General features: G+C 57.3%; 55 protein-coding genes and 1 other RNA gene (2 of these 56 only partly in view). 28 read left to right on the top strand and 28 right to left on the bottom strand.

The window, feature by feature from the left end:
* Positions 1–375 carry the 5' portion of an L-idonate 5-dehydrogenase gene (gene idnD, locus LU196_RS08180; RefSeq protein WP_232758374.1) on the bottom strand. It extends 657 nt beyond the left edge of the window, so only the first 375 of its 1,032 coding nucleotides appear in the window; it begins with the start codon at positions 373–375; its stop codon lies beyond the left edge, outside the window.
* A 170-nt stretch (positions 376–545) separates the two neighbouring features.
* A complete protein-coding gene (locus tag LU196_RS08185; protein ID WP_232758373.1) occupies positions 546–1,247 on the bottom strand; it encodes a response regulator transcription factor in 702 nt (233 codons plus the stop codon).
* 617 nt (positions 1,248–1,864) lie between these two features.
* Here LU196_RS08185 and LU196_RS08190 point away from each other — a divergent pair.
* The 3 genes from LU196_RS08190 (at position 1,865) to LU196_RS08200 (ending at position 8,407) form a co-directional block, all read left to right on the top strand.
* Positions 1,865–5,371 carry an ATP-binding protein gene (locus LU196_RS08190; protein ID WP_232758372.1) on the top strand — a complete coding sequence of 1,169 codons (3,507 nt, stop codon included), beginning with the start codon at positions 1,865–1,867 and terminating at the stop codon, positions 5,369–5,371.
* 96 nt (positions 5,372–5,467) lie between these two features.
* Complete coding sequence (locus LU196_RS08195; protein ID WP_232758371.1) at positions 5,468–6,106, top strand: response regulator transcription factor; 639 nt, start codon at positions 5,468–5,470, stop codon at positions 6,104–6,106.
* Positions 6,107–6,400: 294 nt separating this feature from the next.
* A complete protein-coding gene (locus LU196_RS08200) occupies positions 6,401–8,407 on the top strand; it encodes an NADPH-dependent 2,4-dienoyl-CoA reductase (RefSeq protein WP_232758370.1) in 2,007 nt (668 codons plus the stop codon).
* 1 nt (position 8,408) lies between these two features.
* Here LU196_RS08200 and rlmG read toward each other — a convergent pair whose 3' ends face one another.
* Positions 8,409–9,527: a 23S rRNA (guanine(1835)-N(2))-methyltransferase RlmG gene (gene rlmG / locus LU196_RS08205; protein ID WP_232758369.1), complete on the bottom strand. Its 1,119-nt coding sequence runs from the start codon at positions 9,525–9,527 to the stop codon at positions 8,409–8,411.
* A gap of 82 nt (positions 9,528–9,609) precedes the next feature.
* Between rlmG and LU196_RS08210 the strand changes: the two genes are divergently transcribed.
* A complete protein-coding gene (locus LU196_RS08210) occupies positions 9,610–10,110 on the top strand; it encodes a M48 family metallopeptidase (RefSeq protein WP_232758368.1) in 501 nt (166 codons plus the stop codon).
* On the opposite strand, the gene LU196_RS08215 is transcribed toward LU196_RS08210, so the two are convergent.
* Positions 10,107–11,786, bottom strand: coding sequence for a chloride channel protein (locus tag LU196_RS08215; RefSeq protein ID WP_232758367.1), 1,680 nt, complete (start codon positions 11,784–11,786; stop codon positions 10,107–10,109). The genes LU196_RS08210 and LU196_RS08215 overlap by 4 nt on opposite strands.
* Before the next feature lie 137 nt (positions 11,787–11,923).
* Here LU196_RS08215 and LU196_RS08220 point away from each other — a divergent pair, with 137 nt between their 5' ends.
* The 3 genes from LU196_RS08220 (at position 11,924) to sstT (ending at position 15,608) form a co-directional block, all read left to right on the top strand.
* The gene (locus tag LU196_RS08220) at positions 11,924–12,910 is read left to right on the top strand and encodes a Gfo/Idh/MocA family protein (RefSeq protein WP_232758366.1); all 987 of its coding nucleotides are present in this window, start codon (positions 11,924–11,926) and stop codon (positions 12,908–12,910) included.
* A 262-nt stretch (positions 12,911–13,172) separates the two neighbouring features.
* Complete coding sequence (locus LU196_RS08225; protein WP_232758365.1) at positions 13,173–14,144, top strand: TerC family protein; 972 nt, start codon at positions 13,173–13,175, stop codon at positions 14,142–14,144.
* Between the two features lie 228 nt (positions 14,145–14,372).
* On the top strand, positions 14,373–15,608 hold the full coding sequence (gene sstT / locus LU196_RS08230) for a serine/threonine transporter SstT (RefSeq protein WP_232758364.1): 1,236 nt from the start codon (positions 14,373–14,375) through the stop codon (positions 15,606–15,608).
* Between the two features lie 52 nt (positions 15,609–15,660).
* Here sstT and LU196_RS08235 read toward each other — a convergent pair whose 3' ends face one another.
* From LU196_RS08235 to uxaC, 3 genes are read right to left on the bottom strand one after another with little or no spacing between them, the layout of a single operon-like run.
* Positions 15,661–17,151, bottom strand: a complete 1,491-nt coding sequence (locus tag LU196_RS08235; protein ID WP_232758363.1) for a UxaA family hydrolase — start codon at positions 17,149–17,151, stop codon at positions 15,661–15,663.
* 4 nt (positions 17,152–17,155) lie between these two features.
* Positions 17,156–18,604, bottom strand: a complete 1,449-nt coding sequence (locus LU196_RS08240) for a tagaturonate reductase (protein ID WP_232758362.1) — start codon at positions 18,602–18,604, stop codon at positions 17,156–17,158.
* Positions 18,604–20,022 (bottom strand): glucuronate isomerase, encoded by a 1,419-nt coding sequence (uxaC, locus tag LU196_RS08245; RefSeq protein ID WP_232758361.1) that lies wholly within the window; start codon positions 20,020–20,022, stop codon positions 18,604–18,606. The genes LU196_RS08240 and uxaC overlap by 1 nt, the downstream gene beginning before the upstream one ends.
* 390 nt (positions 20,023–20,412) lie before the next feature.
* Between uxaC and LU196_RS08250 the strand changes: the two genes are divergently transcribed.
* The 10 genes from LU196_RS08250 (at position 20,413) to LU196_RS08295 (ending at position 27,169) form a co-directional block, all read left to right on the top strand.
* On the top strand, positions 20,413–21,714 hold the full coding sequence (locus tag LU196_RS08250) for an MFS transporter (protein ID WP_232758360.1): 1,302 nt from the start codon (positions 20,413–20,415) through the stop codon (positions 21,712–21,714).
* Between the two features lie 87 nt (positions 21,715–21,801).
* Positions 21,802–22,575: a transcriptional regulator ExuR gene (exuR, locus tag LU196_RS08255; protein WP_232758359.1), complete on the top strand. Its 774-nt coding sequence runs from the start codon at positions 21,802–21,804 to the stop codon at positions 22,573–22,575.
* A gap of 321 nt (positions 22,576–22,896) precedes the next feature.
* A complete protein-coding gene (locus tag LU196_RS08260) occupies positions 22,897–23,571 on the top strand; it encodes a DedA family protein (RefSeq protein ID WP_232758358.1) in 675 nt (224 codons plus the stop codon).
* On the top strand, positions 23,571–23,939 hold the full coding sequence (gene mzrA / locus LU196_RS08265) for an EnvZ/OmpR regulon moderator MzrA (RefSeq protein WP_232758357.1): 369 nt from the start codon (positions 23,571–23,573) through the stop codon (positions 23,937–23,939). The genes LU196_RS08260 and mzrA overlap by 1 nt, the downstream gene beginning before the upstream one ends.
* 170 nt (positions 23,940–24,109) lie before the next feature.
* Positions 24,110–24,484 (top strand): DUF1090 domain-containing protein, encoded by a 375-nt coding sequence (locus LU196_RS08270; protein WP_232758356.1) that lies wholly within the window; start codon positions 24,110–24,112, stop codon positions 24,482–24,484.
* Positions 24,485–24,518: 34 nt separating this feature from the next.
* A complete protein-coding gene (locus tag LU196_RS08275) occupies positions 24,519–24,824 on the top strand; it encodes a YqjD family protein (RefSeq protein WP_232758355.1) in 306 nt (101 codons plus the stop codon).
* Positions 24,825–24,826: 2 nt separating this feature from the next.
* Complete coding sequence (locus LU196_RS08280) at positions 24,827–25,222, top strand: phage holin family protein (protein WP_232758354.1); 396 nt, start codon at positions 24,827–24,829, stop codon at positions 25,220–25,222.
* On the top strand, positions 25,219–25,503 hold the full coding sequence (locus tag LU196_RS08285) for a YqjK-like family protein (protein WP_232758353.1): 285 nt from the start codon (positions 25,219–25,221) through the stop codon (positions 25,501–25,503). The genes LU196_RS08280 and LU196_RS08285 overlap by 4 nt, the downstream gene beginning before the upstream one ends.
* A gap of 203 nt (positions 25,504–25,706) precedes the next feature.
* Complete coding sequence (locus LU196_RS08290) at positions 25,707–26,117, top strand: DoxX family protein (RefSeq protein WP_232758352.1); 411 nt, start codon at positions 25,707–25,709, stop codon at positions 26,115–26,117.
* 77 nt (positions 26,118–26,194) lie between these two features.
* Positions 26,195–27,169 carry a glutathione S-transferase family protein gene (locus tag LU196_RS08295; RefSeq protein ID WP_232758351.1) on the top strand — a complete coding sequence of 325 codons (975 nt, stop codon included), beginning with the start codon at positions 26,195–26,197 and terminating at the stop codon, positions 27,167–27,169.
* Between the two features lie 30 nt (positions 27,170–27,199).
* Here the strand turns inward: LU196_RS08295 and mdtI are convergent, their stop codons facing one another.
* Together mdtI and mdtJ are read right to left on the bottom strand one after the other, a co-directional pair.
* Positions 27,200–27,529, bottom strand: coding sequence for a multidrug/spermidine efflux SMR transporter subunit MdtI (mdtI, locus tag LU196_RS08300; protein ID WP_232758350.1), 330 nt, complete (start codon positions 27,527–27,529; stop codon positions 27,200–27,202).
* Positions 27,516–27,866, bottom strand: coding sequence for a multidrug/spermidine efflux SMR transporter subunit MdtJ (gene mdtJ / locus LU196_RS08305; protein ID WP_232758349.1), 351 nt, complete (start codon positions 27,864–27,866; stop codon positions 27,516–27,518). The genes mdtI and mdtJ overlap by 14 nt, the downstream gene beginning before the upstream one ends.
* Positions 27,867–28,038: 172 nt before the next feature.
* Here mdtJ and LU196_RS08310 point away from each other — a divergent pair, with 172 nt between their 5' ends.
* A complete protein-coding gene (locus tag LU196_RS08310; protein WP_232758348.1) occupies positions 28,039–28,542 on the top strand; it encodes a hypothetical protein in 504 nt (167 codons plus the stop codon).
* 284 nt (positions 28,543–28,826) lie between these two features.
* Here the strand turns inward: LU196_RS08310 and rnpB are convergent.
* An RNA gene (gene rnpB / locus LU196_RS08315) (RNase P RNA component class A) lies at positions 28,827–29,203 on the bottom strand.
* Positions 29,204–29,236: 33 nt separating this feature from the next.
* Entirely contained in the window at positions 29,237–30,100 is an 864-nt protein-coding gene (rsmI, locus tag LU196_RS08320; RefSeq protein WP_232758347.1) for a 16S rRNA (cytidine(1402)-2'-O)-methyltransferase, read from the bottom strand.
* Between the two features lie 62 nt (positions 30,101–30,162).
* Between rsmI and LU196_RS08325 the strand changes: the two genes are divergently transcribed.
* From LU196_RS08325 to dolP, 4 genes are read left to right on the top strand one after another with little or no spacing between them, the layout of a single operon-like run.
* Positions 30,163–32,187: a penicillin-binding protein activator gene (locus tag LU196_RS08325; protein WP_232758346.1), complete on the top strand. Its 2,025-nt coding sequence runs from the start codon at positions 30,163–30,165 to the stop codon at positions 32,185–32,187.
* Positions 32,145–32,540 carry a YraN family protein gene (locus LU196_RS08330; RefSeq protein ID WP_232758345.1) on the top strand — a complete coding sequence of 132 codons (396 nt, stop codon included), beginning with the start codon at positions 32,145–32,147 and terminating at the stop codon, positions 32,538–32,540. The genes LU196_RS08325 and LU196_RS08330 overlap by 43 nt, the downstream gene beginning before the upstream one ends.
* Positions 32,541–32,554: 14 nt before the next feature.
* Positions 32,555–33,142, top strand: a complete 588-nt coding sequence (gene diaA / locus LU196_RS08335; RefSeq protein WP_034829211.1) for a DnaA initiator-associating protein DiaA — start codon at positions 32,555–32,557, stop codon at positions 33,140–33,142.
* Positions 33,143–33,156: 14 nt separating this feature from the next.
* Positions 33,157–33,729, top strand: a complete 573-nt coding sequence (dolP, locus tag LU196_RS08340) for a division/outer membrane stress-associated lipid-binding lipoprotein (protein ID WP_232758344.1) — start codon at positions 33,157–33,159, stop codon at positions 33,727–33,729.
* 43 nt (positions 33,730–33,772) lie between these two features.
* On the opposite strand, the gene LU196_RS08345 is transcribed toward dolP, so the two are convergent.
* On the bottom strand, positions 33,773–34,471 hold the full coding sequence (locus LU196_RS08345; RefSeq protein ID WP_232758343.1) for a pirin family protein: 699 nt from the start codon (positions 34,469–34,471) through the stop codon (positions 33,773–33,775).
* 129 nt (positions 34,472–34,600) lie between these two features.
* Between LU196_RS08345 and LU196_RS08350 the strand changes: the two genes are divergently transcribed.
* Entirely contained in the window at positions 34,601–35,500 is a 900-nt protein-coding gene (locus LU196_RS08350) for a LysR family transcriptional regulator (protein ID WP_232758342.1), read from the top strand.
* A 10-nt stretch (positions 35,501–35,510) separates the two neighbouring features.
* Here the strand turns inward: LU196_RS08350 and LU196_RS08355 are convergent, their stop codons facing one another.
* The 11 genes from LU196_RS08355 to pmbA all read right to left on the bottom strand — a co-directional run bounded on the left by LU196_RS08355 (position 35,511) and on the right by pmbA (position 45,194).
* Complete coding sequence (locus LU196_RS08355; protein WP_232758341.1) at positions 35,511–37,421, bottom strand: PRD domain-containing protein; 1,911 nt, start codon at positions 37,419–37,421, stop codon at positions 35,511–35,513.
* A gap of 24 nt (positions 37,422–37,445) precedes the next feature.
* Entirely contained in the window at positions 37,446–38,183 is a 738-nt protein-coding gene (dagF, locus tag LU196_RS08360; RefSeq protein WP_232758340.1) for a 2-dehydro-3-deoxy-phosphogluconate aldolase, read from the bottom strand.
* A complete protein-coding gene (locus LU196_RS08365; protein ID WP_232758339.1) occupies positions 38,180–39,301 on the bottom strand; it encodes a DgaE family pyridoxal phosphate-dependent ammonia lyase in 1,122 nt (373 codons plus the stop codon). The genes dagF and LU196_RS08365 overlap by 4 nt, the downstream gene beginning before the upstream one ends.
* Positions 39,285–40,418, bottom strand: a complete 1,134-nt coding sequence (locus tag LU196_RS08370; protein WP_232758338.1) for an amidohydrolase/deacetylase family metallohydrolase — start codon at positions 40,416–40,418, stop codon at positions 39,285–39,287. Before LU196_RS08370 ends, LU196_RS08365 begins: the two co-directional genes overlap by 17 nt.
* A 25-nt stretch (positions 40,419–40,443) precedes the next feature.
* A complete protein-coding gene (locus LU196_RS08375; RefSeq protein ID WP_232758337.1) occupies positions 40,444–41,094 on the bottom strand; it encodes a DUF4310 family protein in 651 nt (216 codons plus the stop codon).
* A gap of 10 nt (positions 41,095–41,104) precedes the next feature.
* Positions 41,105–41,881: a DUF4311 domain-containing protein gene (locus LU196_RS08380; RefSeq protein WP_232758336.1), complete on the bottom strand. Its 777-nt coding sequence runs from the start codon at positions 41,879–41,881 to the stop codon at positions 41,105–41,107.
* Between the two features lie 117 nt (positions 41,882–41,998).
* Positions 41,999–42,298, bottom strand: a complete 300-nt coding sequence (locus tag LU196_RS08385; protein WP_232758335.1) for a DUF4312 family protein — start codon at positions 42,296–42,298, stop codon at positions 41,999–42,001.
* 2 nt (positions 42,299–42,300) lie between these two features.
* Positions 42,301–42,657, bottom strand: coding sequence for a glycine-rich SFCGS family protein (locus tag LU196_RS08390; RefSeq protein ID WP_232758334.1), 357 nt, complete (start codon positions 42,655–42,657; stop codon positions 42,301–42,303).
* 13 nt (positions 42,658–42,670) lie between these two features.
* Positions 42,671–43,009, bottom strand: coding sequence for a glycine dehydrogenase (locus LU196_RS08395; protein ID WP_232758333.1), 339 nt, complete (start codon positions 43,007–43,009; stop codon positions 42,671–42,673).
* Between the two features lie 262 nt (positions 43,010–43,271).
* Positions 43,272–43,658, bottom strand: coding sequence for a cytochrome b562 (cybC, locus tag LU196_RS08400; protein WP_232758332.1), 387 nt, complete (start codon positions 43,656–43,658; stop codon positions 43,272–43,274).
* Positions 43,659–43,853: 195 nt separating this feature from the next.
* On the bottom strand, positions 43,854–45,194 hold the full coding sequence (pmbA, locus tag LU196_RS08405; RefSeq protein ID WP_232758331.1) for a metalloprotease PmbA: 1,341 nt from the start codon (positions 45,192–45,194) through the stop codon (positions 43,854–43,856).
* 115 nt (positions 45,195–45,309) lie between these two features.
* On the opposite strand from pmbA, the gene yjgA reads away from it, so the two are divergent.
* Entirely contained in the window at positions 45,310–45,852 is a 543-nt protein-coding gene (gene yjgA / locus LU196_RS08410; RefSeq protein ID WP_232758330.1) for a ribosome biogenesis factor YjgA, read from the top strand.
* Between the two features lie 34 nt (positions 45,853–45,886).
* Here the strand turns inward: yjgA and mpl are convergent, their stop codons facing one another.
* Complete coding sequence (mpl, locus tag LU196_RS08415) at positions 45,887–47,242, bottom strand: UDP-N-acetylmuramate:L-alanyl-gamma-D-glutamyl-meso-diaminopimelate ligase (protein ID WP_232758329.1); 1,356 nt, start codon at positions 47,240–47,242, stop codon at positions 45,887–45,889.
* Positions 47,243–47,408: 166 nt separating this feature from the next.
* Between mpl and fbp the strand changes: the two genes are divergently transcribed.
* Complete coding sequence (fbp, locus tag LU196_RS08420) at positions 47,409–48,413, top strand: class 1 fructose-bisphosphatase (RefSeq protein WP_232758328.1); 1,005 nt, start codon at positions 47,409–47,411, stop codon at positions 48,411–48,413.
* 42 nt (positions 48,414–48,455) lie between these two features.
* Here the strand turns inward: fbp and LU196_RS08425 are convergent, their stop codons facing one another.
* Positions 48,456–50,015 (bottom strand): methyl-accepting chemotaxis protein, encoded by a 1,560-nt coding sequence (locus LU196_RS08425; protein ID WP_232758891.1) that lies wholly within the window; start codon positions 50,013–50,015, stop codon positions 48,456–48,458.
* 175 nt (positions 50,016–50,190) lie between these two features.
* Between LU196_RS08425 and LU196_RS08430 the strand changes: the two genes are divergently transcribed.
* The 3 genes from LU196_RS08430 (at position 50,191) to ppa (ending at position 51,755) form a co-directional block, all read left to right on the top strand.
* Complete coding sequence (locus tag LU196_RS08430; protein WP_232758327.1) at positions 50,191–50,607, top strand: lysozyme inhibitor LprI family protein; 417 nt, start codon at positions 50,191–50,193, stop codon at positions 50,605–50,607.
* Between the two features lie 67 nt (positions 50,608–50,674).
* On the top strand, positions 50,675–51,124 hold the full coding sequence (locus tag LU196_RS08435) for a DUF441 domain-containing protein (protein WP_232758326.1): 450 nt from the start codon (positions 50,675–50,677) through the stop codon (positions 51,122–51,124).
* 100 nt (positions 51,125–51,224) lie between these two features.
* Entirely contained in the window at positions 51,225–51,755 is a 531-nt protein-coding gene (gene ppa / locus LU196_RS08440) for an inorganic diphosphatase (protein ID WP_232758325.1), read from the top strand.
* Positions 51,756–51,808: 53 nt separating this feature from the next.
* On the opposite strand, the gene LU196_RS08445 is transcribed toward ppa, so the two are convergent.
* The 3 genes in view from LU196_RS08445 to LU196_RS08455 are tightly spaced (at most 2 nt apart) and all read right to left on the bottom strand, a layout consistent with a single transcriptional unit that may run on beyond the window.
* Positions 51,809–52,162 (bottom strand): gamma-glutamylcyclotransferase, encoded by a 354-nt coding sequence (locus LU196_RS08445; RefSeq protein ID WP_232758324.1) that lies wholly within the window; start codon positions 52,160–52,162, stop codon positions 51,809–51,811.
* A 2-nt stretch (positions 52,163–52,164) separates the two neighbouring features.
* Complete coding sequence (locus tag LU196_RS08450; RefSeq protein WP_232758323.1) at positions 52,165–55,935, bottom strand: translocation/assembly module TamB domain-containing protein; 3,771 nt, start codon at positions 55,933–55,935, stop codon at positions 52,165–52,167.
* Positions 55,932–57,383, bottom strand: partial view of an autotransporter assembly complex family protein gene (locus LU196_RS08455; RefSeq protein WP_232758322.1) — the 3' portion only. The gene runs 288 nt beyond the window's last position; 1,452 of the gene's 1,740 nt are visible here — the last part of the coding sequence; the start codon falls outside the window, past its right edge; its stop codon occupies positions 55,932–55,934. Before LU196_RS08455 ends, LU196_RS08450 begins: the two co-directional genes overlap by 4 nt.

The raw sequence follows: 57,383 nt of genomic DNA on the forward strand, positions 1-57,383 counted from the left end.
ACCGCCGTCGACGTGCGGCGTATACATGGCACTGCCAAAAAAGCGCATGGAAGTGCACTGATTTTCCTGTTCGCGCAGGCAATATTTGCAGGCACCACAGGGTTTGGAGGGATTTATCGCGACTTTTTGATGTGGCTTGAGGTCCGGATTGTCACTTTCGACCACGTACCCAATGACTTCATGGCCGAGAATCATCGGCATGGTTACCGCATAGCTACCGACTTTTCCTTCTTGATAATAGTGCAGGTCGGAGCCGCAAATGCCGCCGCGCGTGATGCGCACCAGCGTGCCCTTGCCCTCCCAGGTAACTTGCTGCTGCGTTACGCTGACCTGTTTTTTCCCGCTGATCACGCAGGCATGCGAATCAATCTTCATGGCTTCCCCGTTTGGCGCTGAAACAAAGGGGCATCAAAGCGAGTTCCGAGGCTGAAAACTGTGAGGCAGATCACTCAGAGGGATGTTACGGCAGGCTTGTTACCGAGAACGTGAGCTAAACAAGCTAGACGACACGATCGCAGGCCCTCCCTGGCCACGATAATGTCATGCTAATGGCCTGACATGAGGTCGTTACTGTATTTAAAGAGTTCTGAATCGGAACGCAGCCCCAGCTTTTTCAAGGCCGACTGCTTCTGCCCGCTCACCGTTTTGCGGCTGCGTTTAAATTTCACGGCGATTTGTGACACGCTTAAACCATCCAGGAAACAGCGCACCACTTCAACCTCGCGCGGACTCAGGGTTTTCACCTTCTCATACATATTGCCCTTGCTGCTGAAATCGATGGAGTCATCCAGCGCGTCTTCGTTCATCACGTACAGATTTTCGATCTCGTAGGCCACCTGCTGTGACAAAAACAGCCTGCCCTGCGCAACCTGGCGGATGGCATGCAAGATTTCTTGCATGTTATGGCTTTTACCAATGAAACCTTTGACCCCGGCACTGAGTACCATTTTGACGATGGCGGGACTCTCCATTGATGAGGAGATCAAGATTTTTTGCTGCGGATAGTGGTTGCGCAGTTGCTTAACCAGCGCCAGGCCATCCAACTCGCGTTCACCCAGCAGAAAATCCAGTACCAATACGTCCACCGAGGTATTTCTTAGCTGGTTAAACAGTTCACTGCTTGAAGCCCATGCCCCGACCAATTCGATATCGGGTTCATGTTTTAAAGAGAGCTCAAACACAGTACGAACCATGGGGTGATCATCGAGAATAGCGACACGCACCTGTTTATTGTGTGCATAAACCATTTTCTTTTCCTTTATCCAACGCTTGCTTTATCCATTTCAGATGACCACGCAATTTTACAAATCGGCGTCATACAATAATAAAAGTGCTCGAAACTCGTTTTCTAGCGGCAGATTAAAATGTCTATGAAGGGGGTTAAGTCATTTTTTTTACTTACTCAACGAGCCATAAAAATAGTGTCATAATCCGTTGCTGCGCAGCGTTATTTGTTGCCTGCTTCTGTAAAACTGCGAAAATTCTGACGCAACTCATCAACAACACCACATAAGAAATGTCTTGAAAGAAAAACATCCTACTAAGCGCATGAAATCAATTAAAAATAGAAAAATTCGCGTCGCCTTCAAAGGTTATCTGCGCCAGATTAGTGCAGATGAATTTTGAGAACGGTCGCAAAATAGCTTATTTCATGACGTTGGAAATATATTAAACCTGAGTCGATTTATACTGAACTGCAATTATTCGTCTTAACCTACTGGCTCTTTTTGAGGATCGCATGGCGTTACGCTGCCTATTATCGTTTGCTTGTTTTTTATTTATGCTTTGCTTATCCATTTCATCAGCATGGGCAGAAATTAAAACGCTACAGTTGCTTGCCCGTACGGATCTTCCACAGCCTGTCATGCAATTAGCGGGGCCCATTCGATCGGGCTTTGAAAATAAAGTGATCAACGTGGCCGTTGCCGGACAATCGCAGCCGCCGTTGTATATGGATATTGATAGCCAGCGCTTTGAAGGCGTCAGTGCGGATTACCTGTCGCTGATGCAAACTCTGCTGGATACCACCGTTAAAATTCATCATTATCCCACGCACAGCGCCGCCCTCGCGTCGGTGATGCGCGGTGAGATGCATATGCTGGCCATCTATGTGTCTTCATCCAGCGCCAATACGTCGACCTTGATTGCCAGCGAGCCCTGGCTGTTGGATTACGGCGTCACGGGGCATAAGGCCGATCTCCCCTTGGATATGAGCCGCAACTTACCCGAGCGCATTGCCTGGTCTGGGGATGCCATGCAGCGTCAGCCTCTTGAAGGGCTCTTCCCTAAAGCACAGCTGATACGCTTTCCCAGCGATTATGAAGCCGTCGCCGCCACGGTATTCGGGCAGACCCAGCGCGTCTGGGGGAACGCCGCCACATTAATGCACCTGAACCGCAATTTATTTGCCAATGCGCTCACGCTTATCACCGATGAGCGGCGCGAGCCCATGAACATAAGCTTTGGCATCAGTCCACACTTCCCCGCGCTGGCTAATGCCATCAACCACGCCCTGTCGCTGGTGCCCCTTTCACTGCGCATGCAGATTGCCAATCGCTGGCAGTTGGAAGCACGTCACGTCTTGCAAAATAATCCCCTGGCGCTAAGCGAAGATGAAGAAGCCTGGCTGAAAGCGCATCCCGTCATTACCACGCAGCTTTCCGACAGTCTCGCGCCGCTGAGCAGCGAAATCGCCCGTGGAACGTACCGCGGCATGGCCATCGATGTGCTGAATCTGATCGCAGGCCAAACCGGGTTAACTTACAAACCACAGGACAACAGCCCGTCGCAGGCAGTGCTACCGCGCCTCTCTCCACTGGCGATGTCAGAGACGGAAGATGGCGCCGACACACCTTGGGTAACGCGTCCGTGGCTGGTCTCTCACTGGGTTATCGTTCGTCAGGCTAATCCGCGCCCTCTGCTGGGCCGCAACCCGTTTCCGTTTGGCTCGGCCCATATTCTGCGCAACGCTAAGATGAAAGCCTGGATGACCGCGCATTATCCACATTTGCAGCTGACAGAGAGCGATGAGCCGCTTCACGCCCTGCGCGATCTGGAAGCACGCAGGGTGGATGCGGTGATCCTGCCGAAAATTTTCGCCGATTATTTTATGCGGAATCATTTTGGCGACAGTTTGAAAGTCGAGAGCACACTCGGTGCCGAACCCGCACGCTTTGTGATGCGCGTTGAGCCGGGTAATGCGCCCTTGTTGCGTATTCTCGATAAAGCTTTACTCGCGATTCCGCCCGATACGCTGTTTAAGTTGCAGGCGCAGTGGCGCCAGGCGGAGTCGCCTTCGCTGCGGGCGACATGGCAAAATTACAAACGCGCTATTCTGCTGATCATCGTGGTCGCAACCGGTTTGATCGCCCTGATTCTGTTGTGGAATCGCCACTTGCGCAGAGTCATACAGCAGCGCATTCAGGCTGAAAATGCGCTCAAGAATCAATTCAACTTTACCCAAACGCTGTTTAATGACTCGCCAGTGGCCATGTATATCCGCGATAAGCAAACGCGCCTGGTTGACTGCAATAATACGTATTTGCGCTTTCTTAACGTGCAGCGGGAAGAGGTGATTGGCAAGCGCCTGACGGATGTTATCCCTGACGATGCCAACATTCACAGCATGGAAGAGAGCTATCTGCTTACGCTTAAAAGCGGCGAGGCGGTGATCCGCGATCTCACCATTGAGCTGCATCAGGAGTCCTTTCAGGTTTATCACTGGACGCTGCCGTTCCGCGATCGCCTGGGTGAAGTGGCTGGCGTCATTGGCGGTTGGGTGGATGTCACTGAGCGCAACGCGTTGCTGCAAGAGTTGCAAATGGCCAAAGACGCGGCAGACAAAGCCAACCGCTCCAAGAGTGATTTTCTCGCCAGCATGAGCCATGAAATCCGCACGCCGCTGCACGCCATCATTGGCCTGCTTGAACTGGAAACGTGCTCACAGCCAGCGGAGTCGCTCTCGGAAAATATTCGCGTGGCCTACAGCTCTGCTCAGGCGCTGCTGTCGCTGATAGGCGATGTGCTCGATATGTCGAAGATTGAATCCGGTCTTTATCAGCCGACGTTTGAGACGGTGTATTTGCCTGATGTCATCGAACAGGCGGTGGCGCTGTTTCGCAATCAGGCGGAAAGCAAAGGCATCGCGCTGCGGGTGGAAATGGATATCGCCGCTTACTGGGTTAAAACCGATCCCCTGATGATCAATCAGATCCTGTCTAACCTGTTGAGTAACGCCATTAAGTTTACCGAACACGGTGCGGTCACGGTGGTCTTGATGCAGGGTATTGCCCAGGTTGAAGAGAGCTGCGAATTTGTCATTGAGGTCAGCGACAGCGGCTGCGGTCTGACGGAAGAGCAGCAGCAAGCGATATTCGAACCGTTCGTTCAGGTGGGCGAGCGCGAGCAGCAGCAAACCGGCACCGGACTGGGACTGAGCATTTGTTGCAATCTGGCGCACCTGTTGGACGGCGAACTGATTGTGGAAAGCGAACTTAACGAAGGTTCTGTGTTCTCGTTTTATTTCCGTGCCCGGCAAGGCGAGCCACAGGATCAAACGCGCCCTCACCTGTCTAAGCCACTCAATAGCGATAAGCTCACGGTGCTGGTTATTGACGATCACGCGCCTAATCGGCTACTGCTGGGCAAGCAGTTAGAACTGGCAGGGCACCAGGTTGTGGTCAGTGAAAGTGCCGCAGAAGCGCTTGCACTGTGGCAGCAAGCGCCGTTGCGGTTTGATTTGATTATCACCGACTGCAATATGCCGGGGATGAATGGTTTCCAGTTTGCGGCCGCGCTGCGCCACTATGAACTGCAGCACAATCTCCGCCCTATTACCCTGTTTGGCCTTACCGCCTCTGCAGAGCCCCACATGATGCGGCGTTGCCTGAAGGCAGGCATGGATGATTGCATGTTTAAACCGCTGAACATGGGCAGGCTGGTCGAAAAAATTGCGCAAGCCGTGCCGGATCGGCATCCTCAACCGGCGTCCGATAGCACAGCGTCTGAACCGCTCGCAGAGGATCACTCTGCCGTGTTTTCCCCCGTGCTGCGGCAGTTGGCTGAAAAGGATCCGTCAGGCTGCGTCACCCTCATTAATAGCATTCAAGAGAGTCATGAAGCGCTGCTCCTCGCATTACAGCAGACAGAAGACGCGAAAACGCTGGCAGAACTCGGACACAAATTGAAAGGCGGAGCCGCTATCATCAATGCCCCTGAATTAATGTTGCTCGGCCGTCAGCTGGAGCGCCATCGCGAAAACGCTCACGATGTTTCCGCGCTGCTTGAGGCGATTAAACAGGAAGTCGAGCGCGTAAATACACAGCTGATGGCCTTTATAGAAGAACACGTAAAAATTAATCGCACCTCATAAAAACAAAATTCTAACGAGACATTTCTCGGTTAACCTTTGCCACATTGCGGTGATAATCTCCGCAATGGTTAGCATTTTGTTGGTATAAGGGAAGCCATGTTTAACGCAAGAATTCTTATCGTTGATGAACATCGCCTGGTTGCCGCAGGCGTACAGGCTTTACTGTTAATGAACGGATTCAATAGTGTCAATATCGTTAACAATATTAATGACGCCATTGATGAAGTTATTCACAACCCAGTGGACATCATTATTATCGATCCCGATTTTGAAGAAAAAAACTGCATAGCCTTTTTACGTGACATTGTAAAAACCAAGGCGTGGATGAAAATGATTGTGCTCAGTCGCATCGAATCTAAAAGTGCTGCAATACAACAATTTAGCCATTGCGCTAACGGTTTTGTCTCGAAGAAAGACCCGATTCAGGCCCTGATTTCAGCTATCGGCTGCGTGTATAATAACGTAAACTATCTGCCCGAGGAGATCATTGACAGCCGCCAGAAATTTGCAAATGAGCAAAATATGCTGTCACGTCTAACGCCGCGAGAGAGTCTTATTCTTCGCCAACTTGCGCAAGGAAAATCCAATAAGATGATCGCCAGCGAGCTTGGCTTAAATAATAAAACCGTAAGTACGCATAAAGCGAAAATATTTAACAAGCTTGGCCTGGATAATCTGGTGGAGGTGATAGAGTTGGCGCGGCGTAACGGTGCTTGTACCTCACGTTATCCATAATAGCGTAAGGCTCTCGCCGACGATTATTTCCACCCGCCTGGTGTTACAGGTAATAAACGGTTTATTTAATTTATAATTATAATAATGATAGAGCTAATTCATTAGCCCGCACAGAGAAACGATTGCAGGGTGCGTAAGCCTCTTCCCGTGCCTGCCGAAAGTGATGTCTCACTTTCGTCTACTGCTTACCGCCCTGCTTTTTTTTGACGTTTCTCACAGGCTGACCGCCTTAAATTCCCTTCCTGATAAAATCCCGCTAACCTGAACTCATCCGACCACTCAGAGATTGCGACCATGACTGCGCGCTTTCCGCATCTTTTTACCCCGCTGGACCTGGGCTTTACTCAGCTCAAAAACCGCTTTTTGATGGGCTCAATGCATACCGGACTTGAAGAGCACGCTGATGGCGCGGCGCGGCTGGCTGCGTTCTACGCTGAGCGTGCTCGCGAAGGCGTTGCGCTGATCGTCACCGGCGGGATTGCGCCGAATCCCCAGGGCGTCGTGGGACAGGGTGGCGCGGTGCTAAACCATGAAAGTCAGTGTGGCTGGCATCGAACCGTAACCGATGCGGTGCACGCGGCGGGCGGAAAAATAGCCTTGCAAATATTGCATGCGGGGCGCTACAGCTATCAGCGCGACCTGGTGGCACCGTCAGCACGGCAGGCGCCCATTAATCCCTATATGCCGCGCGAACTCAGCGACAGTGAGATTCACCAGACTATTCAGGACTTCGCGCATTGTGCCCAACTGGCACAAAAAGCGGGTTATGACGGCGTGGAGATCATGGGATCGGAAGGGTATCTGATCAACCAGTTTTTAGTGACGCACACCAACCAGCGCAATGACGACTGGGGCGGGGATGTCGCGCGCCGACAGCGCTTTGCACTGGCGATCACGCAGGCGATCAAAGCGGCCACCGGCGACGCCTTTATCATTATATTTCGCCTGTCGATGCTGGATCTCATCAGTAACGGCAGCACGCTCGAAGAGACATTAACGCTGGCGCGGGCGCTGGAACAGCGTGGCGTCACGATCTTTAACAGCGGCATTGGCTGGCATGAAGCGCGCATTCCCACCATCGCCACCAGCGTCCCACGCGCCGGATTTGCGTGGGTGACACAGCATCTGCGTGACTCTGTTTCGGTGCCGGTGATTGCCACCAACCGCATCAACCACCCTCAGGTTGCCGAAGATCTGCTGCGCGACGGCGTGGCCGACATGGTGTCGATGGCGCGACCGTTTTTGGCTGATGCCGCCTTTGTTCGTAAAGCGCAGACAGGCGAACCGGATGCCATCAATACCTGCATCGCCTGCAACCAAGCGTGCCTCGACCAAATTTTCGTTGGCAACGTCACCTCTTGCCTGGTCAACCCGCGCGCCTGTCATGAAACGCTAATGCCCGTGATCGCCACCGATCAACCCAAGCAGATTGCGGTGGTCGGTGCGGGGCCAGCCGGCATGGCCTTTGCGCTTCAGGCCGCGCAGCGCGGTCATCACGTGACGCTGTACGACGCAGAGGCGGAGATTGGTGGCCAGTTCAACATTGCCCGGCAGATCCCCGGCAAAGAGGAGTTCAGCGAAACGCTGCGTTATTTCCGGCACCAGTTGAACGCGGCGGGCGTCCGCATTTGCACCCGGCAGCGCGTCACGGCCGATCAGCTTGAGTCGGTGGAGGAAGTGGTGATTGCCACCGGTATTTCACCGCGCCAGCTAACGCTGCCCGGCATCGATCACCCGAGCGTGCTGAGTTACCTTGCGGTGATCCGCGATAAAAAACCGGTGGGTCAGCGCGTCGCCATCATTGGCGCAGGCGGTATCGGCTTTGACACCGCAGAATTTCTGCTGCACAACGCGCCGCACCGCGAAGATTTTTATCGCAGCTGGGGAATCGATCGTCATCTGCAGGCGCGCGGCGGTTTGGTGCCGCCCCAGCCGCTGCCCGCCGATCGCCAGATTTGGCTGCTGCAGCGTAAATCCGGCAAGCCTGGCGCGGGCCTGGCAAAAACCACGGGCTGGATCCGCCGCGCGACGCTGCAGGCGCATGGCGTTACGCTGTGGGGCGATGTGGAATACTTGAAGATTGACGATGAGGGGCTGCATCTGCGTCATCAAGGGGAAGCCGTGACGCTGCCGGTGGACAATGTGGTGATCTGCGCCGGTCAGGAGCCGCTGCGGGTGCTGGCCGATGAGCTGGCTGCGCGCGGCAAAACGGTACGCCTGATTGGCGGCGCGGACGTGGCGCAGGAGTTGGATGCTCGCCGCGCCATTGCCCAGGCGACTGAACTGGCGTTAACAATTTAACTCAGCGCAGCTTCACGGCGCGCAGCACCACGAAGCGGGCGTTGGACGCCACCAGCTCACAGTTGCCAAAGAGTTTTTTCATTTTAACGTGATAGCCGAGGTGGCGGTTGCCGACGATGCGCAGCTCGCCACCGTACTGGAGGCAGCGTTTGGCATCGCGCAGCATCTGCCAGGCAAGATGGTCGGTCACGGCATGCTGCTGGTGGAACGGTGGGTTACACAGTACCGCGTGCAGACGGTCAGAGGGGAAGCCGCTTAGCACGTTATTCACCCTGAACTGGCAGCGCGCCAGATCCTGCGGTCGGTTGACGTCAACATTGCGCTGGCTTGAAGCCACCGCCATGTAGGATTCATCATAAAACAGCACGTCAGCCTGCGGGTTTTGCGCCAGCGCCATCAAACCGATTACGCCATTGCCACAGCCGAGATCGAGGATTTCGCCCTCAATGTCAGACGGCAAATGCTGCATAAAAAAGCGCGCGCCGATATCCAGCGAGCCGCGGGAGAAGACGTTGGCGTGGTTGTGAATCTGATACGCCCCCTCATCCAGCGGCCAAACCGTGGTGTCCGGTACATCAGCCAGCGCGGGCGCGCTGTAGCGGCTATAGATCAATCTGGCTTTTTTCCACGCCAGCGAGGTTTTACTCTCGCCCAGAATGCGTTCAAACAGCTGCTGCGTGGAGGTGTGAATGTCCTTGGCTTTTGCCGCGGCGACAATCAGCGTCTCCGGCATCACCACGTGGCGCAGCGCACGCAGCTGGTGCTCCAACAGCGCGAGGGTTTTGGGGATCTTGATCAACACGGCGGCAGGCGCGGCGGGCAACGGCGCCAGACTATCCAGAAAATGCACCTGCGCGTCATCCAAGCCGTTGAGACGCAGATTCTGTTTAGCCGCCATTTGGCTGAGCAAAGAGTCGCTCACGTGCCAGACTTCACGCGGATTGAGCGCGCAGGTCAGCGCGCCAAAGCTGTCATTGAACACCAGCACCGGTCCCGCTGGCAGCGCCTGCTGCAACAGATATTCATCGGCGGCGTCCCACGCCTGAAGCGGGCTCTCTTCGCGCATGGGAGGAAAACGCTCTAGCGTCAGGGTGCGGTCGGGCAGTTCAAGTTGGCTCATGGAATCTCCGGCGTGGTACACTTTGCGTGATTTTCGCCCTAAAAAGGGGGGCGCAGTATACTTTTTTTCACCGGGAATCCCAATGTCATTCATCTATCTGCAGGGTTATCCTGAAAACCTTCTCGCCCAAGTGCAAACGCTCATCGATCAGCAACGTCTGGGGGCTTTTTTGCAACAGCGCTATCCGGGCAAACATGACATTGTCAGCGACCGCGCACTGTATGATTACACGCAGGCGCTAAAAACCCGCTTCATTCGCAGCGCGCCACCGCTGAACAAAGTGGTGTGGGATAACAAAATCAAAGTGATGAAGCATGCGCTGGGCCTGCATACCGCAATTTCCCGCGTGCAGGGCGGTAATTTAAAAGCCAAAGCAGAGATTCGCATCTCCACCTTTTTCCGCGCCGCACCCGAGCCGTTTTTGCGCATGATCGTGGTGCACGAACTGGCACATCTCAAAGAAAAGCAGCATGACAAAGCGTTTTACCAGCTCTGCTGCCATATGGAACCGGACTACCACCAGCTGGAGTTTGACGCTCGCCTGTGGATGACCGACCAGGCGATGCGCGGCAACGCGGCTTAAAGGAACTCCTGCGCCTTTTGAATCAGGCTGGTTTTGGTCAGCGCCCCCATAAAGCGCCGCTCCTGCGGGTTGTTTAACACCGGCAGACGCTCCAGCGTCACGCGCGCAAAGGCTTCCCACCCTTCCCGCATACTTTGATATTGATAGATGCACGGAAAATCATGGTCCATAACGCTACTGACGGGGGAATCCAGCGTGATGGCCTGCGCCAGCACCTGACGCGCAATGTCGTGGATGGAGACCACGCCGAGAAACTGTCCTTGGCGGTTGATCACATAGACATAGCGCTCGCGTTTGAGCGAGCTGACCGCCAGCGCCTGGCCCACTGACGCCTGCGGCTCAAGCGCTGCACCGGGAATAATCAGCTGATCAACGCGCATGTTATCGAAATCAAATTTGGCTTCAGATCGGTTGAAATGCGTGCTTACTACCGGATACGTGCTCGCCGCCTGTAGGCGATAGACCACCATTGAAGCCAGCACAGCGGCGATCATCACCGGAAACAGCAGGCTGCTGTTTAGCGTCATTTCCAGCACCATTAGCATCGCCATCAGCGGCGCCTGGCTGACCGCTGCCAGCACGGCGGCCATGCCTATGGCGGCATACAGCAGCGCATCGCCCAGCGGTAGATGCAGCAGCAAACCGATTTTCGCCAGCACGACACCCAATAGCGCGCCAATCAGCAGTGATGGCGTGAACAGGCCGCCGACGGCGTTGGATCCCACCGACAACGTGGTGGCGAGGGTTTTCAAGACCAGCAAGACCAGCAGGCCGCCCAGCAGATAGTGCCCGTCAATGATTTTTACGATCACTTCATAGCCGTTGCCCAAAATGTCGGTGGAGATCAGCGCAAGGCAGCCCACGGCGAATCCCCCCAACCCAAGCCGCACGGGCAGCGAGGTCACGTGTGCGAACAGCGCTTTGCTGCGCGCAATCAAGGCAATGAGCAGCCAACCTGCCAGCCCGGACGCTAAGCCAATCACGATGGTCATCACCAGGCTGCTGCTGTCCAGCGCAAACTGCGCATTGGAAAGCGGGTAAAGCGCGTTACGGAAGCCCAACGCCCACATGGTCATGACCGCCACGGCGGACGCGACAATCAGCGGGATTAGCCGCTGCAGCGCGGAAATGCCGAAGGCAATTTCCGCCACAAAGATCGCCGAGGCGAGCGGCGCGTGATAGACCGACGAGAGGCCCGCCGCGGCGGCCATCGCCACAATGTCGCTGTTGCGCATTTGCGGGAACCAGCGCCCCAGCAAACTGCCGCTCAGGGCCGAGAGCTGCACCATTGGTCCCTCTTTACCGATGGAGGCGCCGCTGCCGATACTGGCGATGGAGGAGAACGCGCGAAACAGCGACGTTTTAGTTGGCACCGCATCAAGACGTGCGTTGATCACTTCGAGATAGTCGGTTTTCAGGGTTTCCTGTTGCTCAATCGCTACGGCATAGCGCAAGAACCAGCCCGCCAGCACCCCACCCGCGCCGACCAGGATCGGCCAGAATATCCACGGCCAGGCGTGCATCGCGACGGTGATTTCGCTCTCACTGGCAAACAACAGGTGGTTAATCAGTTCGATGAGGCCGCGAAAAGCCAGCGTCACCAGCGAGGCGATAAGCCCCACGGGGATCGCAATCAGCAGCGTGCTCCAGTTTAATGCCTGTTTACTTCCTTTCACTTGCGCGTCCCCGCTGTGCTGATGAGCCCCAATGCCTTCATCATATTTGAATGCGGATCGCAGGATCAAATTTCCCCCCGCAGAGCAACCGCCGCGACATGCTACCCTGCCTCCTTTCTCATGCAGGAGTGAATCGGATGATACGTTTTGCGATCGTCGGGACGAACTGGATTACCCGTCAGTTTATTGATGCCGCGCTTGAATCGGGCAAGATGACGCTCAGCGCGGTCTACTCGCGCCAGCAAGCGCAGGCGGAGGCATTCGCCGCCGATTACGCCTGCTCACTGACCTTTAGCTCACTGGAGGCGATGGCGGCCTCTCCGGCAATCGATGCGGTCTATCTCGCCAGCCCTAACGCCCTGCACTGTGAGCAGGCGCTGCTGTTTCTCTCGCACGGTAAACATGTCATCTGTGAGAAGCCGCTGGCGTCGACGCGGCACGAGGCAGAGGCGATGATCGCCTGCGCACTGCGGCATCGCGTCGTGCTGTTTGAAGCCTTCAAAACCGCCAGTCTGCCCAATTTTTTGCAGTTACAAACCGCGCTGCCCAGGGTGGGGAAATTACGTAAAGTGCTGCTGAACTATTGCCAGTACTCCTCGCGCTATCCGCGTTATCTGGCCGGTGAACGCCCCAATACGTTTGAGCCGCGCTGGTCAAACGGCGCCATCATGGATATTGGCTTTTACTGTCTCGCCACCGCCGTGGCGCTGTGGGGTGCCCCCCGTCGGGTACAGGCGCAGGCCACGCTGCTGGAGAGCGGCGTGGACGCGCACGGCGTGGCGGTCCTGGATTACGGGGATTTTGACGTCACGCTCCTGTATTCCAAAGTGAGCAACTCGCAGATCCCCAGTGAAATTCAAGGCGAAGAGGGCTCGCTGATCGTCGACAAACTTGCCGAGATGCAACCGCTGCGCTTTGTGCCACGCCACGGCGAAAGCCAGGATCTCACCCAGCCGCAGCACGCCAATACCCTGCGCTACGAAGCGGAGACCTTTGCTGCATGGGTGACGGAGGGCCACGTTGATCATTCCGCGCTGGCACGCATGCGCCTGACTGCCGATCTGCTCACGCAGATCCGCCAGCAAACGGGCGTGGTGTTTCCTGCCGACCGCCCACAAGTGTAAATATTTCAAAATATGTCCAAGCGGCGATTGAAAGTGTTCGTCGTTGCTCGTATGTTAAGTGCTGCAAAGGGGAGTAACTTGTAAGCTGATTGATCGTCATTACGGTGCGCAGGCATCCGGTCATCAGGCAACCCGGAATCTATTCTGTGTTGTAAGTGAGACCTTGCCGGAAGGCGAGGTTTGCTTGCAGCTTAAAAAAGCGGCTAACGTCTTCTGACTATGCCGCTTTTTTTATTTCTTTTATTTCGCACAGGATACGACTATGCAAACTGTTGGCACACCACTTCTTTGGGGCAGCTTCGCTGTCGTTGTGCTTATCATGCTGGCGATTGATCTCCTGCTTCAGGGTCGTCGCGGTGCACAAACCATGTCATTCAAACAGGCGGCCGTGTGGTCACTGGTTTGGGTCTCTGTTTCTCTGCTGTTTGCCGCGGCGTTTTGGTGGTATCTCGACGGCACCGCCGGACGAGAAGTGGCCACTGCGCAAACGCTCGCGTTCCTCACCGGCTACGTGCTGGAAAAAGCGCTGGCGGTAGACAACGTTTTTGTCTGGCTCATGCTCTTTAGCTACTTTGCTATTCCTGCCCAACTGCAGCGCCGCGTGCTGATTTACGGCGTATTAGGCGCGATTATCCTGCGTACCGTGATGATTTTTGCGGGTAGCTATCTGGTGACGCAGTTTAGCTGGATCCTCTACATCTTCGGCGCATTCCTGCTGATTACCGGCGTGAAAATGGCCCTGGCCAAAGAGGATGACGAAAACGCCGTAGGGGATAAGCCGGTGGTGCGCTGGCTGCGCAAGCATCTGCGCATGACCGATAATCTGGAAGGCGAAAAATTCTTTATCCGCAAAAATGGCGTGCTGTTTGCTACCCCGCTGCTGCTGGTGCTGATTATGGTGGAGCTGAGCGATGTGATTTTCGCCGTTGATAGCATCCCGGCGATTTTTGCCGTGACCACCGACCCCTTTATCGTGTTGACCTCTAACCTGTTTGCGATTCTCGGCCTACGCGCCATGTACTTCCTGCTCTCCAACGTGGCGGAACGCTTCTCCATGTTGAAATATGGCCTTGCCATCGTGCTGGTGTTCATTGGTATTAAGATGCTGATTGTGGAGTTTTACCACATTCCTGTGGCGGTCTCGCTCTCGGTGGTGGGCGTGATTCTGGGCGGTACGTTGTTGATTAACGCCTGGGTTAACCACAGAAATGACCGAAAAGGGATATCGCAATAATCTTCTGCAGGGGCGTTAATCGCCCCGCTATTGTTTTGCCTGTGCCAATTTCCGCCTTTCATCGCTCTGTCACAAAACCCATCACCAGCAGATCAAAAACCCGATCTACCGCTCAACCACAGAATTATCTCTTTTCTCACTAACGCATTTCCTTATACTCCGCCGGGCAAACCGTTTAGCGCGGAGTAACCGCGCACGTCACCCATACCGCAATAAAAAGACCGTAATATGCAAAACACACTCTTAGGACGTCTGGGCGCGTTATTCGCAGGAAGCCTGGTGAAACAAATCATGATTGGCCTGATCGCAGGCGTGGCGCTGGCGTGGTTCTCGCACGATGCCGCGCTGGCCGTTGGGCTGCTCGGTGAACTCTTCGTGCGCGCGCTAAAAGCGGTGGCGCCGCTGCTGGTGCTGGTGCTGGTGATCGCTTCTATCGCCAACCACCAGCAGGGCCAGAAAACCAACATCCGCCCCATTATCCTGCTTTATCTCATCAGCACCTTTTTCGCTGCCGTTGTCGCCGTGATTTTCAGTCATCTGTTTCCCCAGACGCTGTCCATGAACGTGGGTGCCACGCAAATTACCCCGCCGTCAGGTATCGCCGCCGTGCTGCATGGCCTGCTCATGAGTATGGTCGCAAACCCTATAGACGCGCTGATGAACGCCAACTACATCGGCATTTTGGTATGGGCGTTAGGCTTAGGGTTAGCGTTTCGCCACGCCAGCCCCAGCAGCAAAGCCTTTCTGAATGATGCCTCTCATGCGGCGACGTGGGTGGTACGCTGCGTGATTCGCTGCGCGCCGCTGGGCATCTTTGGCTTGGTCGCCTCCATCCTGGCCTCGACCGGCTTCGACGCGCTGTGGGAGTACGCCAACCTGCTGGCGCTGCTGCTGGGCTGTATGCTGGTGATGGCGCTGGTGGTCAATCCCATGCTGGTGTGGCAGAAGCTGCGCCGCAATCCGTATCCACTGGTGTTCACCTGCCTGCGCGAAAGCGGCGTGACCGCCTTCTTTACGCGCAGTTCAGCCGCCAACATTCCGGTAAATATGGCGCTGGCTAAGCGTTTGAACCTGGACGAGGATACCTACTCGGTGTCGATTCCGCTGGGTGCGACCATCAGCATGGCGGGTGCCTCCATCACGATTACCGTGCTGACGCTGGCCGCCGTGCATACGCTCGGCATTGACGTGGACGTGCCCACCGCCATTCTGCTCAGCCTGGTGGCGTCGCTGTGCGCCTGTGGCGCCTCCGGTGTGGCGGGTGGATCGCTGCTGCTGATCCCCGTGGCCTGCAATATGTTTGGCATCCCCAACGATCTCGCCATGCAGGTGGTCGCGGTGGGCTTTATTATCGGCGTGCTGCAGGACTCCGCCGAGACGGCGCTGAACTCCTCCACCGATATTCTGTTTACCGCGGCGGTGTGTCAGGCCGATGCGGAACGCGGCGTGCGCGCCGCATCGTAATCTCATCAAACAGGGCGCCCATTCGGCGCCCTTTTCGCAGCAGCGCCGCGGTTTACAGCGTTACCCCACTTTTAAAAATCGCCAGTTCGCGAAAATCATTCACTTCATTGCGCGCCGGTTTGCCGTTGGCGATCGCCACGATCAGATCGACAAACTCGTTGAGCAGCGCAGACATGCTTACGCCTTCCAGCAGTTGCCCGGCGTTGAAGTCCATCCAGTGCGGTTTCTTCTGTGCCAACTCCGAATTGGTGGCGATTTTCACTGTCGGCACAAAGCCCCCGTAAGGCGTGCCGCGTCCGGTGGTGAACAGTACCATGTGGCAGCCAGCGCCCGCTAAGGCGCTGGTGGCAACCGCATCGTTGCCGGGCGCACTCAGCAGATTGAGGCCCGGCGTGGTGAGGCGCTCGCCGTACTTCAGCACATCCACCACCTGGCTCTGCCCCGCTTTTTGCGTACATCCCAATGACTTCTCTTCCAGCGTGGTGATGCCGCCCGCTTTGTTGCCGGGTGACGGATTTTCATAAATCGGCTGCTGGTGATCGATAAAGTAACGTTTGAAGTCGTTGATCATGGCTACCGTCTTCTCGAACGTGGCCCGATCGCGGCAGCGGCTCATTAAGATGCGCTCGGCACCAAACATTTCGGGCACTTCCGTCAGCACCGTGGTGCCGCCGTTGGCAATCATTTGATCGGAAAAACCGCCGAGCAGAGGGTTGGCGGTAATCCCCGAGAAGCCGTCTGAGCCGCCGCACTCCAGACCAAACTTGAGCTCACTGAGTTTACCGGATTCACGCCTGTCGTGGCGCATCACCGCGTAGAGGGCATGCAAACGGGCCACGCCGGCCTCGACTTCGTCATCCTGTTTCTGGCACTCCATAAACTGCACGCGCTCAGCGTCGTAGCCGCCCAAGGTCTGGCGGAAAATATCGACCTGGTTGTTTTCACAGCCCAGGCCAATCACCAGCACCGCGCCCGCATTGGGATGACGCACCATGTTTTGCAGCATAGTGCGCGTGTTCTCATGATCCTGGCCCAGCTGCGAACAGCCAAACGGATGGCTGAACAGGTGAACGCCATCGATATCCGGCGCATCCTGGGTCTCTTTAAGGAAGCGGGTGACAATTTGCCGCGCAATGCCATTGACGCAGCCGACGGTGGGCAAAATCCACAGCTCATTGCGAATGCCCACCTCACCCGTGGCACGCCGGTAGATCTGTACCTCACGATCGGCCGCCTGCGCGGGCAGCGTGAGAAAATCCGGCTGGTAGTCGTACGTGTCGACATCGCTAAGGTTGGTGCGGGCGTTACTGGAGTGAATCAGCTCACCGACCGCAATTTGCTGGGTAGCATGCGCAATCGGTAGGCCATATTTGATCACCAAATCAGCGACGTTCAACGGCTGGAGCGCAAACTTATGGCCGCGGTCAATCGCCTGCGGCAGCGTAATCACCTCGCTGCCAATCGTGACCTGATGCTGAGCGGGCAACGCACGCAGCGCAACAGCGACGTTATCACGGGTATGAATTCGAATCGCATCTTGCATAGGGTTATCTCAGTTGTGCCAGCGCCGCCCGCATGCCATGGGTGACGATATGTTGCAGATGTTGATGCACGGTGGCTTGCAGTCCGGGCCGCTGCGTGAGGTCTTCGCCCCAGTGTGCAGCGTCGCTGAGCGCAGCGTGCACCAGCTGATCCAGAGGCAACGTGCCCTGATGCACCGCTGACCACCCTGCAGCAAAGCGCTGTAGCCAGCGCGCATCGTCTTGTAATGTCCAGCGTCGATCGCCCAGCTCGCCTTGATAAAAAACCAGCAGTGCCGCAAAAGCAAAGGTCAGTCGAGGCGGCCAGACGCCGCTGTTCTGCTGCGCTTGCAGCAGTTGCGGCAGCAGGCGCGTGCGGAATTTCGTCATGCTGTTGAGCGCGATAGCGAGTAACGCATGGTGGATAAAGGGATTACGGAAGCGGCGCTGTACGGCATCGGCGAAGGCATGCAGTTCAGGCGCGGGCAGATCCAGCGTAGGAATAATCTCTTCGCGCAGCAGCGCATCCACAAATGCCGTGACTGCCGGGTCGTCCATCGCCTCGCCCACGCTGTCAATGCCTGCCAAATAGGCAACGGGCACCATCGCGGTATGTGCGCCGTTGAGGATCGCCACTTTCTGCGCCTTATAAGGCGTGATGTCCGCCACCCGTTTCACCTCAGGCGCGAGCGCCGCCAGCTTGAGCTCCTGTTCCAGGGCTTCTGGCCCTTGAATCACAAATTGGTAATACACTTCGCCCGCCACCAAAAAGCGATCTTCATAGCCGAGCTGCGTCGCGATCGCCGCGCTGTCTGCCGGGAAGCCCGTGACGATGCGATCGACAAGCGTGTTGTAAAACGCACAGTGCGTCTGCACCCAGTCGATAAACGCCGAGGGAAGCTGCCAATGCTGACTGTATTGCAACACCCGTTCGCGCAGCGTATCGCCGTTATGGTCAATCAATTCGCACGGCACAATCAGCCACCCTTTGTCGGCAGCCCCGGAAAAATGGCTAAAGCGCGCCCACAGTAGCTGCGTCAGCATGCCCGGAAAAGTCGCCGCGGGCGCACCGTCCAGCCGATCTGCGGCGTCAAAAATAATGCCGGCCTCGGTGGTATTGGAAAACACAAAGCGCATCTGCGGTGCGCGTGCCAGCGCCAGGAAGTCCTCACATTGCTGCCACGGTTGGATCTCGCGGTTCAGGCTGCGAATCAGTCGGGTATCGCTGACCGCTTCACCCGCCGCGTTGAGGCCGCGAATCAGCGTGGTGTACAAACCATCCTGCTGGTTCAGCGTCTCTGCCACCTGACGATTACGCGGCCTCACCACCACCACCCCGGTATCAATGCCGTGATGCTCATTGAGCCAGTCGAGTTGCCAGTCGATAAAGGCGCGCAAGAAATTCCCTTCGCCAAACTGAATGGCCCGTTCGGTATAGCGCGCGCCGGGAAAGTTCTGCCGATTCAGACGCTGCATTACCCTTCTCCCAGCGCAATGCCGAAATAGTCACGCGCATTGTTAAAGCAAATATTTCGCACCATCTGCCCGAGCAGCGCCTCGTCGGCGGGCGCTTCACCGCGTACGACCCAGTTGCCCATCATTTGGCACAGCAGGCGGCGGAAATATTCATGGCGCGTATAGGAGAGGAAACTGCGGCTGTCGGTTAGCATGCCAACAAAGCGGCTAAGCAGGCCCATCTGTGCCAGCTGCGTCATCTGTCGCTGCATGCCGTCGAGCTGATCGTTGAACCACCACGCGGAGCCAAATTGCATTTTGCCGGGCGTGCCTTCGCCCTGAAAATTGCCCGCCATGGTCGCCAGCACTTCGTTATCACGCGGGTTGAGGCAGTAGAGAATGGTTTTCGGCAGCGCATCCTGGCGATTCTGCGCATCCAGCAGCCGCGCCAGCGGGATCGCCAATGGCGCATCGTTAATGGAATCGAACCCGACGTCAGGACCGAGCAGGCCGTACTGCCGCTGATTGGCATTGCGCAACGCGCCAATGTGATACTGCTGCGCCCAGCCGCGTTGGGCATATTCGCTGCCCAGCCATACCAGCACGGCGGTTTTAAACTGGGCGGTTTCGTGCGGCGACGGCGCTGCGCCCTGCAGGCGACGCGCGAGGATGCCGTCCAGCGTCGCGTCATCAGCCTCGGCAAACAGCACCACGTCCAGCGCGTGATCGGAAATTTTGCAGCCGTGCGCGGCGAAATGGTCAAGACGTTTTGCGAGTGCGCGACGCAAATCGTCAAAGCGCTGCACGCTGACGTCCGCGACCTGTTCTAAACGCGCGATCCACGGCAGGAACGTGTCCAGCTCGATATTAAACGCTTTATCTGGCCGCCAGCTCGGCAGCACCTTGATAGCAAAGCTGGCGTCCTCCGCCAGCGCGCGGTGGTGCGTTAAGTCATCCAGCGGATCGTCCGTGGTCCCCACCATCTTCACGTTCATCTGTTGCATGATGCCGCGCGCACTGAAGGCCTCCTGCGCCAGCCTCTCATTGCACGCATGCCAAACGCGATCGGCGCTCTCGGCATTCAGTAACACATCGGTGAGGCCAAACGGCCGGCGCAGTTCTAAATGCGTCCAGTGGTAGAGCGGATTGCCCAAGGTGTGCGGCACGGTGCGTGCCCAGGCGTCAAACTTTTCACGATCGCTGGCGCTGCCGGTGCAGAGCGCTTCTGGCTCACCGTTGGCCCGCATGGCACGCCACTTGTAGTGATCGCCCTTGAGCCAAATGTCATAAAGGTTAGTGAAGCGGTAATTCTCCGCAATCTGCTGCGGCGGCAGGTGGCAGTGGTAGTCAAAAATCGGCTGGTCTTTCGCATAATCGTGGTACAGACGGCGAGCAAACTCGCTATCGAGGAGAAAATCCTCACCCATAAATAACGACATACCTGTTCCTCTCAAGGTCGCGATCGGCTAATCCCTAAAAGTTATCATACCAATTTTAGCGATCGACAAAATTGTTTGCGATGCACTTCACAATAATGTCACTGCGCACAGGGATATATGGACAAAATCAGCCGCAAATATTGATTTTACTGCCGTTATTCAGGGGGTTAAGTTGAACGCACAGCGCATGCAGGGTTTTTGTGATGGCTTTCACCTTTTAAAGTTGTATAACAAGTTAACCTCTCGCTTCATTGTTGCCAGTGTGCTGGCACAGGCAAGGAATCAGGCGGCTTTACCGCGCCTGCGGGCGTGAAGCAGCCGCTTCATGTGCAGTCCCGCTCCAGATAACAACAGCGGCTACGCCGCAACGACAAACTGGAAGAGGTTAAAATGCGTAAGATCAAAGGGCTACGCTGGTACATGATTGGGCTGGTGACGCTGGGTACCGTGCTCGGCTACCTGACGCGTAATACCATCGCCGTGGCGGCGCCCACGCTGGAGACGCAGCTGGGCATTACCACGCAGCAATACTCCTATATCGTCGCCGCCTATTCGGCGTGCTATACCGTGATGCAGCCGGTCGCTGGCTATGTGCTCGATCTGCTGGGTACAAAAATTGGCTATGCGATGTTTGCCGTGCTGTGGGCTATTTTCTGCGCTGCTACCGCCATGGCGGGCAGCTGGGGCGGCTTTGCTCTGGCGCGTGGCGCCGTGGGGGCAGCGGAAGCCGCCATGATCCCGGCGGGATTAAAGGCCAGCAGCGAGTGGTTCCCCGCCAAAGAGCGTTCCGTGGCGGTGGGTTACTTCAACGTGGGCTCCTCAATCGGAGCCATGCTGGCGCCGCCGCTGGTGGTGTGGGCTATCGTGGCACACAGCTGGCAAATGGCGTTTATTATTACCGGCGTGCTGAGTTTTGTCTGGGCGATGTGCTGGCTGGTGTTTTATAAGCACCCGAAACAGCAAACGAAACTTAGCGAGGAAGAGCGCCATTACATCATCGCGGGCCAGGAGCTGCAGCACCAAACCGGCAACAGCAAAAAAATGTCGGCGCGCCAGATTCTGCGCAACCGGCAGTTTTGGGGCATCGCGCTGCCGCGCTTTTTGGCGGAACCGGCGTGGGGAACGTTTAATGCGTGGATCCCGCTTTTTATGTTCAAGGTGTATGGTTTTAACCTGAAAGAGATCGCGCTGTTTGCGTGGATGCCGATGCTGTTCGCCGATCTCGGCTGTATCGTAGGGGGGTATCTCCCCCCGCTGTTTCAGCGCTGGTTTGGCGTCAACCTGATTGTGTCGCGCAAAATGGTGGTCACGCTGGGTGCCGTGCTGATGATCGGTCCTGGCACCATCGGCCTGTTTACCAGCCCTTATGTGGCCATTGGTCTGCTCTGCATCGGCGGATTTGCCCACCAGGCCCTTTCCGGCGCATTGATTACGCTCTCGTCAGACGTTTTTGGCCGTAATGAAGTGGCGACCGCCAACGGCTTGACGGGCATGGCAGCATGGACAGCCAGCACGATGTTTGCGCTGGTGGTCGGCGCTCTGGCGGATACGTTAGGCTTTAGTCCGCTGTTCGCCGCCCTGGCGGTGTTTGATCTGCTCGGCGCCTGCGTTATTTGGACCGTACTGAAAAATAAGCCTATCTCTGAACTGGAAACCGAGGTGGCCGCGCCTGCCGCCGCTGCGCGTACCTAGCGCTGACGGGCTGGCTTCCGCCAGCCCGTTTCTTCCGCACAGCTAAAGTGGTATAACAACTCAACGTTTTTTAATGCAGACCGCACCATGGATTTGACCGAACCCCGACGTCTTTATCAACAGCTTGCCAGTGAACTAAAGCGCCGCATTGAAGCCGGTGAGTTTCAGGTGGGCGATAAACTGCCCGCCGAACGCGCGATCGCCGAAGAGAGCGAGGTGAGCCGCACCGTGGTGCGTGAGGCCATCATCATGCTGGAAGTGGAAGGCTACGTGGAAGTGCGCAAAGGCTCGGGCATCCATGTTATCAACACGCAGCAGCAGAACCGCATGATGACGCCGAGCCAGCTGGAGTTTGCCAGCTTTGGCCCTTTCGAGCTGCTTCAGGCGCGCCAGTTAATTGAGAGCAATGTCGCGGAGTTTGCCGCCACGCAGGTGACGCGCCAGGATATCCTGGCGCTCATGGCGATTCAGGAACATGCCCGACGCGAAGATCACTTTCGCGACTCCGCGTGGGATATGCAATTTCACGTCCGTATTGCACAGTCAACGCAGAACAGCGCGCTGGCGGCCATTGTAGAAAAAATGTGGCTGCATCGATTGCACAATCCCTATTGGCTGAAATTGCATGAGCACATTGATGCCCGCAACATCACCAGCTGGTGCGACGATCACGATCAGATTCTGAAAGCGCTGATGCGCAAAGATCCCGCCGCCAGCAAACTGGCGATGTGGCAACATCTGGAAAACACCAAGCAGATGTTGTTTGATGCCACCGCAGATGATTTCGAATTCAACGTTGATCGCTATATGTTTGCGGACAATCCCGTCATTCTTCCTGAAGGCACCGAAAACCCGCAGTGACTCCTCGCCATTTTCAGAATAATCGGTCAGTTAATCTGCAATAATGTCAGCTCGTGTAAAACTCCTTTTGGCACGCTGTGTCAAAAGGTAAAACTCCTGTGCGACAGCGACTTTACGCTGTCTGGATACCTTTATTTTTGTTACAGTTATCGCCCTTTTCTTACCCTTTGCGACAGGGTTTAAAAAAGTCGCTGATTTAACAATCAATTCTGGAAGGAACCGGAACTCCCGCACAGGCGACCTATTAAAATTTATAACTCGTCTCAGCCTGCGCCCACGCCCCTAACCGGCACGTTTAACAATGATGTTCAGGAATGATTGATGGATATTTTGCAGGCATTGCTGCATGCCTTGTGGCAGCAGGATTACGAAATGCTCTCCGATCCCACCCTGGTGTGGGCGATTTATGCCGTGTTGTTCATGATTTTGTTTCTTGAAAATGGCCTGCTGCCTGCGGCATTTCTGCCGGGTGACAGCCTGTTGATTTTGGTGGGCGTGTTGATCGCCAAAGGCACTATGGGCTTCCCCCTTACGCTGTTGGTGCTCACGACAGGCGCCAGCCTTGGCTGCTGGGTCAGTTATATTCAGGGCCGATGGCTGGGTAACACGCCAACGGTACAGAAATGGCTTTCGCACTTGCCCGCGCAATATCATCAGCGCGCCCACAGTCTGTTTCACCGCCATGGACTCTCCGCGCTGTTGGTCGGCCGCTTCATTGCCTTCGTCCGTACCCTTCTGCCAACGATTGCGGGGTTATCAGGCCTGAGCAACACGCGCTTCCAGTTTTTTAACTGGGTGAGTGGCTTCCTGTGGGTGCTGATTTTAACCGTGCTGGGCTTCGCGCTGGGAAAAACCCCGCTTTTTCGCCGTTATGAAGATCAGCTGATGTTTTTATTGATGATGCTGCCGCTGGTGCTGCTGGTGGTTGGCCTCATCGGCTCGCTGGTTGTGCTGTGGCGTAAACGTCAGGCGACGCGCAATGGGAATTCACAGTGATGAAAAGGATACGTCGTATGCCCAAGCGCTGGCTTGCTTGGGCCGTAGCGGGCGCATTGGCCCTGCTGGCGGTGGTCATTGTGCCCAATCTGCTTCAGCATGAAACGGTGATCAAAATCCGCGTGGCCCACAGCGGGTCCAATTTACCGGACGGTTTTTATCTTTATCAGCAGCTCAGCGCGCAGGGCGTGCGCATTAAAAGTATTACCCCTTCAGGCGATGCGTTGGTCATTCATTTCGAAAATGAAGAGCAGAGCCTCGCCGCGCAGAAAGTGCTGCAGCGCCTACTGCCACAAGGCTTCGTTGTGGCAACCGGTACGCAAGCCTTGCAGCAGGCCGTCGCGGCTAATCGCACCACATACAGTTAACGATGTCGTCTGGCGCTGCGCCAGACGGCGATTTATCCCCGCTATCTCCTCGTGCTTTTTGAATTTTTTCATCCGCTGTCTATCCTTACTGTAGCGCGAGTCCGGAATATGCTGGGATGCCTCTCCTGCCCGGTCTATGGCAGGTCATCAACAATGGAAGGTCAAACCTGATGAAACACCCCTTACTACTGGGCGCCATTCTCTTCTCTCTTTCCGGCTCACTGATGGCAGCAGAAACGCTCTGCCAGCAGAAAGAGCACGATATTCAGCGCGAAATTGAGATGGCGAAACAGCACAACAACCAGCGCCGGGTGAACGGACTGGAACGCGCTTTAACGGAAGTACAGGCAGATTGCAGCGATAAAAAGTTGAAATCGGCCCACGCCGAACGCGTTGCGGCTCAGAAGCACAAAGTTGCGGAGCGCGAGCGCGAGCTGCAGGATGCGCGCAAGGACGGCGACGATAAGCCAAAGATTGAAAAGCGTGAACGTAAGTTAATGGATGCCCGTCAGGCGCTGAAAAAGCTCGAAGCTGAGCCCTATTAACCGGATTTAATTAGACGACGTAATGGAGAACTTCATGTCCAAAGACACCACCTCTGAACATCTGCGCTCAGAACTCAAAAACCTCGCGGATACGCTGGAAGAAGTATTAAGCAGCGGCGCGGATAAGTCGAAATCTGAGCTGGATCGCCTGCGCCATAAAGCGCGTAACGCGCTTGAAAGCTCGCGTGAACGCTTGGGTGATTCTGGCGAGCGCATTGCGCAAACCACCCGTGAAGCCGCGGAAAAAGCAGAAGATTACGTGCGTGAAAATCCGTGGCACGGCGTAGGCATCGGCGCAGCGGTCGGTGTGCTGATCGGCATCCTGATCTCACGGCGCTAACAATGAATGAGAGCCAAAGCCACGGCCCAGGCAAGGGGGTCTTTCACGTAGGTCAGCGCCTGGTGACAACGCTGGTTGGCATGGTCGAGACGCGTGTGCGTCTCGCCGTTGTCGAACTGGAAGAGGAGAAGGCCAATCTGATCCAGATGTTGATCATGATTGGTTTGACCATGCTGTTTACCGCTTTCGGTTTGATGAGCCTGATGGTGCTGATCATCTGGGCAGTCGATGCGCAATATCGTCTGATTGCGATTGGCGCAACCACTGGCGTACTCTTCTTGCTGGCATTGATCTTCGGCCTGTGGACGTTGCGTAAATCGCGCCAGTCGACGCTGCTGCGCCATACGCGCAAAGAGCTGTCATCGGACCGAAAATTACTGGAGGAGGATCGCGCATGAGCCGTAAGGAACGCGAGGCGCGCATGCACGATCTGCTCAATGAGATCCAGCAGCAGCGCTTGGATCTCAGTGCGGCAGGACGCGACTGGCTGACCAGCACGGCGCACTACGATCGCGGCTGGCTCACGCTGCTGAGCATGCGACGCTATCTGGCCATCGGTAGCAGCGCCTTAGCAATATGGTCGATTCGCAGTCCAAACCGTATTCTGCGCTGGGCAAAGCGCGGATTTGGCGTGTGGAGCACCTGGCGCATGATCAAATCGTCCCTGCCTTCGCGCTGACCTCTGTTTAAAACCGGATCGCATTGATTCGGTTTCTCTTCATCAAAATCCCTGAATAACACTGACAGTTTAACTCGCTTACAACTGTTGCACCCTGCGATTATTATCTCACTCCATCAGCCCAGCGAACTGAATATTACGGTTCAGCGGGAAAAAAACCTGCAGGTCAATTACCTGCAACAAATCACTTGTTGGAGTAGATGATGAAAAAATTCGAAGATTCTGGCCTGCTGCTGGCGCGCGTATTAATGACCATTCTGTTTATTACTGCCGGCTGGGGCAAAATTACGGGCTATGCGGGCACGGCACAGTACATGCAAGCCATGGGCGTTCCGGGCTTTATGCTGCCGCTGGTGATCCTGCTTGAATTGGGCGGCGGGCTGGCCATTCTGTTTGGTTTCCTGACGCGCTTTACTGCGTTGTTCACCGCCGGTTTCACCTTGCTGACCGCGTTCATTTTCCACAGCAACTTCGCTGAAGGTGTTAACCAGCTGATGTTTATGAAAAATCTCTCAATCGCGGGTGGCTTCCTGGTGTTGGGTCTGGTGGGACCTGGCGCGTACAGCATCGATCGTCTGATTCGCAACCGCGTCGCACCTGCTACCGCGCGTTAAGCATTTACGCGGATTGCCACATATACTGAAGTACTGAGGCGAGGATTTTCCTCGCCTTTTTCATTTACGGAGGGCTTATGGGACAGCTGATTGACGGTGTCTGGCATGATACTTGGTACGATACGAAGTCAACCGGTGGCCGCTTCAAACGTTCAGAAGCAGTGTGGCGCAATTGGGTCACCGCCGACGGCAGCGCTGGCCCCACGGGTAAAGCGGGTTTTGCCGCCGAACGCGATCGCTACCATCTTTATGTGTCTCTTGCATGTCCGTGGGCGCATCGCACGCTGCTTATGCGCCAGCTTAAAGGCTTGGAGGAGATGATTTCGGTTTCTGTCGTCCATCCGCTGATGCTGGAAAACGGCTGGACGTTTGATGACGATTTCCCAGCCGCGACCGGCGACGCGTTGTATCAACATGAATTTCTGTATCAGCTGTATCTGCATGCCGAGCCGTACTACAGCGGACGCGTCACTGTCCCTGTGCTGTGGGACAAACAGCAGCACACCATTGTGAGCAATGAGTCCGCCGACATCATTCGCATGCTGAATAGCGCGTTTGACGCCCAAGGCGCGCTGGCAGGCGACTATTATCCCCTTGCGCTGCGTGACCATATTGATGAGCTGAACGGTTGGATTTACGACACGGTCAATAACGGCGTGTACAAAAGCGGGTTTGCCACTTCTCAGACGGCTTACGACGAAGCCGTCACGGCGCTGTTTCACTCCCTGGCGCGGCTGGAGCAGATCTTAGGTCAGCACCGCTACCTCACGGGTGATAGCCTGACCGAGGCCGATTTGCGCCTGTGGACGACGCTGGTGCGTTTTGATCCGGTGTACGTGACCCACTTTAAATGCGACCGTCACCGTATTAGCGACTACTTCAACCTCAGCGGCTTCCTGCGTGATATTTATCAGATGCCAGGAATAGCGGAGACGGTCAATCTTGCTCATATCCGCCATCACTATTACTGCAGCCACAAAACCCTCAATCCCAGCGGCATCATTTCCCTTGGCCCTGCGTTCGACTGGGAAGCCCCCCACGGTCGCGGATAACCGCTGTGCGGGCCATTGGCCCGCACTTTGTCAGGCAAATTTAATCAGCATCATGCCCAGCAGCAGCAGTACGATGCCGCTCCAGCCGGTGTTATTCAAACGCTGGCCAAACAGGATCCAGCCCGCCGCCACCGTTGCCACCAAGCCAAAGCCTCCCCACAAAGCGTAGGCCACCGATAAATCGATCCCCTTGACCGCCTGCGCCAGCGCTGCAAACGCAGCCAGCACCGCCATCAACGAACCAAGGCCGTAGACCGGGCGACGAAAGCCGCTGGAATATTTCAACAAGATGTTCGCGGCAATCTCCAGCACAATAGCCAGCGCCAGCCATGCCACGTGGAGGTTATTAAGCAGCGTCATTTTCACCCTCCCGATGTCCCAAGGTCCCTGATTTAACCAGCACGATGCCTGCCACTAATGTTGTCAGTCCAGCGATTTTCATCAATGAGATCGCTTCATCGAACAGCGTCACGCTAAACAGGGTGATAAGCAAAATGCCTATCCCTTCCCACATGGCGTAAGCCACCCCGAGCGCAATTTTTTTTACTGCAAACGATAAGAAAATATAGGAAAGGGCAATCATCGCGAGCATAAAAATATACCCCGCGCGACCACCGTGCAGGCTGGCCCACTTCATACTCAGCGTGCCGGTAATTTCAGCGACAATGGCTAACGCTAATAAAATCCAGTAGCGCATATTATTCTCCTGAATACAAAAACAGTGCCGCGTTGTTAAACGCGTCAAATGAAGGATGTATTGTCTAACAGGAGAGCGGAGCTACAGCGCGAAGCGCCAATGCCTATCGCAACGGGAGAGGGTCAAAACAGAGGGAGCATACCTGAGAAAAACAGCCAAAAGGCCACTATTTTTGTCCATAATATTACAACTTATCCACGTTCTTGCTTTTCATGTGTGGATGAAACATTGTCCTCAGCAATTAAACACACGCCTATTTTGGCATAACACTCTTTTTATTTTCGGCGGATTTTCATTTCTTTACCATGTGAAATTTGCGTTACGACGACGTGACTGCGTTTTTATTTTCAACATCCTCTACAACCCGAAAGAATATACTTCTTCAGCATTTTCATTTTTATTAACGCGTTTATCTGCAGGCACGTCAGCGCACAAAGTAAAACGCCCGCCGGGAGATCCCTGCGGGCGTTTGGGGGATGCGTCGACACTGACCGGTAAGCCGCGTGCTTTTGTGAAGAGCGGAGTGGACAGGCATTTATGGCACGTCAGCGCACAAAGTAAAACGCCCGCAGGGTTTCCCGGCGGGCGTTCGGGGGATGCGTCGACACTGACCGGTAAGCCGCGTGCTTTTGTGAAGAGCGGAGTGGACAGGCATTTATGGCACGTCAGCGAATAAAGTAAAACGCCCGCAGGATTTCCCTGCGGGCGTTTAGGTGATGCGTCGACACTGACCGGTAAGCCGCGTGCTTCTGTGAAGAGCGGAGTGGACAGGCATTTATGGCACGTCAGCGCACAAAGTAACACGCCCTTAGGGATTTCCCTGCAGGCGTTCGGGTGATGCGTCGACACTGACCGGTAAGCCGCGTGCTTTGTGAAAAGCAGAGTGGACAGGCACTTATGGCACGTCAGCGCATAAAGTAAAACGCCCGCCGGGAGATCCCTGCGGGCGTTTAGGTGATGAGTCGAAACTGACCGGTAAGCCGGGTTCTGTCGTGGACAGTCATTCATCTAGGCCAGCAATCGCTCACTGGCTCAAGCAGCCTACCCGGGTTCAGTACGGGCCGTACCATGTGAACCCCTATTTGGCCTTGCTCCGGGTGGAGTTTACCGTGCCACGGACTGTTGCCAGCCGCGCGGTGCGCTCTTACCGCACCCTTTCACCCTTACCTGATCCCATTGCTGGGCCATCGGCGGTTTGCTCTCTGTTGCACTGGTCGTAGGCTTGCGCCCCCCAGGCGTTACCTGGCACCCTGCCCTATGGAGCCCGGACTTTCCTCCCCTCTGCCCGTCTCCCCCAAAAGGGACGACGACAAAGCGGCGACTGTCTGGTCAGCTTCGGCGCGGGATAATAGGCGATCCGCAGCGATTTGTCACGCCTCTTGCTGCGCCAGTGCATATTTATACAGCGCGTTTTTCTTCACGCCGTGTATTTCCGCCGTCAGCGCCGCCGCCTTCTTGAGCGGCAATTCGCTTTGCAGCAGCGTCAGCGTACGCAGCGCCTCGGCAGGCAGCGCCTCTTCATCCGCATGATGTCCTTCCACAATCAGCACCATCTCGCCTTTGCGCCGATTCTCATCTTCCTGCACCCATGCCAGTAGCTCACCCACCGGCGCGCCGTGCAGTGTCTCCCAGGTTTTGGTGAGCTCGCGCGCCAACACTACGTAGCGATCGCCGCCCCACACGCTAACCATGTCCTGCAGGCTATCGAGTAAACGGTGCGTGGATTCATAGAAAATCAGCGTGCGAGGCTCGTTTTCCAGCGCGCGCAGGGCATCACAGCGTCCCTTACTTTTCGCAGGTAGAAACCCTTCGTAACAGAAACGATCGGACGGCAATCCCGCCGCGCTTAATGCTGTAATAGCGGCGCAGGCACCCGGTAAAGGCACAACGCGCACGCCAGCTTCACGACAGCGGCGCACCAGATGATAGCCCGGATCGTTGATCAGCGGCGTGCCAGCATCGGAAACCAGCGCTATGCTTTGTCCGGCTTGCAGCTTAGCTAACAGCACCTCCGCTTTTTGCTGTTCGTTGTGGTCATGAAGTGCGAACAGTCGCGCATTGATGGCGAAATGTTGTAGCAACAGTCCGGTATGACGTGTATCTTCCGCAGCGACCAGATCGACGCTCGCAAGCACCGTCAGCGCACGCTGCGTGATATCACCCAAGTTACCGATCGGGGTAGGAACGATATAGAGCGTGCTGGCAGAAATCTCTGCCCGATCGAGTTGTTTCATTGTTTCATCCGAATTGCCGATTTAATATTGAGCATCTTGAAAAAAACATCACTGGATACAGTATGCTTCCTTCAAAAGTCGTACGTCATAAAGCAGGACGCTTAGTGCCTGTTCTTCTCGCTGGGCTGATTTTAGCCGCCTGTAGCAGTCAAGCTCCGCAGCAAACCTCGAACGTCAATATTCAGGGGCCGGCAGCGGGTAAATCTGACTATTACCTGCAACAGGTGCAGCAAAGCAGCGATGATAGCAAGACCGACTGGCAATTACTTGCCATCCGTGCCCTGTTGAAGGAAGGAAAGTATCCGCAGGCTAACGATCAACTCAGCCAGCTGCCACAGCAGCTCTCTGACGTGCAGGCCCAAGAACTGCTGCTGCTACGTGCACAGCTGCAAATTGGCCAGCAAGATTTCGACGGTGCGCAGCAGCGCTTGGGTCAGGTTAAACCGTCGCTGCTGTCGCAGGATCAGCTGAAACGTTTCTACGCGCTGCAGATCGCGGCGGCGCAGAATCGCCCCTCGCTGGCGCTACTGCGCGCTTACATTGCACAAGAGCCGCTGCTGAACGGTGCCGAGCACCAGAGCAATATCGACGGCACCTGGCAGGCGCTGACGCAACTGTCGCAGGATCAGCTTAACAGCCTGGTGATCAACGCTGACGAAAATACCCTGCAGGGCTGGCTGGATTTGCTCAACACCTGGCACGCAAACAGCCAAGATGCGCAGATGCTCAAGTCCGCGATTGCCGACTGGAAAACGCGCTATCCGCAGAATCCTGGTGCCAAAACGCTGCCCACGCAGCTGAACCAGGCGCAAAATATGACCCCGGCCTCAACCAGCACCATTGCGCTGCTGCTGCCGCTGAACGGTCAGGCGCAGGTGTTCGCGAATGCGATCCAGAAAGGTTTTAACGATGCGAAAAACGGCGCGCTCACGCCGCCACCAACCGCGCCAGCCGCGACCGATACCGCCAGCGCGCAACCTGCTGCCGACCACGGCGACGGTAGCGCCAGCAGCCCTATTTCGGCAGAGGCCACCTCGCCTGCCCAACCGCAAACCGCCGCAGCGCCTGCACAAGCGCCAACGGCCCCCGCCGCTCAGCCGTCGAGCGCGCAGATCAAAGTGTATGACACCAGCAGCCAGCCGATTGCCCAGCTGATGCAGCAGGCGCAGCAGGATGGCGCGACGCTGGTGGTAGGGCCGCTGCTAAAAAACAACGTTGAGACGGTGGTCAACAGCCAAACCGCGCTTAACGTGCTGGCCCTGAACGAGCCGGAGCAGATCCAGAACCATCCGAATATTTGCTATTTTGCGCTTTCTCCTGAAGACGAAGCGCGCGATGCCGCGCACCATATCTATGAACAAGGCAAACGCCAGCCGCTGCTGCTGGTGCCGCGCAGCAGCTATGGCGATCGCATCACCAATGCGTTTGCACAAGAGTGGCAGAAACTGGGCGGCAGCACCGTGCAGCAGCAGCGTATTGGCAACGCGGCCGAGCTGAAGCAGGGCATTAACAGCGGCGCCGGTATTGCGCTGAGCGGTACACCCGTGACGGTTCAGCAGCCGCAATCAGCAGGCGTGTCGATTGCCGGTCTCACCATTCCGGCCCCGCAAAGCAGCACGTCGCCACCGTCGGCCGAAAATAATAGCGGCAGCGTAGATGCGGTCTATATCGTTGCCAGCCAGGATGAGCTTCAGCTGATCAAACCGATGATTGCGATGCGCACCAGCAGCCGCAACAATATCGCGCTTTACGCCAGCTCGCGCAGTGCGCAGGCGGGCGCAGGTCCAGATTTCCGTCTGGAGATGGACGGCTTGCAGTTCAGCGACATTCCGCTGCTCTCTGGCAGTAACAACGCGCTGATGCAGCAGGCCGCCAAATCGTTTAATAACGATTACTCGCTGGTTCGCCTTTACGCGATGGGCCTTGATGCCTGGACGTTGGCGAACCACTTTAACCAGATGCGCCAATCGCCGGGCTATGCCATTGATGGCAATACCGGCAAGCTGAGCGCCGATGCCAATTGCGTGATCAACAGGAAGTTGACATGGAACCAGTACCGCCAGGGACAGATCGTACCGGCACAGTAGATCGCCAGCAGCTCGGCGCAGCACATGAACAGCTGGCGCGCCGCTATCTGGAGCGCGCCGGGCTAAAATGGGTTGCCAGCAATGTGCGCGTGCGCGGCGGTGAGATCGATCTGATCATGCGTGACGCCACGGGCTGGGTGTTTGTCGAAGTACGCTACCGCCGCGACGCACGCTTTGGTGGTGCCGCTGCCAGCGTGACACGGCGTAAACAACACAGGCTGCTGCGCGCCGCCGCACTCTGGCTCCTTGCGCGCGGCGGCAGTTTTGATACGGTGAATTGCCGTTTTGACATCATTGCCATTACCGGGCACGAACTCGCATGGCTGCCCGATGCCTTTAATGCCGATGAATAGAACCAGGTGGTCTTGTGCAGGACAGAATTAAAGCGTGTTTTACCGAAAGTATTCAGACTCAAATTGCCGCGGCCGAGGCGTTACCCGACGCCATCTCCCGCGCTGCCATGACGCTGGTGCAGTCGCTGCTAAACGGCAATAAAATCCTGAGCTGTGGCAACGGGGCTTCCTCTGCCAACGCGCAGCATTTTGCCGCCAGCATGATCAACCGTTTTGAAACCGAGCGCCCTAGCCTGCCTGCGCTGGCTCTCAGTGCAGACAATGTGATGCTGACGGCCATCGGTAACGATCGCCTGCACGATGAAGTGTATGCCAAGCAGGTGCGTGCGCTGGGTCAGGCCGGTGACGTCTTGCTGGCGATCTCGACGCGCGGCAACACCCGCGATATTGTCAAAGCGGTGGAAGCCGCGGTGACGCGCGATATGACCATTGTCGCGCTAACTGGCCACGATGGCGGCGAACTGGCGGGCCTGCTAGGACCGCACGATGTGGAAATTCGCATTCCCTCACACCGCAGCGCGCGCATTCAGGAGATGCATATGCTGACGCTGAACTGCCTGTGCGATTTGATCGACAACACCTTGTTTCCCCACCAGGAATGATTGAAGGAGCCTACATGAAAGCATTGAACGCTGTTGCCATTCTGCTCACTGCCATGCTGCTGCAGGGCTGTGTGGCCGTGGTGGCAGGCGGTGCCGCCGTCGCCACGAAAACCGCTACCGATCCCCGTACCGTGGGCACGCAGGTGGACGATGGCACGCTTGAGCTACGCGTCTCTAACGCGCTGGCAAAAGATGACCAAATCAAGAATCAGGCGCGCGTGATTGTCACCGCTTATCAGGGCAAAGTGCTGCTGACCGGCCAGGCGCCATCCGCAGACTTGTCGAGCCGGGCGAAGCAGATTGCCATGGGCGTTGAGGGGGCCACTGAGGTCTACAACGAAATTCGTATTGGCCAGCGCGTCAGCCTCGGCACCTCGTCAAACGACACGTGGATCACCACCAAAATTCGTTCACAGCTGCTGGGTAGCGATCAGGTGAAATCATCCAATGTGAAAGTGACCACTGAAAACGGCGAAGTGTTCTTGCTGGGACTGGTGACGCAGGAGGAAGCCGCTGCGGCAGCCGATATCGCCAGCCGCGTAAGTGGCGTCAAGCATGTGACCACCGCGTTCACGATTCTCAAGTAATCACGGTAACAGACGCGTGAAGGCGGCCTCCGGGCCGCCTTTTTTATGCGGGAAGATCAATCACCAGCGCGCGCAGCGGCGTTTTCGCCTGCAGCGTGATATGCGGCTCGTCGCTGACGAACGCGCCGTCGCCGCAGCCTAGTGGTGCCAGCGCCGCGCTACCGGTGGCGTCCAGCGAACCGTGAATTGACTGCAAATAGGCGCGCGGCCCGTGCAGATCCAGCGTAAAGGCCTCGCCCGGCTCCAGCGTCACCTGATGCAGCCACACCTGCTGGCGCAGCTGCAGGCTGTCGTCCGCGCCGTCGGGCGACGCCAGCAGCACGTGGGTTTGCGTCGGCAGTGATTTCTTTTGCAGCCGCGGATTGTCGTGCTCAGGACAGGCCGCCAGCCAAAGCTGCATGCGCGTCAGCGGGCGATCCTTACGGCCGTTGATTTCGCTGTAATTGACGCCCTGGCGCGCAGCAATCAGCACGGCTTCGCCTTCACGCGCCAGCAGGTGGTTGCCTTCGCTGTCGCGGTATTCCGCCTCGCCTTGCAGGATAATGTTCAGCACATCCACCTGCGGATAGCTGCGCGGCTGAAACGCCGCGCCCGGTGCCAGCACTTCCTGATTCAGCACGCGGAGGGCGGCATAGCCCATGAGTTTTGGATCGAAATAGTGGCCAAACGAGAAGCTATAGCGCGCCTGCAACCAACCGAAATCGGCCTGGCCACATGCGGACGCGCAGCGAGTAGTCATCATGCATTACCTCCAGCGCGCTGCGGCAAGAACGGACCGCAGGCTTTATGCAGGTATGGTAAAAGGCTGGACGCCGGATTGTTAGCCAGTTAATCTGCCTGGCATATTCAAATTTACTGACAGAGAATCGGCATGGCAAAAGAGCGCGCGTTAACCCTCGAAGCCTTACGTGTGATGGACGCGATTGACCGCCGCGGCAGCTTTGCCGCCGCCGCAGATGAGCTCGGTCGCGTTCCCTCTGCGCTGAGTTACACCATGCAGAAGCTGGAAGAGGAGCTGGACGTGGTGCTGTTTGACCGTTCCGGGCACCGCACCCGCTTTACCAACGTCGGCCGCATGCTGCTTGAGCGGGGACGCGTGCTGCTCGAAGCGGCCGATAAACTCACCACCGATGCGGAAGCGCTGGCGCGCGGCTGGGAAACGCACCTCACCATCGTTACCGAAGCGTTGATCCCCACCGAACAGCTGTTTCCGCTGGTGACAAAGCTGTCAGAAAAAGCCAATACCCAAATCTCGCTGATCACCGAAGTGCTGGCGGGCGCATGGGAGCGTCTGGAGCAGGGGCGCGCCGATATCGTGATCGCCCCTGATATGCATTTTCGCGCCTCCACCGAGATCAATACCCGCAAGCTCTACAGCATGATGAGCGTGTACGTGGCCAGCCCGGACCATCCTATTCACCAGGAAGCGGAACCGCTCTCTGAAGTGACGCGCGTGAAATATCGCGGCATCGCCGTCGCCGATACCGCGCGCGAGCGTCCGGTGTTGACCGTGCAGCTGCTGGATAAACAGCAGCGCTTGACCGTAAGCAGCATGGACGACAAACGTCGGGCGCTGTTAGCCGGCATGGGCGTGGCGACCATGCCGTACCCGATGGTGGAGCAAGATATTGCCGAAGGCCGTCTGCGGGTGGTGAGCGCCGAATACACGCGCGAGGTGGACATCATAATGGCGTGGCGGCGCGACAGCATGGGCGAAGCGAAAGCCTGGTGTCTGCGTGAAATTCCCCGCCTGCTGGCAAAACGCAGCTAACGCACGCCCGTTATAAGCGTTGTAAACACTCGCTCGCCACGGCGCTGAAACTGGCAAAATCTCGGCAGTCGCGCAGGCGTGCCGTGGCGCGCTCGCGCAGAAACGTCACAAACAGATCGTAAATGGCCATCGCTTCTTCATATTCATTTTTACTGATGGCCAGCAGGAAAATCACCGAGGCCGTTTCCTCTCCCCAGCTCACGCCGTGCGGCGCCAGCACGGTATAGACCACGCTTTTTTTCGCCAGCAGTCCCAGCGAATGGGGCAGCGCAATGCCTTCGCCCAGCAGGGTGCTGACAATGGCTTCCCGCTCCTCAACCGAGGCATAAAAGTCGCTTTCTACATAGCCCTCGGCTTCCAGCCGGTCACACAGTAATCGAAACAGCGCGGACTGCGTCATCGGCCGATCCAGCACCATAAAGTGTCCGGCATCAAAATATTTCGCCAACATATAAGGACGCGTGCGATCGACCAGCACCAGCTTGCCCAACTGCTCCAGCTGATACTCGGTGGGAAACGGCGCCATCACCACCACCGGCTTGTTCTTCTCACTCAGACGCGCCGTGGAGATGACAAAGTCCTCTTCAATGTGGGTGCGCACCTCATAATCGCGCTGGGACAGCCGCGCGGTCACCACCAGCTGCGGGTATTTACGCAGCAGGAGCGCTTCAATCATGCGCAGCGTTGAGTTACCGCTGTCGCACACCAGCAGCACCTGCGGATGGCGCTGATAACCGACGTTATAGTGGCGCTCCAGCCCCACGCCAATATGCAGCACCAGAAAGCCAATCTCATTTTCACTAATAGAGTACGGCGTGTGCCTGCCCCAGCTGGTGACGGCTGCCAGCGTGACGTCGTAGGCCATGGGATAGTGCTGTTTGATATTGCTTAACAGCGGATTGGGAATATGAATCTGATAACGCACCCGCGTGATCATGGTTTTGATGTGGGTGAGCAGATCGGCGCGCAGCTGTTCGTCCTGCTGCAAACGATAGTTATAGTGGGTGTTGATGTAGTTCAACAGGTAATCCACCAGGGCATCGGCGTCATCGGCGTTGATGTTATCCGGCGTCAGCGCCTGGATTTGCCGCGCCGCAATGTGCACGCCAAGCCAGTTCTGTTCGGCCTGCGAGATAGGTTTCCCCGCTAGGGGACGCAGCAGCGTCACCAGCTGACGCGCCGCGTCACGTACCGGCGATCCCACCTCTTCAACGCCCGGATCGCTCAGGGGAAAACCTTCGCTAATGCGGCGTACGGCCACGGCGCAGTACAATTGCAGATAGCGCTCCCCTTCATCGCTCAGGCGAATAGCGTGCTCGCTGACGCACTGATGCAACAGCGGTTCGAGCTGCGCCAGAATGCCGGGGTGCAGCACTTCAACCGTTAGCAGCGGGCTGTCCGGCGTCTCCTGATCGATTTGCCACAGCACATCCGTCAGGCAGGTGCGGATCGCCGACTCGCGCCCGAACAGTTTCATGCCGTAGCGCGGTTTCGTTTCAATGTGCAGCTGATAACGATTCAGCCATTCACGCACCTCCGCCATGTCACTTTGCAGCGTGGCGCGACTGACAAACCACTCATCGGACAGATCCTCCAGCTTCAGCGACCAGGCCGCAGTGAGAAAGCGCGTCAGCAGATAGCGCACGCGCTCCGGCGAACTGCGCGGCACCCGCAGCGGCGCCGCACGCTCCTGCTGCAGGCGGCTAAAACGCGCGGCGTCATCAATGCGTAGGCGATAACCGGCGCCACGCGCCAGCACAAACTGCGCGCCGTGCTGAACCAGCAAAGCATTCAGCGCGGTGATATCGGCGCGCACCGTGCGCGTTGAGACGGAAAAGCGACGCGCCAGCTCGTCCTGCGGCAGCGTTTCGTTTTGCAGCGCGCTAAACAGCTGCGCCAGACGCTGATGGGGAAATCTCACGGAGCCTCACCTGTGGTGGGTGGATTACAACAGACTTTTGCACGTTGCCAGAAGCTGGCGCACGTCGTCAACGCGCGTATCGCCGCTGGCGCTGTCGATAATCGCGCTGTAAACGTGTGGGATGACTTTGCTGACGCCCGCCTCCAGCGCAATGCGCACAATCTCAGCGAAATTATCGAGATCGATACCACCGGTGGGCTCCAGCCAAAAATCGTATCGCGCACAAGCCTCCGCCACCGCACGGTACTCCGCCACCGCGCTCAGGCCGCCCATCGGGAAATATTTCAGCGAGCTGCCGCCCATGTCTTGCAGCAGCGCAATCGCACTGGCGATCGGCACGACCGCGTCCTCGCCTGCTGAACTGCGCGGCCCGGTAGAGATTTTTACCCGCCCGGGCGTGCCGGTGGGCGACACCAGACCATTCACCACGGTGTGTGGCTGGCCCAGCCGCGCCCGCGTGGTGGCCACGCCGGTAAAAACCTGATTCACGTGCTGCGGCTGCAGCGCGGCCGCAATCTCGCTGACCATGGCAGACTGATTGGGATCCCCTGCGCCAAGGCCCACCGAGAGCGCATTGTCAATGCGTGCCGCATAGTCGCGCATGTCGGCAATGGCCGCCTCGCAGGAGACATAGTTTTTTGACAGCACGCCCACCAGCACGTGCCCTTCGGCCGCCTGCCAGATATCGGTGGCATTTTGCTTTGATCCTGCCAGCACGTTAAGGCAGACACGGTTTTGATAGAAATTTGGCGTCAGCGTCATGTGCGGATCTCCTCCCCCAGCAGGTGTTGGATAGCGGTGAAAATGACGTGGAGCTGCGCGGCGCTGACGCTGCGCACATCGGCTTCAATAATGCCTTCATTGGCTTTGTAACCGCGAAAATAGATGGCGGTGTCGCCGCGCTGTAGCGCCTGCACCAGCGCAGCGGTGGAGGTGCCGATAGCGGCCTGGTCAAAGGCGATCTCCGCGCGGGCGATATCACGTCCGGCGGCGTCCCAGACCACGCGCGCGCTCACTCCGGGTAGCGTATTCAGGTTCTCGATAAACGGCGTCATTTTCGTCACCATCTCCGCTCCGGTGGTTTTCGGCTGGCGCAGATAATCTTCAATCGCCTGCGTCAGCCCCAGAATGCCCTCTTTACCCACTTTCATGGCGCGACCAATGCCGCGATTTTGCCGCTTGACCCACTCAACATACTGCCTGCGTCCGATCACCAGCCCGCTGGTAGGCCCTTCAAGCGCTTTGGCGCCGCTGTAGATCACCAGATCGGCCCCCGCGCGGTAATAGCTGTGGAGATCTTCCTCCGCGGCGGCATCGACAATCAGCGGCACGCCGTGCGCGCGCGCCACTTCCGCTGCCTGCGCGACACTCAGATGGCTCTTTTGCACACAGTGATGGGATTTCACGTACAGCAGCGCCGCGGTGGTAGGCGTGATGGCCGCAGCCAACTGTGCCGGGGAGCACTCGTTGCTGTATCCCGCCTCGATGAGGCGTCCACCGCCCAGCGCCACCATGGTGCCCACCGGTACCCCGTAGTTCACGTTGTGACCTTTCGGCACCACGATATCGTGCGCGACGCTCAGCGGCGCGGCGTGCAGGTTTTCCAGCAGCCACTCGTCGTCTTTGACAATCACCGCTGCCACCGATTGCGCCAGGCCCGATGACGCGCACGACACCACCACCGCGTTATCCACTTCCAGCAGCGAGGCGATATACGCGCCGGTTTTATTCACCAGGTCGGACATTTCAAAATAGTGATTCAAGCCGTAGCACACGGTATCCACCACGCTGGCGGCGGGCGTGGACACGCCAAGCACGGTCATACGGCCCGACGCATTGATGACCTGCTTTAGGCCATACTTTTCATAAATCGAAGACATGATTGGCTTTTCCTTCCTCAGTCAGATACCACCGGCCCGCGACGATCGCGGCCAGTGGCTGCAGATATTGCTGGCCCAAGACCTGTTCACCCTCGGCATCCACAAACGGGTGCGCCGCTTCGTTGAGGCGAAACAGCGTCAGATCGGCGTCAAAGCCGGGCAGTAGCTGGCCTTTTGTCGATAAGCGCAGCGCTGCCGCCGCGTGCGCGGTCACGCAGGCGATCACCTGCGGCAGCGTCATGCCAAGGTGAAGAAATTTCGACATCACATGCGCCAGGCTGCGTACCGGGCCATGCAGCCGGTTACGGCAGTAGATATCTGAGCTAATGGTGTCCGGCAGGATGCCGAGGGCGATGGCCTGGCGCGCGACGGCAAAACTGAAGCTGGCGCTGCCGTGCCCCACGTCCAGCCGGACGCCGCGCGCGAGCGCCTGTTGTACCGAGGCCTTCAGTTCTCCCTGCGGCGATAACAGGCGATTGGGCTTGCCGTTAAAGCAGTGGGTAAGGATGTCGCCTGCGGTTAAGTGCTCGGCGATGGCGTCCAGCGTCGGCGGTGCGTTACCGATGTGCACCATCAGCGGCAAATGGCCCACCGCCTGCTGCATCGCCTTGGCGCGTATCAGCGGTGCAATACCGTTGTCGCCGACGACGCTGCTGCTCATGCGTGCTTTCAGGCCAACAATGAACGCAGGATGGCGCTGCACCGCCTGCACCACCGCGTCGCCGTCAATCTGCGCCATATCGGCGAGCTCTTGCTGCGTGACGATGCCGGTGCGCGCGATGTTGAGCAGCGCACGCACGTCGGTGGCGGCGCTGCGCGTGAGCTGATAGAAATCGTCGATCTGGTCGGCACCGGTACTGCCCGCATCCACTACCGTGGTCACACCCTGCGCGATCCCCACGGCATCGGGCGTATCGTGGTAGATCGGCGAGCGGGGATAGCAGTGCACGTGGCTGTCGATCCAGCCAGCGCTAACGTAACAGCGCCCGGCCAGATCGCGCTCCTGCCGCGCCGCGCCCTGCACCTCGCCCACGGCGGCGATTTTGCCCCGCAGCAGGGCGATATCCACCTGTCGCGCATCGCACAGCCGGGCGCGGCGTAAAATCATATCGAACATGCTTTCTCCTTGCGGGCCCATGGCCTTAGAGCGATACCGGGAAAAAGGCGCCCAGCACCATGGCGCCCAAGATCGCGCCGCCGGTAATGGGCTTATTCCAGAGATAGAACAGCAGCGCGCCCGCCAGCGAACCCAGCCCGATGGGGATGGAGGCCGCCATGGCCGACAGAATGATCAGCGGCCCCAGAAAACGGCCGGAGGCATTACCGGCGCCCATCATGACGTCAGCCCCGTAGGTCGAGTCGCTCTGATTGATGGTGAACTTACGCGCGAGGATAATCACATAGCCAATCGCCACGCCAATCACCAGCCCGGTTGCCAGCGAGGCGGCAAAGTTCGCCACGGGGAACACCATGCCTGCGCCCAGCAGCAGCGCGGGCACGCCCAGCCCGACGCCGGTTTGAATCGCCCCGCCGATATCCAGAATGCCCACCAGCGAGCCTTCGATGATGCGTGCAAACAGAAAGCTGGCGCCAAACGCCGCTACCGCGCCGTAGGTACCGGTTTCGATACCGGCCCGCAGCATGGAAACAAACGCTACCTCGTTGAAGGCGCCAATGCCGTAGAGGTAATACATGTGCGTGCCGGCGAACACGCCGGAAGAGAGCAGCCCGACAAACAGCGGGAAAGACCAGTCGGCATACCAAAAGCCAGCGTGGGGTTTATCGTTGTGCATAACAGGCTCCTTATTTGCCACTCAGGCTGTTGTGTATAGCATCCAGCCAGCCCGGAATGCCCAGCTGGAAGGATTGCAGCAGCTTCATGTCAAAGCCGCGGAAGAAGCCGCTCAGCACAAACAGCAGCACAATGGCCGTCATCATCACGGCGGTAACGCGGTTCCAGCCGCTCTCTTCAACGCCTTTGCCAATCAGAATGCCCAGCACCAGGCCGGGTACCGCATTGCCCATGATGAGCTGGGCAAGTCCGCCAAAAATCGTTGCCCAAAAGCCCGATTTTTTACCGGCATCAATGGCCGCCAGCCAGAAAATCACCGGCATCACGGTGTTGACCAGCAGGTTCGCCGCGGGCACCAGCACTTTCACTGCCGTGACCTGCAGCGCCGCCGGCACCGCAGAGGCGGTACTGTTTAGGAAAGCCACCACGATGGCGCCGATGATGCCGCAGGCCAGCGCCATGCGTTTTGGGTTATGCAGCGTCTCCGCCAGATTACGGTTTTTCACCATCAGCGCCGCCGCGCCCCAGTTCGGCAGAATGCGGTGATCAACATCCTGGGTAAACGAGCCCGCTGCCACAGACGATGCCCAGGCGTTAAAGAAAAAGCCGAGGCCGAAGGAGAAGTGAGAGGCGGGATCGCCTTCGCAGGCATTGAGCTCGCCCAGGGTACGGAATGCGCCCATGCCCTGCGTGACCGGCGCGTGGAACATGCGCGCGGCACCCGCGCCGACGCCCACGCCGACCAGCCCACCGATGATTAAAGACTTAAACAAAATGATGAAAAACATGATGTTGGCCCTTGATTGTTGTTGTCATTTTTCGTGCCCAGCACGCCCGGTCTGCGGCAGGTAGTGAACGCAGTGAACAACATGACCGCGTGCCGCCGGTGAGCGCCGCGGCGGCCGTTAGGCGCCGGCGGTAAAGGCCACCTGCTCGGTATCGATAGCCGTCACGCTGACGGTGATCGCCAGCTCCACGCGATAGTGCCGCTTGACGCGCGGCAGGAAGAAAAACAGAAACCGCTCCGTGCGCACCGCTTCGTGTGCGCGCACGATGCGCACATCCTGCGGTTCAATGCGCAGCAGGACTTGCTGGCTGCTGCGTAGCACCTGCTGCTGAACCTGGCTAAGCGCGTCGGCAAACGCTTTGGCTTTGGTGTCGCCGCTGCCCTGAACGCTGACCTGGGTTTCATAATGCTGTTTCATACTTAGCTGCCGTGTTTTTTTGCCCAAGCCTGCACCAGGCGCTCACCCAGCTCCTCTTTGTCCATAAAGCCGAAGCCGAGCACCGTCGCGCCCTCATTGATGGCGGTGACGCCTTCATCAATAGAACGCATGCCGTGTTTGGCCTTGTAGCCATATTTGCTTTGCGCGGTGATAGCGCCCGCGCCGCCGCTGCCGCAAAACGAGATGCCAAAATCTGCGTTCTCGGCTTTCATCACGTCCCCTAACTTCATGTCTGCCGCGACGCCAGGCACCACTACCGCCCGTCCGCCGGCCTTTTCAATGCCAGCCGCCACTTTCTGCCCTTTACCCAAACGATCGCCAATGACCACAGTGACCATGTTGTTCCCCTCGTTATACTTGGTTGGTTTTTGCCACTTCGATATGCACCGACAGCAGCCAGGCTTCTTCCACCGGCAAATTGCCGAACAGGTCCACAATCTGCTGCGCCAGCGCCAGCGTGTCAGGGGCGATCTCGTCAAACAGATCGGCTTCCACCTCGGGGAGCGCCTCTCCGGTGAGGGATCGCACCGCCATGGCCCGCACGTGCGACGCCAGCATCTGCTGCTGGACGGCGTCGGGATGGATCCGATGCGCGGCGTAGATCGCCTTAATCTGCTGCAGTGCCTTCTCCGTCAGCGTCTCAATCGCTTCCGACGTATTCTGGGGCAGCGGGACAGCTTCACTCCTCACCCTGAACTCCTGTTACAGCGGACATTGCCCGATATTTCGCCATCACCGGAAAGTACGCCTTCCGCCGCGCGCTGTGGAGACGCATCTTTTCCACCTCAAAGTGGAAATCTCAGGCGCGCGCGTGCGTAAGATCGCAAGGCGCGTGCCTTGTGCAATCCGGCATTAAAAAGAGAAGGGGTCGTGCGGTCTGGCGGGGGAAAAGCGGCGATGCGTGCGCGTGGCGGGGCGATAAGCAGGCCAGCCCGGAGGCTGGCCTGACGAATTAGCGGAATTTCTTATGGTTAACGTTGCGAATCTCTTCCAGTTTCTTCGCTTCGGTTTTGGCTTCGTCCAGCTTGTTGGCTTTTGCCAGCTGGTCCACTTTATCGATCTGCGCAATCAGCGAATCCAGGCCGGCGTGATAGTCCTTCACTTGCGCGCTGTCGGCAGGCTGACCTTCCAGCTTGTCCGGCGTAGATTTTTTCGCATCTTCCGCGGCGGCGCGCATTTTGCCCAGCGCCGTTTGCATCTCTTTGGCATCGGAGGTTTTCTTCACGACGCTCAGCCCATCTTTCAGGGTGTCCATGTCTTTTTCTAAGTCAGCGGCATACGCAGCCGTACTGCCTGCGAACAGCGCGAGGGATAACATTGCAATCACATGCTTACGCATTGGTCTGTCCTTTTAATTGTTGTGGGTTAAGGCTTCCAACAGAGTAGCGGGAAAGCAAGCAAAACGGCAGAGGGTAATAACGTGGTTTTAACAATTTTTTGACGTTTGTCTGACCCGGCAAAGGGGGACAGGACGAAAGGGGAAAACGCCGCGCAAAAAAAAGCAGCCCGCAGGCTGCTTTCTAACACGCGGCGCTTACTGACCGGCGATCTTCATCTCCGGCAGCAGCACTGAACCGCACTGGATATTGCTGCGGGTTTCAATATCGTCGCCTACGGTGACGATATTGCGCCACATCTCTTTGAGGTTGCCCGCAATGGTGATTTCACTCACCGGGTACTGAATTTCGCCGTTCTCGACCCAGAAACCGGCCGCGCCGCGCGAGTAGTCACCAGTCATGGCGCTGATGCTGGACCCCATCATTTCTGTCACCACCAGGCCGCGATCCATTTGCTTAATGAGATCGTCAAAGCTGTGGCCCTGACCGGCAATGCGCCAGTTGTGGATGCCGCCCGCATGGCCGGTGCTTTTCAAACCGAGCTTGCGCGCCGAATAGCTGGTCAGCAGCCAGGTTTGCAGTACGCCATCTTTAATGATGTCGCGCGCTTCAGTGCGCACGCCTTCGCTGTCAAACGGTGTAGAGGCCAGCCCTTTTAGCAGATGCGGCTGCTCCGAAATGGTCAGCCACTCCGGCAGAATCTGTTTACCCAGCGCATCGAGCAAAAAGGTGGATTTGCGGTACACGCTGCTGCCGCTGATCATGCCCACCAGGTGGCCGAACAGGCCGGTCGCCACTTCAGGGGCAAACAGCACCGGCGCTTTCATGGTAGGAAGTTTACGCGGCGCCAGGCGCGACAATACGCGACGTGCGCACTCGCTGCCCACCCATTCCGGGCTGTGCAATTCGTCGAAGGCGCGCGCCATGGTATAGGCGTAATCACGCTCCATGTTGCCGTCCTGCTCGGCGATGACGCTGCTCGACAGCGAGTGGCGGCTTGAGCAGTAGCTCTGCAACATTCCGTGGCTGTTGCCAAACACTTTGATGCCAACGTGACTGTTAAAACTGCCACCTTCGGTATTGGTGATACGCTTATCGGCTTTCAGCGCAGCCTCTTCCGCCTGCGCAGCGAGCTCGATGGCGCGATCGGCGTCGATCTCCCAAGGGTGATAGAGATCGAGATCCGGGGCGTCAAACGCCAGCAGATCGCGATCCGCCGGGGCGGCAAAAGGATCGGCTGAGGTATAGCGCGCGATGTCGATCGCCGCCTGCACGGTGCGTTTGATCGCCTCCGGGCTGAGATCGGTCGACGAGGCGCTGCCCTTACGGTTCTGATGATAAACGGTGATACCCAGCGCACCATCGCTGTTGAATTCGACATTTTCCACTTCGCCGTAGCGGGTGCTCACGCCAATGCCGGTGGTTTTGCTCACCGCCACTTCGGCACCGTCTGTGGCCGCTTTGGCCAACTCAAGCGCCTGCGCGACAGCCTGTTCCAACACTTTACGTTGTTCTGCAACCTGAGTAGATACGTTCATCGACCTGCCGTCTAATCTTAAGTATGAATGTAGTGAGTCTATCAGACTCAGAGAACAATTTCGCAGTCACCCGATAAACTGGTAGGATTAGCCTCTTTTTTTAGGGAGCCAAAAGATGACCAAGCAGCCCGATGACTGGCTCGACGATGTGCCTGATAATCAAGAAGATGATGAAGAAGAGATTATTTGGGTCAGTAAAAGTGAAATTAAGCGCGATGCCGAAGAGCTGAAACGCCTGGGTGCCGAGCTCGTTGAACTGGGAAAAAATTCCCTCGATAAGATCCCGCTGGATGAAGATCTGCGTACCGCGATCGAACTGGCACAGCGCATTAAAATGGAAGGCCGCCGCCGTCAGCTTCAGCTGATTGGTAAGATGCTGCGTCAGCGTGACGAGGAGCCGATTCGCCAGGCGCTGGATAAACTGAAAAATCGCCATAACCAGCAGGTGGCGCTGTTTCACAAACTGGAACAGCTGCGCGATCGCTTAGTGGAAAAAGGCGATGACGCGGTGGCGGAGGTGATTAACCTCTATCCGCACGCCGATCGTCAGCAGCTGCGCAGCATGATCCGCAATGCGCAAAAAGAAAAAGCGGCCAATAAGCCGCCTAAGTCTGCGCGTCAGATCTTTCAGTATTTACGCGAACTGGCCGAAGCCTGATCGCGCGCAGGGCGCCCATACGGGCGCCCTCTTCTCATTTCCCTAAGCGATCTAATAGCTTTTGGTGAATACCGCCGAAACCGCCGTTGCTCATCACCAGAATTGAATCGCCCGGCTGAGCCGCTTTCGCCACCATTTCCACCAGCGCATCAATATCGGCACTCCAGTGCGCAGGCTGCATGCACGCCTCGGCCACATCGGAAACCTGCCACGGAATATGGTGCGGCTGGAACAGGAATACTTCGTCGGCGCGACCCAGCGACGGCGCCAGATCGTTTTTGCTAACGCCCATTTTCATGGTATTGGAGCGCGGTTCCAGCACCGCCAGGATGCGCGCCGTGCCGCCAACCTTGCTGCGCAGCGCCGCCAGCGTGGCGTGAATAGCCGTAGGATGATGCGCAAAATCGTCATAGACCTTGATGGCGTTCACCTCGCCGCGCAGCTCCAGGCGACGACGGGCGTTGATGAAGCGGCTCAGCGCCTCACCGGCATCCTCGGGTTTCACCCCAACGTGACGCGCCGCCGCAATCGCCATCAGGCCATTGTGCATGTTGTGCTCGCCCACCAGGCCCCAGTTCACCTCAGCCACTTTTTCACCCGCCAGCCACACTTCCCACTGGGAGGCATCCGGCGTCACTTTTTTTGCCTGCCACTGGCCGTTATCGCCCACCGTCTCCTGCTCGCTCCAGCAGCCCATCGCCATCACCTGACGCAGATGCGGATCGTGTTCCGGCAGTAAAATTTTCCCCTGACCGGGCACGATGCGGATCAAATGGTGGAACTGCTTCTGGATGGCGCGCAGATCGTCAAAGATGTCCGCGTGATCGAACTCCAGATTATTCAGGATCAGCGTGCGCGGGCAGTAGTGCACAAACTTGGATCGCTTGTCGAAGAAGGCGCTGTCGTACTCGTCGGCTTCAATAACGAAGAATGGGCTTTTTCCTAATTTTGCCGAAACGTCGAAGTTGCCCGGTACGCCACCGATAATAAAGCCCGGTTCCAGCCCGCAGGCCTCCAGAATCCACGCTGCCATGCCGGCGGTGGTGGTTTTACCGTGCGTACCGGCGACCGCGACAACCCAGCGGTCGCGCAGCACGAAATCGTGCAGCCACTGCGGGCCAGACAGGTAAGGAATGTTCCGCTCCAGTACCGCTTCCACGCAGGGATTGCCGCGCGTCATGGCGTTGCCAATGATCACTAAGTCCGGCGCAGGCTCAAGCTGGCTTGGCTCATAACCTTCTGTTAATTCAATACCTTGCTGTTCAAGCAGCGTGCTCATCGGCGGGTAAACGTTGGCATCTGAACCGGTTACTTCGTGTCCCAGCGAGCGGGCCAGCACGGCCAGCCCGCCCATAAAGGTGCCGCAAATCCCAAGGATGTGAATACGCATAAAGAGACCTATCACTCAAAAGTTCGGCGCACAGTGTAACCTTGAGCCGAGTGGGAAGAAACGGATTAGGACTATGGTTTTTGAAGTTCAATCGGCTAAACTGCGCTCACATGTGGGTAGCGTGTGACCACGGCTACCACTCCACCGTAGATTCAGGGAATGTGTTATGAAAACGTTAGGCGAATTCATCGTCGAGAAGCAACACGACTTTCCACACGCCACAGGTGAACTGACGGCGCTGATTTCCTCCATCAAGCTGGGTGCCAAAATTATCCACCGCGACATCAACAAAGCGGGCTTAGTGGATATTCTCGGTGCCAGCGGCGTAGAGAACGTGCAGGGTGAGCAGCAAATGAAGCTGGATCTTTTCGCTAACGAAAAGCTCAAAGCGGCCCTGAAAGCGCGTGGTGTGGTCGCGGGCATTGCCTCCGAAGAAGAAGACGAATTCGTTATCTTTGAAGGATCAGAGAACGGTCGCTATGTGGTGTTGATGGACCCGCTGGACGGCTCATCGAACATCGACGTTAACGTCTCCGTGGGCACCATTTTCTCGATTTATCATCGCGTCAGTGAACCCGGCACGCCAATCACCGAAGCGGATTTCATGCAGCCCGGCCATAAGCAAGTGGCGGCGGGCTATGTGGTCTACGGCTCCTCGACCATGATGGTCTACACCACGGGCGTTGGCGTACACGCGTTCACTTACGATCCGTCACTCGGCGTCTTCTGCCTGAGCCACGAGCGCATGACCTTCCCGGAGCAGGGCTATACCTACTCGATAAACGAAGGCAACTACATCCGCTTCCCACAGGGCGTGAAAAAATACCTGAAGTTCTGTCAGGAAGAGGATGCCGCCACGCGCCGTCCTTATACTTCGCGCTACATTGGTTCGCTGGTGGCGGATTTCCACCGCAACCTGCTGAAAGGCGGGATCTACCTTTACCCCAGCACGGCCAGCCACCCGAAAGGCAAACTGCGTCTGCTGTATGAGTGCAATCCCATGGCCTTCCTTGCCGAACAGGCGGGTGGTAAAGCCAGCGACGGAGCCAATCGCATTCTGGATATCCAGCCTGAAACCCTGCACCAGCGCTGCCCGTTCTTCTGCGGCAACGAAGCGATGGTGGACGACGTTGAGCGCTTTATCCGTGAATACCCGGACAGCCACGCTTGATGACGTGAAGAAAGAAAAAAGCCCGCGCATGCGGGCTTTTTTTTACGCGCTTGCCACGCGGAACTGCGCCATTGAGGCCTGCAGCTGCTGCGACTGCGCTTCCAGCGATTGGGTCGCGGCACTGGCTTCTTCCACCAGCGCGGCGTTCTGCTGGGCGGCCTCATCCATTTGCGTCACGGCGGTATTCACCTGCTCAATGCCGCGGCTCTGTTCCTGCGACGCCACGGCAATCTCTTTAATCAGCGAGGTCACACGCGTCACCTCACCGGCGATTTCATCCATGGTTTCACCCGCCCGCGTTGCCATATCGCTGCCCTCTTTCACCCGCGACTGCGACTCGCTAATCAGTTCGCGGATCTCTTTGGCGGCGGTGGCGCTGCGTCCGGCCAGGGTGCGCACTTCGTTGGCGACCACGGCAAAACCGCGCCCCTGCTCACCGGCTCGCGCCGCTTCCACCGAGGCGTTGAGTGCCAGAATGTTGGTTTGAAACGCAATGCCATCAATCACGCTGAGGATATCGCCAATGCGATTGGCGCTGTGGGTGATCTCCTGCATTTTTTCCATCACGTATCCCACCACTTCGGCACCGCGATCGGCGCTCTGAGAGACATTGCTGGCTAACTGATCGGCCTGCTGGGCGTTGCTGGCGTTCATGCGCACGGTAGCGGTCAGCTCTTCCATGCTGGCAGCCGTTTGTTCCAGCGAGGCCGCAGAGGCTTCGGTGCGCTGCGACAGGTTCACCGTACCGGCCGCCAGTTCGCGGCTGCCGATATCGATTTGCAGGCTGGCTTCGCGTACCTGACTCACCGACTGGCGCAGCGACAGCTGCATATTAGCCAGCGCGTCGTTCAGGCGACCAATTTCATTTTTACCGGCCTCGGGCAGCGGCTGCGACAAGTCGCCTGCAGCAATCTGCTCCAGATGCACGATGGCATGATTAAGCGGCTCGATAAACAAGCGACGCAGCAACTGCCACGACAGCACGATGATCAGCAGCGTCAGCGCCATGGCGATGCCAATCAGCACTTTCATCTTAAGTTCGTTGTCTGCCGCCTGCTGCATGCGCTCGGCGGTGACCTGATCGGCGTACTGACTGAACGCGTTCACCGCCTTCGAGTAATTGGCGGCAAGCTGCGACTGCTTGCCTTCCAGCACCTGATAATATTCGTCGGTATATTGTTTTTGCAGCGCCGACATCATGGGCGCAATGCCCTCTTTGTCGTACGTGGTATAGGTTGAAACGATGTCCTTCACCAGCGCTTGACCTTTCACGGTGACCGTACCGGCATCCACAAAGCCTTTAAAGAAATTGTGTGAGCTATCAACCGCCGCCTGAGCCTGCTTAGTGACCTTCGCGCCGTCGTCCAGCAGGCCAATTTCAATTTTCCGCACCGCCAGCGCCGCATTGGCGCGCGCGCGCATTAACTCTGAGCGGCTTTGATACAGTTTATTCAGCTCTACCGCCTGAATGCGGTTGATCGCCTGCAGTGATTCATTGCCCGCGTTGATGGCATAGATCCCCATCACACTGACCGACAGCAGCAACAGCGTCATAAAAAACAGCAAACCGCGTATGCCGTTTTTCATCGATAGTTCTTTAATCATGTTAATCACCCGTGTCCTTGATAAAAGGCAGAATTCCGTTGGCCCTAAAACGGTGAGATTATCGGCAGCGGACGGCATAAACTTTACCTGCATTGAACAATCAGTGGGGTGACAATTGCCGACGTGTCATCCGCCTTCAGGCTTCATCCACGCAACCCCAGGGAGTATCACCATGAAAAAAGGGCTTTTGCTTATTGTGTTAATCAGCAGCGGCACCGCGCTGGCTGAGGCGTCTCATCCCATCGACCAGCAACTGGCGCAGTGCCTGAACACGGAATCCAGCACCCTGGCGCTGTCGCAGTGTTATAGCCGGGCAAACAAGGCATGGGACAGCGAGATGAACCGACAATACGCCCAGGCGATGGCCCGGCTTACCGGTGAGCCTAAAGCGCAATTGCGCAGCGCCCAGCGCGCCTGGCTGGCCTACCGCGATAGCTGGCTTGCCGCCACGCGCAGCTATTTTACCCGGTCACAGGGCACCATGGCGGCGCTTTCGCTCGGCGACCAGGGCGTCAGCGTGGTACGTAATCAGGCGCTGATGCTGCAATCCCTTAACAAAGGCAGTTGCGCCAACCCCGATGATTGTTGATAAATGAGGGCGTGAAAATCGCTTAGTGCTGATCATTATCAGCACGCGCATTATTTTGGGAGAAAATATGGCAGCTTATGCCTCTACGCTTATTCTTATCTGCCTTGCCGTACTGAGTTATTTCGTTCACAACAGCGCCGTGACGATCTCGATTTTGATTCTGCTTGTCATCAAGCTCACGCCGCTGGCGCAGTTCTTTCCCGTGGTTGAAAAACAGGGCATTCAGGTGGGCATTATTATCCTGACCGTCGCGGTCATGGCACCGCTGGCGAGCGGAACGCTGCCTGCCTCATCGCTGCTGAAGTCGTTTGCCAACTGGCAGTCGCTGGTGGCGATTGGCGTGGGCGTTTTTGTCGCCTGGCTGGGAGGACGCGGCGTCAGTTTTATGAGCGTCCAGCCTTCCGTGATCGGTGGGCTGCTGATTGGCACGGTGATCGGCGTGGCTTTCTTTCGCGGCGTGCCGGTTGGGCCCTTGATTGCCGCCGGGATCGTCTCGCTGTTTGTCACGGCGAAATAGGCGCTTGGAGCATTCTGAAAGGCCAAAAAGGGGGCATACTTTCAGAGTCAGTTGGCTATAATAGCCGTCACTCAACTTACGACTAATGAAGGAAAGCCAGATGAGTTTGAACCAGGTGCCTGCAGGTAAAGATCTGCCAGAAGATATCTACGTTATCATTGAGATCCCGGCCAATGCCGATCCGATCAAATATGAAGTAGACAAAGAGTCTGGCGCCCTGTTTGTAGACCGTTTTATGTCTACCGCCATGTTCTATCCGTGCAACTACGGCTACATCAACCACACGCTGTCACTGGATGGTGACCCGGTTGATGTGCTGGTGCCAACCCCGTATCCGCTGGAGCCAGGCTCAGTGATCCGCTGCCGTCCGGTTGGCGTGCTGAAAATGACCGACGAGTCTGGCGAAGATGCCAAACTGGTTGCGGTTCCGCACACCAAACTGAGCAAAGAGTACGATCACATCAAAGATGTGAACGACCTGCCAGAGCTGCTGAAAGCCCAAATCACCCACTTCTTCGAGCACTACAAAGATCTGGAAAAAGGCAAATGGGTGAAAGTTGACGGCTGGGATAACGCAGAAGCCGCCAAAGCAGAAATCATCTCCTCTTTCGAGCGCGCTCAGAAGAAGTGATCTGCCCCTGCGCATGAAATAAAAAAACACCGTCCACTGGACGGTGTTTTTGTTTATGCCTCTTGGTTATCGTCGCGCTTCAGCCAGTCACCACTGGCGATGCGATCGCGCCCGACAATAGGCCGCTGGTAGACGTAAAGCCACGCGCTGCCGTAAGGCGTCTGGGTAAGCTGGCGTTTGTATTCGCCATTCTTGCAGCGCAAGGCATCAAGTTCAGCGAGCGTACTGGCGTCAATGCGATAAACCTCGCAATAGACAGTGCCTGTGCCCGCCACCACGCCCGGATAATGCCCCAGATTGTAGAGATCGAACCCATCAATCTGGTGGTCACCGAGCCACTGCGCATTTGTCATCCAATGACTGTTTCCCTGTTTGCGCCGTAAACTGCCGTAGACAATTATTCGCATTGCTAAAACTCAAACTGATAGAGCAAATCCAGTGCCTGATCGAGACCGGACACGGCTTCCAAATAGAGTTTGGGCATCAGGCGATAACGCAATGTTAACGTCGCCAGTGAATCAAAAATGCCAACACCGTATTTTACTTGTAGACCTGGCAACACATAACCGCTCACCTGCACCTGCTGACTGTCGCCAACGCCGGTGGTATCAAGCGCAAGGTTACTGACGCCAAACGTCTCGCCGATTTTACCCACAACCTGCCCACTTTGTGCAACCCCTAAGCCCACCAGCGCCGAGGTTAAGGCGTTATTGTCGCCGTCGCTACTCAATCCCTGGCCGCGCAACAGATAAGAGAGCGCCTCCTGCTGTGACATTGCAGGGTCAGAGAACACTTCCACTTTGGGCTCATCTGCCAAGCCCGTCACGCGCAGACCCGCCGTGACGTCGTTTTCGGTGGCCTCCGGATTGCGGATTGCTTCCAGGTTCACATATGGCTGATCCGGCGGACCGGCAAACTGCAGCTCGCCTTTACGCACAATCAGATCCTGGCCATAGGCGTGGAAGCGGCCGGAAGGAATATTGATTTGTCCGTTTAATCCCAGCCCGGTTTTATCCTGCACCACTTTGAGATCGCCGTTGAGCTTGGCCTTGAGGCCAAACGCCGAGAGGCGGACATCGTTGCCCACGTGGATCACCAGATTGCTGTTGATCGGGATCGCCGCAGTTTTCGGTTTAATCGGTTTAAGATGTTCATCCAGCATCACTTCGTCGGATGAGACGCCGGTGGCGCTCTCCGGCACTTCCTGCACGGTGATGCGCGCCCACGGAATATCGACCTTGCCGTCGAGATTAAATGCCGCTGGCGTGGCCTCAAACACCAAATCCGGCGATACATCCATGCGCACCATCGGCGGCACGGTAACGCGAATACGGCTGCCCTGCGCCGTGACGCGTGCGCGCCAGTTGTCGAGCTGGCTCCAGTCGGCATCGCCACCGAGGCTCAGATTGCCTTTGGCGGTCTGAATAGCGCCGTTCAGCGTGGAACGCATGCCATTGAACACCATGTTGAGGTTGGCCGACGTCAGATCCACCGGCATAAAGCTGGCATCAACGCCGACATCACGCAGCCCCAATTGCCCAAAGATCTGCGGCTGCTGGAGCGAGCCGCCAAGGCGCAGGTTGCTGTTCAGCATCCCTTTCACCTTCTCGCCCTGCATCAGGGCCGGATTAAACATCGCCAGCGACAGATTGCTGATACTGACATTGCCAGACAGCTGGCGGCGCGTTTGCGGGTCGGCGACCTGCACATTGCCGCTCAGCTGGCCATTGTTCACGATGTGAATCAGCCAGTCGAGCTGCGCGCGTCCTTCACGCAGCGCAGCATTCAGGTTGAGCGTGTCAAAGGCTACCGGTAACAGATTGCCCTGCACATTCTGCTGCACTTTGACGCCGCTGCCCTTGAGCGCCACGCTTGCCGTCGGTAGCGCCCCATGGGCGGTCCAGTTTACCCGCGCATCGCCCGTAAACACGCCGCGCAGCTGCGTCGCGTCGGTGAGGAAAGGCTTCAGCATGGCCAGATCAAAGCGATTCAGCACCACGTGCGCATGGCCGCTGGCACCGGCCTCAATGGGCTCGGGCACGCACAGCTGGGCATTGGGGTTCTGCCAACAGTGCGGCCCCAGCGTCGCGGTCTGCTTGCTGTTGAGGTAGTCAATCGCCATCGCGCGGGTCAGTCGCCACTCACCCACCGGCGTGTCGAAACGCGTGTTGTTGAGCGTGCCCTGCCAGCGCTGCGTCTGGCGGTCGAAGCTGCCGTTCAGCGCCAGCTGCCCCGAAACCGGCTCGCCTTGTACGTTCAGCTTAAGCTGATGCTGCTTTTCGTTGCCGTCCGCGTTAAGCGTCAACGTGCTGATTTTCAACGTATCCTGCTGCAGCTGCTCGACGTTGAGCTTCAGCTTGCCGGCAATTTGCTCGCTGGATTTCACATCCCCCAGCAGCGTGACGCGGCGGATTTGCAGCTGCTGCCAGCGCAGCCCGCTGGCGGTGAGATCGGCCAGCAGCTGAGGCGCTTGCAGCGTCCCGCGCGCCTTGATGCTGCCTTTTGCCATCCCGCCCAACCCCGGCAGCGCATTGTCCAGCTGCGGTGCATCCAGGGTGGCGTCGAGATCCAGCGCATCGCCCAGCTCGCCCTTTACATCCAGATGATTGCGGCCCAGCGCAATGTTGAGCGCCGGAATTTTCCACTGGTTGTAGCTGTTGCCGGTGAGCGAACCGCTGGCGCTTACCGCGTTCTGCTTGATGTTGCCCTTCAGCGCCAGCTGCGGCACGCTCAACTGCCAACTGCCGCCGTAAAGGCTCCCGCGCGTGGTGATTTTCCCGTCGAGCTTCGCGGGCCAGTCGGGATACTGTTTGGCGGTGTTGATGCCTGCGAGCGTGAGTTCGCTGCGCCAGCTGATCGCTTTGCTCCAGTCCAGCAGCGCGGTAAGGTCAATGTTGCCCTGTAGCGCCGCAATGCGCAGCTTATCCAGCGTAAACTGCTGCACGTTCCCCTTGCCATCCAGCGTGACGGTCGCCGGCGGTACGTCTTGCCCCTTAACGGCAGTGCGCAACGACATCACGTAGTCGGTGGCTTTGCCTTTGAATTGATAATCCAGATTATCTGCCTGGTACTGCGTCGGGCCACTCAGCGGCCAGCGCAGCTGCGGGCTGGTTAACTGCAGCGACAGCGGCAGACCGGCGATCGCCGGCTGCGCGGTGGCATCCAGCTGCGCGCGCACCGGCCCCGACAGATTCACGCCGAGCGTTAGCGCGTCGCGCAGGGCGCCGCCCAGCTTCAGCGCAATCTTTTCGCCTTTGATCGGATCGACATTTAGCGCGCCGTTGAGCGTAAAATTCACCGGCCAGTTATCGGCCAGCCGCGCTTCGCCGCTGGCCTTTACCTGCCCCTGCGGCGAATCCACGTCGAAGGTCTCAAGCTGCAGATGGCGGTCCGCCGTGCGGGCTTTGACCAGCAGGCGCGTAATGGCGAGATCGGTGTCGCCGGTGACGCGCAGCTGTTCCCCCAGCAGCTGCTGTACGGTGATATCCAGCGGCAGCTGGAAGTCAGGCATGGCAGGCAGCAAAGGCTGAGCAAACAGGGCTTGCAGCGTTTCACCCAGCGGCTTTTCGCCGGACTGCGGCTGCTGCACTTTGGGCTGGACCACCTGCTCATCCGCCACTTTCGCCGCTTTGGGCAGCGCGATGAGCAAGCTTTGAATATGCGTGGGCATCAGCGTTAGCGCGCGATCCTGCCACTGCAGGCCGGAGGTGAAATCCAGCAGCGAAATGGCGGTATCGTCGACTTTCACCGAGATGTTGTGCAGCCCCACCTTATTCAAGGTGATGGGATAAGGCGTGCTGAGATTGAGCGGGCCGCCCTCTTCTTCCGGCGGCGGATTGGCCGCAGGCGCCATCTTTTTGCTGTCCACCACCACGCTGACATCCTGCAGCGCCAGATCGTCCACGCACACCGAGGAGTGCAACAGGCAATTGAGATTCAGCGCCAGATGTAAACGCCCGGCCTTTACGCTGACGCCAGGCATGTCATAGGCTACGCCACTCAGCGTCAGGTTACGCCAACCGCCCTCGACCTTGGACAGCGTGAGGCCAGGCACCCAGCGATCGGCGCCTTTTAGCAGCAAGTGTAATCCTGGGGTGGTCCCCACCAGAAAAGCGATGCTGGCGAACAGCACCAACCAAAAGACACCGAATCCGATCAGGACCTTTTTCCACAGCTTCATAGTTCAGGCCCCAGTCCAACGTAAAATTGCAACCCGTGCTCCTTGTCGTCGCCGATTGGCCGCGCGATATCCAGTTTGATCGGCCCCACCGGAGAGGCCCAGCGCACGCCGATACCGGCGCCGGTTTTGACATTGCTCTGCTTGATGTCGTTTACCGCTTCACCACTGTCCACAAACACCGCACCCCACCATTTCCCGCTCACGTTGTACTGGTATTCCAGCGAGCCGGTGGCCATTTTTGACGCGCCGGTCAGTTTGCCGTCGCTGTCGCGGGGGGAAATGCCTTTGTATTTGTAGCCGCGAATACTGCGATCGCCGCCCGCAAAGAAGCGCAAGTCCGGCGGCACTTTTTCAAAGTCATTGGTTTCGATCCAGCCCAGCGTGCCGCGTGCCACAAAGCGATTTTTATCGCCGATCATACGGATCCAGACGTTTTGCGCCTGGAGAATCAGGAAGTCGACGTCTGAGCCCCATGTGGTATCGGAGACATCTACCGAATAGCGCTGCGAATCGCCCCACGTTGGCATCAGGCCGCCGCGTGAACGGGTGCGGTTCAGGCTCAACCCCGGATAAAGCAGCATGGTGGTATTGGTCACGTTGCCTTGGGTAAAGTGGTCGAGACTCCATTTAAGGTTGACCGCACGCTGCCAGCCGGAGCTGCTGTCCCAGTTACGCGACAGACCCAGCGTGGTGGTGTCGGCTTTGGTGTCGTTGAGATCGGTGCGCTTCAGGCCGCCAGAGAAGGTGTAATACTGCTCCAGCGGACTTTTCAGCAGCGGCACTTTGTAGCTGAAATCCAGCTGCTGTTCCGGGGCGGAAACGTAAGCGCTGGCGGTAAAGCTGTGTCCGCTGCTGTTAACCCACGGTTTTCTCCAGGTGCCTTTGAGCCGCGGCCCCACGTCCGTGGAGTAGCCGACGCCGGTTTCGATCGTGTTCTCCACCCGCGGTGACACGGCCGCATTGAGCGGCAACACTTTGGTTTTGCGGCCCTTGTCGAACTCCGGCGCCACCACCACCGAATTGAACCAGCCGGTTGCAGACAAGCGGCGGTTGAGCTCGGCCAGATCGCGCGAACTGTAATAGTCGCCCTGCTTAAAGGGAACGAGGTTTTTCAGGTAAGCCTCGTCGATTTGCGATCCTTGAAAGGTGACGTCGCCAAAGCGATAACGCGGGCCACTGTCGTAGTCGATATCCCAAAAGGCGAGGCGTCGCTCGACGGAGACGCCAAGCTGGCTCTTTTTAAAATCGCCGTCGAAATAACCGTTGCGCAGCGCAAGGTTAGAAAACCCTTTTTTGAATTTATCGTATTGACCGTGATTGAGCTGACTGCCTACTTTGGGCCTGCCCTGTTTGACCCACGCCTGATAGTCAGGATCCTGTTTCGCCTCACCTTCTACCACGATTGAGCTGCCGCCAATTTTCACTGGCTCACCGGGCGTCACGCGGGC

Origin of the sequence: Pantoea sp. Mb-10, from assembly GCF_021272205.1 — a bacterium.
Taxonomy (GTDB): Bacteria; Pseudomonadota; Gammaproteobacteria; order Enterobacterales; family Enterobacteriaceae; genus Pantoea.

Coding starts and splice junctions, on each gene's coding strand:
- LU196_RS08185 (WP_232758373.1), bottom strand. CDS start 1,247: ATGGTTTATGCACACAATAAACAGGTGCGTGTCGCTATTCTCGATGAT.
- LU196_RS08190 (WP_232758372.1), top strand. CDS start 1,865: ATGCAATTAGCGGGGCCCATTCGATCGGGCTTTGAAAATAAAGTGATC.
- LU196_RS08195 (WP_232758371.1), top strand. CDS start 5,468: ATGTTTAACGCAAGAATTCTTATCGTTGATGAACATCGCCTGGTTGCC.
- LU196_RS08200 (WP_232758370.1), top strand. CDS start 6,401: ATGACTGCGCGCTTTCCGCATCTTTTTACCCCGCTGGACCTGGGCTTT.
- rlmG (WP_232758369.1), bottom strand. CDS start 9,527: ATGAGCCAACTTGAACTGCCCGACCGCACCCTGACGCTAGAGCGTTTT.
- LU196_RS08210 (WP_232758368.1), top strand. CDS start 9,610: ATGTCATTCATCTATCTGCAGGGTTATCCTGAAAACCTTCTCGCCCAA.
- LU196_RS08220 (WP_232758366.1), top strand. CDS start 11,924: ATGATACGTTTTGCGATCGTCGGGACGAACTGGATTACCCGTCAGTTT.
- LU196_RS08225 (WP_232758365.1), top strand. CDS start 13,173: ATGCAAACTGTTGGCACACCACTTCTTTGGGGCAGCTTCGCTGTCGTT.
- sstT (WP_232758364.1), top strand. CDS start 14,373: ATGCAAAACACACTCTTAGGACGTCTGGGCGCGTTATTCGCAGGAAGC.
- LU196_RS08235 (WP_232758363.1), bottom strand. CDS start 17,151: ATGCAAGATGCGATTCGAATTCATACCCGTGATAACGTCGCTGTTGCG.
- LU196_RS08240 (WP_232758362.1), bottom strand. CDS start 18,604: ATGCAGCGTCTGAATCGGCAGAACTTTCCCGGCGCGCGCTATACCGAA.
- uxaC (WP_232758361.1), bottom strand. CDS start 20,022: ATGTCGTTATTTATGGGTGAGGATTTTCTCCTCGATAGCGAGTTTGCT.
- LU196_RS08250 (WP_232758360.1), top strand. CDS start 20,413: ATGCGTAAGATCAAAGGGCTACGCTGGTACATGATTGGGCTGGTGACG.
- exuR (WP_232758359.1), top strand. CDS start 21,802: ATGGATTTGACCGAACCCCGACGTCTTTATCAACAGCTTGCCAGTGAA.
- LU196_RS08260 (WP_232758358.1), top strand. CDS start 22,897: ATGGATATTTTGCAGGCATTGCTGCATGCCTTGTGGCAGCAGGATTAC.
- mzrA (WP_232758357.1), top strand. CDS start 23,571: ATGAAAAGGATACGTCGTATGCCCAAGCGCTGGCTTGCTTGGGCCGTA.
- LU196_RS08270 (WP_232758356.1), top strand. CDS start 24,110: ATGAAACACCCCTTACTACTGGGCGCCATTCTCTTCTCTCTTTCCGGC.
- LU196_RS08275 (WP_232758355.1), top strand. CDS start 24,519: ATGTCCAAAGACACCACCTCTGAACATCTGCGCTCAGAACTCAAAAAC.
- LU196_RS08280 (WP_232758354.1), top strand. CDS start 24,827: ATGAATGAGAGCCAAAGCCACGGCCCAGGCAAGGGGGTCTTTCACGTA.
- LU196_RS08285 (WP_232758353.1), top strand. CDS start 25,219: ATGAGCCGTAAGGAACGCGAGGCGCGCATGCACGATCTGCTCAATGAG.
- LU196_RS08290 (WP_232758352.1), top strand. CDS start 25,707: ATGAAAAAATTCGAAGATTCTGGCCTGCTGCTGGCGCGCGTATTAATG.
- LU196_RS08295 (WP_232758351.1), top strand. CDS start 26,195: ATGGGACAGCTGATTGACGGTGTCTGGCATGATACTTGGTACGATACG.
- mdtI (WP_232758350.1), bottom strand. CDS start 27,529: ATGACGCTGCTTAATAACCTCCACGTGGCATGGCTGGCGCTGGCTATT.
- mdtJ (WP_232758349.1), bottom strand. CDS start 27,866: ATGCGCTACTGGATTTTATTAGCGTTAGCCATTGTCGCTGAAATTACC.
- rsmI (WP_232758347.1), bottom strand. CDS start 30,100: ATGAAACAACTCGATCGGGCAGAGATTTCTGCCAGCACGCTCTATATC.
- LU196_RS08325 (WP_232758346.1), top strand. CDS start 30,163: ATGCTTCCTTCAAAAGTCGTACGTCATAAAGCAGGACGCTTAGTGCCT.
- LU196_RS08330 (WP_232758345.1), top strand. CDS start 32,145: ATGGAACCAGTACCGCCAGGGACAGATCGTACCGGCACAGTAGATCGC.
- dolP (WP_232758344.1), top strand. CDS start 33,157: ATGAAAGCATTGAACGCTGTTGCCATTCTGCTCACTGCCATGCTGCTG.
- LU196_RS08345 (WP_232758343.1), bottom strand. CDS start 34,471: ATGATGACTACTCGCTGCGCGTCCGCATGTGGCCAGGCCGATTTCGGT.
- LU196_RS08350 (WP_232758342.1), top strand. CDS start 34,601: ATGGCAAAAGAGCGCGCGTTAACCCTCGAAGCCTTACGTGTGATGGAC.
- dagF (WP_232758340.1), bottom strand. CDS start 38,183: ATGACGCTGACGCCAAATTTCTATCAAAACCGTGTCTGCCTTAACGTG.
- LU196_RS08365 (WP_232758339.1), bottom strand. CDS start 39,301: ATGTCTTCGATTTATGAAAAGTATGGCCTAAAGCAGGTCATCAATGCG.
- LU196_RS08370 (WP_232758338.1), bottom strand. CDS start 40,418: ATGTTCGATATGATTTTACGCCGCGCCCGGCTGTGCGATGCGCGACAG.
- LU196_RS08375 (WP_232758337.1), bottom strand. CDS start 41,094: ATGCACAACGATAAACCCCACGCTGGCTTTTGGTATGCCGACTGGTCT.
- LU196_RS08380 (WP_232758336.1), bottom strand. CDS start 41,881: ATGTTTTTCATCATTTTGTTTAAGTCTTTAATCATCGGTGGGCTGGTC.
- LU196_RS08385 (WP_232758335.1), bottom strand. CDS start 42,298: ATGAAACAGCATTATGAAACCCAGGTCAGCGTTCAGGGCAGCGGCGAC.
- LU196_RS08390 (WP_232758334.1), bottom strand. CDS start 42,657: ATGGTCACTGTGGTCATTGGCGATCGTTTGGGTAAAGGGCAGAAAGTG.
- cybC (WP_232758332.1), bottom strand. CDS start 43,658: ATGCGTAAGCATGTGATTGCAATGTTATCCCTCGCGCTGTTCGCAGGC.
- pmbA (WP_232758331.1), bottom strand. CDS start 45,194: ATGAACGTATCTACTCAGGTTGCAGAACAACGTAAAGTGTTGGAACAG.
- yjgA (WP_232758330.1), top strand. CDS start 45,310: ATGACCAAGCAGCCCGATGACTGGCTCGACGATGTGCCTGATAATCAA.
- mpl (WP_232758329.1), bottom strand. CDS start 47,242: ATGCGTATTCACATCCTTGGGATTTGCGGCACCTTTATGGGCGGGCTG.
- fbp (WP_232758328.1), top strand. CDS start 47,409: ATGAAAACGTTAGGCGAATTCATCGTCGAGAAGCAACACGACTTTCCA.
- LU196_RS08430 (WP_232758327.1), top strand. CDS start 50,191: ATGAAAAAAGGGCTTTTGCTTATTGTGTTAATCAGCAGCGGCACCGCG.
- LU196_RS08435 (WP_232758326.1), top strand. CDS start 50,675: ATGGCAGCTTATGCCTCTACGCTTATTCTTATCTGCCTTGCCGTACTG.
- ppa (WP_232758325.1), top strand. CDS start 51,225: ATGAGTTTGAACCAGGTGCCTGCAGGTAAAGATCTGCCAGAAGATATC.
- LU196_RS08445 (WP_232758324.1), bottom strand. CDS start 52,162: ATGCGAATAATTGTCTACGGCAGTTTACGGCGCAAACAGGGAAACAGT.
- LU196_RS08450 (WP_232758323.1), bottom strand. CDS start 55,935: ATGAAGCTGTGGAAAAAGGTCCTGATCGGATTCGGTGTCTTTTGGTTG.